Genomic DNA, 57,671 nt, shown 5'->3' on the forward strand with positions numbered 1-57,671 from the left:
GTAGGACACCGCCAGGTACTTTTTATTTTGTTAGTTTATTTTTAGAGTAAATTAACAAAATAAAAATTTTGGCAGCAACAGTGCAATGGTCCCACCTGAATCCATATCGAACTCAGAAGTGAAACATTGTTACGCCGATGGTAGTGTGGGGCTTCCCCATGTGAGAGTAGGTCACTGCCAATTATACCTCATTTAGCGGAGTGGTAGTTCAGCTGGTTAGAATACCTGCCTGTCACGCAGGGGGTCGCGGGTTCGAGTCCCGTCCATTCCGCCAATTCTTAATACCAATAGGGGCGTAGTTCAATTGGTAGAGCACCGGTCTCCAAAACCGGGTGTTGGGAGTTCGAGCCTCTCCGCCCCTGCCATTATTCCATATCAAATTATCTCTAATTTTTGTAAGAATATTGTCTATTTTGCTATTCGTTTTATACTAATCGCATTTTTAGTATTTCAGAGATATTCTTATGCATTATTCCATTCAAGATTTTATTCAATTAATTGCGCAATTACGTAATCCTAATGGCGGTTGTCCTTGGGATCTTAAACAAAATTATGAATCAATGATTCCCTGTTTAACAGAAGAAACTTATGAAGTCATTGATGCCATCCAAAAGAAAGACATTGCTAATTTAAGGGAAGAGCTTGGAGATCTTTTATTACAGGTTGTATTTTTTAGTCAGCTTGCTTCTGAAGATGGTTATTTCACATTTGATGATGTTCTTAATGATATTTCTAAAAAGATTGTGCGTCGTCATCCTCATGTGTTTGGTGATGCAACAGCTGGAAATGAAGAAGAAGCGTTAGCTCGTTGGAATAGTATCAAAGCACAAGAGAAATCAGTTCAAGAAAAACGTTCTATTTTAGATGATATTCCGAACGCTTTTCCTGCATTGTTAAGAGCACAAAAAATGCAAAAACAATGTTCAAAGATTGGGTTTGATTGGGACGAACTTGAACCTGTATTAGCAAAAGTTGAAGAAGAATTGCAAGAAGTTCAGGATGAAATCAATCAAACACCTCGTAATCAGGAAAAAATAGAAGAGGAAATCGGGGATTTATTTTTCGCAACGGTTAATTTGTCTCGACACCTCAAATGTAATGCAGAAGAAGCTTTGCGTAAGGCGAATAATAAATTTGAACAACGTTTTCGTAAAGTAGAAGAAAAAGCATTGGAACGAGGTTCATCAGTTAACGATCTTTCTTTAATTGAAATGGATATCCTATGGGATGAAGTGAAAAGAGAAGAAAAATAATTGAAATGGCAGAGGGCGTTTTCCTCTGCCATTTTTTTATTTTATAGCATGAATAAGTAACATATAGGCACTGATCACCAATAAATATCATCGTATAGGTACAAGGGAAAATTTAACTCAGCAACCTTTAACAGAGATTGTGTTTTCCAGTAAACAACAGCAATTCGGTTTAGAGAAATCACAAAAATTGACCGTACTTTGCCGTCATTGTGAGTTTCGTAAACTCTGTTATGGCGGTTGCCCGAAACATCGTTTTGTTTCTCTCGAAAATGAACCCAATCCACATAATTATTTATGTGCCTCTTACCGTTATTTCTTTGAACAAACAGCGCCTTATATGCAAGCCATGGCTCGTCAAATTCGGTTACATCCATCCGCCGCTTAAGGTAGAATAGCGTTTTCTACTTTACGTTTTGATTGATATGAATCCTTGGACATTACTCGCTATTTCGATTTGCCTTGAAATTGTGGCAACGAATTTATTAAAAGTCAGCGATGGCTTTACCAAACTTTTACCTACAATAGGCTCATTAACCTTATATGCCATTTCGTTTTATTTTGTCTCTCTTGTGTTTCGCACGCTTTCCGTGGGCTTGGTTTACGCCATTTGGTCGGGTGTCGGCATTGTTTTGACGGCCATTGTGGCGTATTTCGCTTTTGGTCAGAAAATCGATACCGCTGGCCTGATTGGTATGGCATTGATTATCAGCGGTGTTTTAGTGATTAACTTATTTTCTCAAACAGGACATTAATCCTCCAAATGAAATGTGATCAAGCTCACAAATTTTATTTTTCTTCAAAATAAAATTATGTCAGCAATCGATTCACCGCTATAATTCTCCGGCATTTTTAACCGCACTTTGTGCAACTTTAAAGGAAATTTTATGAAAAAATTACTTTGCTCATTATTTGCGCTTTCTGCTGTTAGCACAGCAATGGCACAAGAAGTAAATATTAAAATATTGGGTACCTCTGATATTCATGGTCGCGTTGTACCTTGGAGCTATGGCGCAGACGTAGAAGATAAATCTGGTTCTTATGCGCAAATCGCAACTTATGTGAAAGATGTGCGTAAAAACAACAAAAACGTGGTGTTAGTGGATGTGGGCGATGCGATCCAAGATAACCAAGTCGATGTGTTCGCAAAAGATAAAAAATATTACAAAGATCACCCAATTCCAAAAGTATTAAATGAAATGAAATACGACGTTTTCGTACTTGGTAACCACGAGTTTAACTTTGGGATGAAAGCATTAGATGAAATCTTAAAAGACATCAAAGCGAAAAAATTAACCGCAAACTTCTATTATAAGAAAAATGATAAACGTTATATTGATGCAACAACCATCATCGAAAAAGATGGCGTGAAATTAGGTATTATCGGTTTAAGTACCCCAATGTCAGCAAAATTTGAAGAAGACACGGGCAACTTAAAAGACATGAAATTTACTTCACCAACGGAAGAAGCACGTACACAAGTTGAGAAGTTAAAAGCGAAAGGTGTCGATGCAATTATTGTTATCGCTCACATGGGTATCGACAATGAAAACAAGATTCCTGACACCGGTATGCGTGATGTCATCAATGCAGTAGACGGCATTGATGTAGTCATCGCGGGTCACATGCACAAAGATGTACCAAGTGAAACTATTAAAAATACACTAATCACTGAACCACACCGTTACGGTACCGTGGTATCTGAAGTGGATCTCACTTTTGATATCAACGATAAAAAAGAAGTGAAATTGGTGAAGAAAGAATCCAAAACTGTTCCAGTTAAAGAACTTGAAGCGGATAAGAAAATTGCCGAAATCTATAAACCTTATCATGAGAAATTACGTGAATTAAACAATGTGGTGATTGGTCAAACCGAAAATGAAATGGTGCCACAAGAGACCAAACACGGTGTATCTGCTGCATTCTCAAAAGATACCGGTTTATCTTCATTTATTAATGATGTTGAACAACATTACAGCGGTGCAGATGTGGTGACTTTCTCTTTCGACCATCAAAAAGCACGTATGGATAAAGGCGATATCAAGAAAAAAGACATCATCTTTAACTATCGTTATGCTGGCGGCGATGTCACCGTTTATGAAATGACCGGTAAACAATTGAAAGAATATATGGAATGGTCTGCGAACTACTTCGATACCATCCAACCAGGTGACACCGAATATCGTTACAATGCGGAACGTAAAAAATCAAAATATGTGACTTACGACATTTTCGGTGGCGTAAATTACAAAATTGACTTACGTAATCCACAAGGTAGCAAAATCGTTGGTTTAACCCTTGCTGACGGCAAACCGGTAACGGACGATATGAAATTAAAAGTGGGTATGAACTCATATCGTTTCGCTCAATTAAACGGCAAAGGTGGTATTTGGGAAGGCCAACAAATTCCAGTACTTTGGGAATCTAAAGTGGCAATGGGCCGTGAAAAAGGCACGATCCAAAATATGATGATCGATTACATCACGAATGTGAAAAAAGGCAAAATTGATGGTCTATCTCACAATCGTTGGGAAATCATTGGATTAAACTAATCAGCCCTTTTTAAATACGATAAAAACCAACCGCACTTTGAGGTAATTGAATCAAGTGCGGTTATTTTTTTCTTTGTTTTCAGCTAAAACTTGTAAATAATCAAGGTAAAATTTAGCCTAACGTAGTAAACTACAAGCACTTTTATCCTTTAGGAGATGACAAATGAAACCTTATTTAATCGCCCCTTCTATTCTTTCTGCAGATCTTGCTCGTCTTGGTGATGATGTGCAAAACGTGTTGAATGCCGGTGCGGATGTGATTCATTTTGATGTAATGGATAATCACTATGTGCCAAATTTAACCTTTGGCCCAGCCGTGTGTAAAGCTTTGCGTGATTATGGCATTAAGGCACCCATTGACGTGCATTTGATGGTAAAACCGGTCGATCGTATTATTCCTGATTTTGCCAAAGCGGGTGCGGATTATATTACATTTCATCCTGAAGCCAGTGAACATATTGACCGCTCGTTACAGCTCATTCGTGATCACGGCTGTAAAGCGGGTTTAGTGTTTAATCCTGCCACACCATTAAGTTATTTGGATTATGTATTAGATAAGGTGGATGTGATTTTGTTAATGTCCGTGAATCCAGGATTTGGTGGACAATCGTTTTTACCTTCAACATTGAAAAAATTACAACAGGCACGTCGTCTGATTGATGAAAGCGGTTTAGATATCCGTTTAGAAGTTGATGGTGGGGTAAAAGAGGATAATATTGCAGAAATCGCCGCAGCCGGTGCAGATATGTTCGTGGCAGGCTCAGCGATTTTTGGCAAACCAGATTATAAACAAATCATTGATCAAATGCGTGCGCAGTTAGCTTCAGTTAAATAGATGGTAGTAAGAATGAAGACCCAATTTAAAGTTATCGGTTTTGATTTAGACGGTACGCTTGTGAATAGCTTGCCGGATTTAGCGTTATCTGTGAATTCTGCTTTAGCAGACTTTGGTTTACCTCAAGCACCAGAAGAGTTAGTGTTAACTTGGATTGGTAATGGGGCACCTGTATTGATTGCACGAGCTTTAGAATGGGCAAAAGGGCAAATAGGTAAAGACTTTTCAGATGCAGAAATGGAGCAAGTGAAAGAGCGTTTTAATGTGTATTACGCGGAGAATCTTTGCAATGTGAGTCGTTTATATCCAAATGTGAAAGAAACATTAGAAACTTTGAAAGCTCGTGGTTATACCTTAGCCGTGGTAACGAACAAACCAACTCGCCATGTTCAGCCAGTATTGGCGGCATTTGGCATCGATCATTTATTCAGTGAAATGCTTGGAGGACAATCATTACCCGCGATTAAACCACATCCAGGCCCATTATATTATTTATGCGGTAAATTTGGCGTAGAACCTCGCCAAGTGTTGTTTGTAGGTGACTCTCGAAATGACATTCTCGCCGCACATTCAGCAGGTTGCCCGGTTGTGGGATTAACTTACGGATACAACTACAACATTCCAATTGCGGAATCAAATCCAGATTGGGTGTTTGATGACTTTGCGAAGTTATTAGAGATTCTTTAATCTATCTTAAAGCGTAAAATGCGGTCAAAAATGACCGCATTTTTTCTTAAACCTCCCACCAAATCAACGCCCATTTTCGTTGTCCGTGTTTTATCGGTTCATTGTTTATTTGTTTTTGTTGATAGAAGTGAGCTAAATTTTGTTTTTCTTTTTCAGTGAGATTGCCGAGAGAAAACTCCACAGAATTTAATAAATCCTCAAAGGTTTCACCTTGGAAATGGCCTGATTCACTTTCAATAAAACTTACATTAGCGTGAATGCCTTTTTGGTAAAGGCGATTGACTAAATAAATATAAGTTGGAAAGCCCACATCATCACGACCAATGGCTTCAAATACATCTTCATCGAGAAAATGGCGTTGTGTCACTGAGGTTAAAAAGACGCGTTTTTTTGCCTTGCTTTGCAGCTTTTCAATCATGTCATCCAAATCATCCACAAGCGTCGAGCGAGAGGCGAGTATCACATCCGCTTGAGGAACATCATCCCAGTTATCCGACCATGATTTATGTAGAAGCGTAATATTATTCAGTTGATGCTTTTCTTTATATTGCTGAACCATCTCTAACATACCTTGGCTGTAATCGAGGGCATACACAGCTTGGCATTGTTGGGCTAAAGGAATCACAAAGGTACCGGGGCCACAGCCGATATCTAATACGGTTTCATTGGGTTGCACATTCATGGCTTTAAGCAAGGTTTCGTTATAGCGGCTTGGCTTGCCCACTAAATTCTCAGCCATTTTAGGGGCTTTTTTATCCCATTTTGTCGGTGGAAGATTATAGTGATTACAGGCTTTTAGATGTTGTTGGTAGAGATCGTTGAAATTGATGTCGTTGATGATCATAGTGACGCCTTAAAGTGCGGTTAGTTTTTGGATTGTTTTTGAATTTGCTTGATGATTATATGCTTTCTCTTACCTAAAATCATTGAAAATGATTGACGCAAACGTTTTCGTTTTGGTGTTTTTCCTTTATAATAGCCCGCGATTTTTACCTCAAACATAACTCAAAGGTACCCGTATGTTTCAAACTTTTCGTGGCTCACCCGCCCTTTCTGAATTCCGTATTCAAGGCTTAATGCAAAAATTCCAACAAAATCAATTACCAGTAAAATCGGCTTATGCGGAATATTTGCATTTTGTGGAATTAAATCGACCGCTTGTTAGCGAGCAGGAAGCAAAACTAAAAGCATTGTTACATTATGGTCCAACTCTGGCTGAACATGAAGCCAAAGGTGAAACCTTTATCGTGATTCCACGCGTTGGCACGATTTCTTCTTGGTCTTCTAAAGCAACGGATATTGCGCATAACTGTGGTTTAAGTGAAGTGGAGCGTATTGAGCGTGGTTTGGCGTATTATTTTGAGTTAAGCCAACCGATTGATGAAAAAACAACAGAAAAATTGACCGCACTTTTACACGACCGAATGATGGAAACCGTGGTGCGCAATCCGCAAGATGCTGAGATCTTATTCCGTCATCAAGATCCGAAACCGTTTAAAACCGTGGATATTTTAAAAGGCGGACGTGAAGCGTTGGTGACAGCCAACGTAGAATTAGGTTTGGCACTGGCAGAAGATGAAATTGATTATTTGGTGGAAAACTTTACTCAATTAGGGCGCAATCCGCACGATATTGAACTTTATATGTTCGCGCAAGCCAACTCTGAGCACTGTCGCCATAAAATCTTTAATGCCGATTGGATTATTGATGGCAAAAAACAGGATAAATCCCTGTTTAAAATGATTAAGAATACCTTTGAGAAAACCCCTGATTTCGTGCTTTCAGCCTATAAAGATAATGCTGCAGTAATGGAAGGCTCAAAAGTCGGTCGTTTCTTTGCAGACCAAGATGGGCAATATCGTTATCACAATGAAGATGCACATATCTTAATGAAAGTGGAAACCCACAACCATCCAACCGCAATTTCACCATTCCCGGGTGCTGCAACAGGTTCAGGCGGTGAAATTCGCGATGAAGGTGCAACGGGTCGTGGGGCAAAGCCAAAAGCAGGTTTAACCGGTTTCTCGGTATCTAACTTAGTGATCCCAAACTTTGAACAACCTTGGGAAAATCCACTCTCCAAACCAAACCGTATTGCTTCAGCCTTAGATATTATGATTGAAGGCCCATTAGGTGGTGCAGCATTTAACAACGAGTTTGGTCGTCCTGCGTTATTGGGGTATTTCCGTACCTATGAAGAGAAAGTCAATAGCTTCAATGGTGAAGAAGTGCGCGGTTATCACAAACCGATTATGTTAGCGGGCGGTATCGGTAATATTCGTGGCGAACACATTCAAAAAGGCGAAATTCCAGTTGGTGCTAAATTGATCGTCTTAGGCGGCCCAGCGATGAACATCGGTTTAGGCGGAGGGGCAGCGTCTTCTATGGACAGTGGTAAATCAAAAGAAGATTTAGATTTTGCCTCAGTTCAACGCGAAAACCCAGAAATGGAACGCCGTTGCCAAGAGGTGATTGACCGATGCTGGCAATTAGGCGCAGAAAACCCAATCCTCTTTATCCACGATGTGGGCGCGGGCGGTTTATCCAATGCGATGCCTGAATTGGTGCACGATGGCGAACGTGGCGGTAAATTTGACTTACGTTCCATCCTTTGTGATGAAAAAGGCATGTCACCATTGGAAATTTGGTGTAACGAATCGCAAGAACGTTATGTCTTAGCGGTTGCGCCAGAAAAACTCGAATTATTTACCGCACTTTGTGAACGTGAGCGTGCACCGTTTGCGGTCATTGGTGAGGCAACGGAAGAGAAACATTTAACCTTGCACGATAGTCATTTCGACAATAATCCAATTGATTTGCCAATGAATGTATTATTAGGCAAAACCCCGAAAATGACGCGTGAGGTTTCGTCAAAAACTGTCGAAAATCAACCGCTTGCAACAGAAAATATTCAATTAAAAGAAGCCTTCCATCGCGTATTACGCTTACCGGTGGTGGCAGAAAAAACTTTCTTAATCACCATTGGTGACCGTTCGGTAACGGGTATGGTAGCGCGCGATCAAATGGTCGGCCCATGGCAAATTCCGGTGTCTGATGTGGCCGTCACAACTGCATCATTAGACAGCTATCACGGCGAAGCTATGGCAATGGGTGAACGTGCACCTGTGGCATTATTAGACTTTGGGGCTTCTGCACGTTTAGCGGTGGCTGAATCTATTACTAACATTGCGGGCACCAATATTGGCGATATTAAACGCATCAAACTGTCTGCAAACTGGATGTCTGCAGCGGGTCATGGTGGTGAAGATGCAGGCTTATATGAAGCGGTAAAAGCGGTAGGTGAAGAACTTTGCCCTGCGTTAGGCATCACCATTCCAGTGGGTAAAGACTCTATGTCGATGAAAACCACTTGGGAAGAAAATGGCGAGAAAAAATCCGTAACAGCTCCGCTTTCTTTAGTGATTTCATCTTTTGCGCGCGTGGAAGATGTCCGCAAAACCGTGACACCTCAATTACGCACAGACAAAGGCGCAAGCCGTTTATTATTGATTGATTTAGGCGAGAGAAAAAATCGCTTAGGTGCGACCGCACTTGCGCAAGTGTATAAACAATTAGGTGACAAACCGGCTGATGTGGTGAATGTTACTAAACTGAAAAACTTCTTTGATGCGATGCAGGCATTGGTGGCAGAACGTAAATTATTAGCTTATCACGACCGTTCAGACGGTGGTTTAATTACCACACTTGTAGAAATGGCGTTTGCGGGTAACTGCGGTGTGGATGTGGATATTTCTGCATTAGGCGATAATGATTTATCCGTGTTATTCAATGAAGAATTAGGTGCGGTGATCCAAGTATCAGAAAGTGAATTAAGCGCCGTGCGTGAGGTATTAAAAGCCCATGACTTGCTTGGCTTAACTTATGAACTCGGTTCTGTCAGCTTAGAAGATCGTTTTGAAATCACTCGAGGCAGCAAAAAACTATTAAGCGAAAAACGCTCTGAATTACGTAGTATTTGGGCAGAGCTCACTCACCAAATGCAACGCTTACGTGATAATCCAGAATGTGCTGACCAAGAATTTGAAGCGAAAAAAGCAACAGACAACAAAGGTTTATCCGCTCACTTAACCTATGATGTGAATGAAGATATTGCCGCGCCGTACATCAGCAAAGGCGTGAAACCAAAAGTGGCAGTATTACGTGAACAAGGCGTAAACAGTCATGTTGAAATGGCTGCGGCTTTTGACCGTGCAGGTTTTGCCGCAATTGATGTTCACATGAGCGATTTAATGGCGGGTCGTTACAACTTAAACGACTTCAACGCGATGGTAGCTTGTGGTGGTTTCTCTTACGGTGACGTATTAGGTGCAGGTGGTGGCTGGGCGAAATCCATTTTATTTAACCCACAATTACGCGATCAATTCAGCCAATTCTTCGCCAATGAAAACACCCTTTCATTAGGCGTATGTAACGGCTGTCAATTTATCTCCACCCTTGCGGAAATCATCCCAGGTGCAGAAAATTGGCCTCGTTTCGTGCGTAATAAATCAGAGCGTTTTGAAGCGCGTGCCGCGATGGTGAAAATCAACGACACCAACTCATTATGGTTTAAAGGCATGGCAGGTTCACATATGTCGATTGCGGTTTCTCATGGTGAAGGTCGCGTAGAATTCAAAACACTTGAGAATTTGACCGCACTTCAAGCGCAAAACTTGATTGTGGCGCAATATATCGACAGCCATTTAAACGTGACTGAAACTTATCCTGCCAACCCGAATGGTTCGGTATTAGGGATTACTGCAATTTCTAACGTAGATGGTCGTATCGCTGCGATGATGCCACACCCTGAGCGTGTATTCCGTGCCGTGAGCAACTCATGGTACCCAGAAGATTGGTCTGAAGATGGCGCTTGGATGCGAATTTTTAGAAATGCGAGAGTGAATTTTAAATAATGTGAGATTGCTCACAGAAAATTAATTAAAAATAAGAGATACAACTAAATTGGTATCTCTTTTTTATTGCATAAATTTTAGTAATAAAAAATGCCAACAATATTAGCGAGTAATATTGTAAATGGTTTATATAAATATTTTATATAAAAATTCTTGGGCATATGCCCGTAATATCAATTGAACTATATGAGGAGTTCTACATGAGTGCATCGTTACATTGCTAGCTAATATTGTTGCGCCATTGCAACGTCAATTTATTAACTTTATCCGCATTGCGATTTGTGTGGTGATGGTTTGGATTGGAGGTTTAAAAGTTTGCCAATATGAGGCAGATGGTATTGCACACTTTGTGTCAAATAGTCCTTTCTTAAGCTTCCTTTACAAAAACGGCGCAAATGAAGTGACAAATGATAAGGGTGTTTTAGTGAAAGAATATACCTTATATAAAAACCCTGAAGGCAAAATGGTTGCAAAAAATATTGAATGGCATAAAGCCAACGGCACCTATACCGCTTCTTATATTATAGGCGCAATTATTGTGACAATTGGTATTTTAGTATTAGCAGGAATTTGGTCTCCGACACTCGGACTATTTGGAGGCTTGCTCACGTTTGGTATGTCGATAGTCACGCTGTCGTTCCTGATATTTACGCCAGAAACCTGGGTGCCGAATTTAGGTGGAGACTTCCCAACACCTAATTATGGCTTCCCATATCTCTCAGGTGCTGGCCGACTCGTGATTAAAGATATTATTATGATGGCAGGCGGCTTAGTTGCTGCAGCAGAATGTGCGAAACGTTATTTAGAGAATAAAAAGCAATTTGCTTAATTGCGTTATTTTAAAAGGCTTGCTGAGATAAATGGCAGGCCTTTTTGTTATTAAGAGATACAAACCAATAACAAAGAAAAGAAATAGAATTCAAAACTCTTGAAAATTTGACCGCACTTCAAGCTAAAAACTTGATTATGGTACTGTATATCGACAGCTATGTAAATGTAACTGAGACCTATCCAGCCAACCCGAATGGCTCGGCATTAGGTTTACCGCGATTTCTAACGTGGACGGTCGTATTGCCGCGATGATGCCTCACCCAGAACGAGTATTCCGTGCCGTGAGTAACTCATGGTATCTGGAAGATTGGTCTGAAGATAGCGCGTGGATGCGAATTTTTAGAAATATGAGAGTGAATTTCAAATAATGTGAAATTGCTCACAGAAAATTTAATAAAAAATAGATAATATGTCCCCTACTATCTGTTTTTATTGGAGAATATATAATGAATTTTAATGCGGAACCTAAAATTATACAGGATATCTTAAGTTTAGAGAGAGAGTATGTTGTACCAAGATATCAAAGAGAATATTCTTGGGAGGAAGAAGAACAGATCCAGGAATTTTGGGAGGATATTAATGAACAGATTGATTATGAATGTACCCCATTCAAAGCTAAGGAATATTTTATAGGGTCATTAGTTTTAATAAAAGATACAGATTCAAAATATTATATTATTGATGGGCAACAAAGAATTACAACGATAACTATCTTTTTATCTGCTTTGGTTAATATTGGAGATGAATTGGCTAAAACAGCGCAAAATGGAAAGGAATACGAAAAATTCAGTAATACCTGTTATAGATACATCGAAGGAAAAGATACAAATGATGATCCATTTTTCAAATTAAAAAGTGAAAACAATAGTGAATTCTTTCCTAATGAAATACAATTTAGAAAAAAGAATAAAGCATCTAAACATAGTATTGATCTTTCGCCTCTTGAAAATAAGAGGTTACATAAGGCCTATAATTTCTTTTATAATAAAATTAAAGATGAAATAGCAAATGGCAATGGAAAAAATGACCCTTTGGTTTTTTTGCAGGTTTTACGAGAGCAGTTAAAGCTGTGTGAAACAATTTATATCACGGTAGACAATAAGAAAGATTCACAAAAGATATTTCAAACTTTGAATGCTAAAGGAAAAAATTTAGAGTATATTGATCTTATAAAAAATGAATTATTTTCTGTTTTAGATTCTACTCATCCCAATGATTTTGCAAAGGAAAGTTGGATTAGTATAAAAGAAAATATTCAGAGTATTAAAAATGAAACATTAACCTACTTTTTCTATCAGTATTGGAATGCAAAGTACAAGAGAGCTTCTGAGTCTGATATTTATGGAAGTTTTCTAGATGAGGTGGAATGCAGTGAAGAAAAATATAATGAGTTTTTGCTTGACTTATTAGATTCGTCACAACAGTATCTAAAGATAGCATTACCTAATAAAGAAGACTGGAAGAATTTGGAGCATAAGGAGATTTATGAATCGCTAAAAAAATTAGAGGTTTTTAATATTAAAATAGCAAGACCGTTAATTCTTGTGTTGATTCAGTTGTGGAATAATAAAAGAATCAGTTTAAAAAATTTAAAAGATATTCTGAATAAAATATCAATATTTCATTTTATTCATTCTGGAATAACATCCTCTCCTAAATCAGGTCTAGAAAGAAGCTATGCTACATATGCCAGAAGAATTTATAAATGCACTGGAGATAATAAAGAAATAGTAACAATTATAAGAGAGTTAGAGGAGAAACTTAAAGAAAAACTAAAACTAATACCAGAATCTCTTGTTTTAGATAAGTTTACGAAACTCTCTTTCTTGAAAGATAAAGAAACGATTAACCTCATATTTATGTATCTTGAGATGTTTGTGTATCGAAATACTGGAGAATTATCTATAAACAATATGAGTTTAGAGCATATTACTCCGCAATCTCAAATAAAAGGAAGTACTAAGAAAGCTTGGGAGCATAAAATAGGTAACCTTATACCCTTAGGACCAGAAATCAACTCAAAATGTGATTCGAAAGGTTTTAAAGCTAAATTAAAATTATTTGAAGAGTCAGAATTAGAGATGGTTAGAGATTTTGTTTCTAAGTATAGAAATAGTGCAGTTTGGGATCAGAAATCTTCTGAAAAACGAGCAAAAGAGTTGGCTAGTCTGTTTTATAATTCTATTATTGCTACTTTTGGCATGAAGTAGTCTACAATGTGACTTGTAAAAGCTCTGTTTCTTTACATATGATTAGCCACGAATTCATGCAGAGAAGCATGCATTATTAATTTGATAAAGGAATATAGAAAAAGCGGCCAAAAATCACAACGAATTTTGACCGCTCTTTTTATTACTTTTACTTACGTATTATTTTTGTTTTTTCAAAAACTCAACGCCAGTGTCTGGGAAGTCGGTGAATACACCAGTTGCGCCAGATTTATTCAATAACGCATCGTACATTTGATTTACGTCAGTGAAGAATTCAGGTAACGCATCTTTACGTACGGTGTATGGGTGTAATTCCACTTTGTATTGTGCGAGTTCTTTCACTAATGGGGTGTACACGATGTTGCCTGGTTTAGATTTTTCTTTATCTACTAACATGTACCAGCCTGGACCAACGCCATCAGCATATTTTACCACTTCTGCCATTGCACCTGGTTTGAACATCCAATCGTAATCGTAGTTCACCCATTTGCCTTTCGCATCTTTTTCTTCAGTCTCATGCCAGTCGGTGTATGCCACTAATTGAACAAGTTTTAAATCCATGCCCATTTTTGGTAGCAATTCGTTTTTGATACGTTTTAACTCATTGAAGTCGAAGGTTTGTAAGTAAACCATGTCAGATTTCTTGTCGTAACCGTATTTTTTCAATACTTTAAGGGTTTCAACTGCAATGTCTTTGCCATTTTGGTGGTGGAACCAAGGGGCTTTGATTTCAGGATAGATACCTACTTTTTTACCAGTCGATTTTTCTAAACCTTGGATAAATTCCAATTCATCTTCAAAAGTATGGATTTTGAAGTGTGATTTCCAAAGTGGGAAACGGCCCGGATATACTGCAACTTGTTTACCGTCTTTAGTTTCAAAGTTTTCAGTCATATTTAAACTTTGAATTTCTTTTAAGGTGAAGTCGATTACATAGTAACGACCATCTTTACGATGACGATTTGGGAATTTTTTCGCCACGTCAGTTAAGCCGTCTAAGAAGTGGTCATGGATAACAACTAAACGACCATCTTTTGTCATCGCTAAGTCTTGTTCTAAGTAGTCTGCATGTTGTGCAAATGCAAGCGCTTTAGACTCAAGTGTATGCTCTGGTAAGTAACCACTTGCACCACGGTGAGCAATGATAATTTTGTCTGATTTCATAGTGTCCACAGAAGAGTGTGCGCTACATCCTGCAAGTACGCCTGCAGCTAATAAAGAAAGCGCTAAAGTTTTGAGTTTCATTGTGTGTTCTCCTTGATTTACTTATTACATCTTGGTTTCATGTCGTAAAAATAGATCTCACTAATTTCACGGTCATATCCTGGATAAAATCCTTTTGGCATCCCTAGCACAATTTGTTTGCCTCGGTTTGCATGGACAAGCAGTTGTTTCGTTTTCGGATTCACATTCAAGCCTTCGACTTCGCCGACATCTCGAATGTCATTTAATGTTTTTTCTAAAACGACGCGAGCTTCATTATTTTTATCTGAAATTTCTACACGATAAATATGATCGGGTTCTTTTTCATCTGCCGTACCATCATCAGATGTGACGTAGAGATCACCGTTGTAGGCATAAACGCCTTGAATCCATTGTGGAACAGGTTGTAAATGCACTTTACGTTTATATTTACCCGTTGAAAGATCGTATTCATATAAATAACGGCCACTTTCCTCACCAACCCAAGATGCCATCCAAACTGAATTGTGAACGGTATCTACGGTGATGCCGGAAACTTCGACTTGACCTGACTCAGGATTAAAATCAACTGATCTTTTTAATGCGAGGGTTTCTGGATCGTGAATTGCAATTTGAATATTTTTACCTACGCCAGCATCAAACCATTCAGAAGAAACATAAAGTTCATTGTTGTAGATATCAATGTCGCCAATGTGATTGGCTTCCTTTTGGTAGCCGACAAAAGGATCTTTATTTTCTTTAATCAGTTTTCCATCCATATCATATTTAGATAGAGTTTTACTGCCTGATACATATAAATATTTACCATCAGTGGTAATGCCTTGACGTCCGTTGACTTCGAGCACTTTGTCTAATTTATAAGTATAAGCGGGGAGTGCTGAACGATAGGGCGCTTCACAAGTTTGATTTGCTAATGCTGCATTTGCCATAACTGCCGCGCCTAACATAATGGTTAATTTATTCAATTTCATCACATTATCTCCTTTTAAAGTGCGGTTAAAAATTCAGTTGTTTTTGTAATAAAAAAGGCGGCAAGCCTTCGCCTGTCGCCTTTAATTTATAGATTATTTACCGTAGGTATCGCCTAATTTAGCTTTATGTTTACCTTCTTCAACCATTACGATGAAGAGTAATAACACCGCTAAGATACCACCGCCGATCATGACGTAGAAACCGCCGTCCCAGCCGTAGTGTTGAGCTGCCCAACCGATAACAGCTGAAGCTGATACAGTACCACCTAAGTAACCGAATAAACCGGTGAAACCTGCTGCTGTACCTGCTGCTTTTTTCGGTGCAAGCTCAAGCGCGTGTAAGCCGATTAACATTACAGGACCGTAGATTAAGAAACCGATTAAGGTCATTAAGATGAAGTCAGTTAATTGATATGGGTTTTCATACCAAGCTGAGTAGTTTGCAAGCTCAGCTTCTGGTGTAGCTGGGTTCATCCAGTATGCTACAACTGCTGCGGTAGTTAAGATCATGAAGATGAAACCGGTTAAACCACGTTTACCTTTGAAGACTTTATCAGATACCCAACCACATAATAATGTACCAGGAACTGCTGCTAATTCATAAATGGTGTAAGCCCATGCAGTACCTTTGATGTTGAAGTGTTTTACTTCACTTAAGTAAACCGGAGACCATTTCAATACGCCGTAGCGGATTAAGTATACGAATACGTTAGCAATCGCGATGTACCATAACAATTTGTTTTTCAATACATAAGTTACGAAGATTTCTTTTGTACTTAAATCGTTTTCGTAAGTTTTTTCGTTATAGTCATCTGGGTAGTCATTACGCCATTTTTCGATTGATGGTAAACCACAAGATTGTGGAGTATCACGCATCACGAAGTAAACTGGAATTGCACAGATCATTGCAGCAATACCCGGATAGTAGAGGGATTGTTGCCAAATGTCTTTTGCTTGTGCTTCGATACCATGAGTGCTGAAGAACACGGCACTTGCTAATAGCACCATTGCACCCGGCATCATACCACCGATGTTGTGCGCGGTATTCCAGATAGATACGATAGTACCGCGTTCTGATTTAGACCACCAGTGTACCATTGTACGACCACATGGAGGCCAACCCATACCTTGGAACCAACCATTTAAGAAGATCATTACCCACATGATGGCAACGCCAGAGGTTGCCCATGGGAATAAACCCATCATGGTCATACAAAGACCAGAAAGCAATAAACCAAATGGTAAGAATACGCGAGGGTTCGAACGGTCAGACATACCTGCCATTACGAACTTAGATAAACCGTAGGCAAGACCAGCCGCCGAGCCGATAACACCTAGTTGCGCTTTTGTGTACAAGCCCTGTTGAATTAAACCGGGTTGTGCTAAGTCAAAGTTTGCACGTACAAAATAGTAAGCGGCATAACCAAAGAAGATCCCTGCAAACACTTGCCAACGTAAGCGTTTATACGTGGAATCAATTTTCTCCGCTGGAAGTTCCGCAATATGCGGAGCGGGTTTAAATGGTCCAAACATAATTTCTCTCCAAAATCATTTTAATTATGAGTCCACCCCGACAATGGGGATAGCGTGCATGATAAAATAAAAATAGAAATTAAAAAGAGAAATAATTCAAAAATGTGATGTATTTCACAAAAAAAAATTTAACAAATGAGCGAATACGAAAATTATGTGATCTGCTTCACAAAATGGCTTTCTTTTTCGCTCAAAATGTTGTGAATTTAAGCGCTCTCCCATACAATAGCCATGGAATTTGTAACAGTTTTTACGTTTCTTTTTATTAATATTTTGGCTTTGGGGGTAACAATGGGATTATCGCCTAATATGTATCGTGATGTGGGTGATTTTTCACCTATCTCGACGGATGTGATTATCATTGGTGGCGGTGCAACAGGTGCGGGGATTGCTCGTGACTGTGCATTGCGTGGAATTAACTGTATTTTATTAGAGCGTCGTGATATTGCGACAGGCGCAACAGGTCGTAACCACGGTTTGTTACATAGTGGTGCGCGTTATGCCGTGAACGATCAGGAATCAGCAGAAGAATGTATTAAAGAAAATAAAATTCTGCGCAATATCGCTCGTCACTGTGTGGATGAAACAGAAGGTTTATTTATCACCTTACCTGAAGATTCCCTTGATTATCAAAAAACCTTCATCGAAAGTTGTACCAAATCTGGTATTGAAGCTGTCGCCATTGATCCTAAACTTGCCCAAATTATGGAACCATCGGTAAACCCAGATTTAGTTGGGGCCGTTGTGGTGCCTGATGGTTCAATCGATCCTTTCCGTTTAACCGCCTCCAACGTGATGGATGCCACCGAAAATGGCGCGAAAATGTTCACTTATTGCGAGGTGAAAAACTTAATTCGCGAAGGTGGCAAAGTAATCGGTGTAGATGTTTACGATCACAAAAATCGCGTAAACCGTAAATTCTTTGCGCCATTAGTTGTTAATGCAGGCGGTATTTGGGGACAAGGCATCGCAGAATATGCGGATCTCAAAATCAAAATGTTCCCAGCAAAAGGCGCATTACTTGTCATGGGTCACCGTATCAACAAAATGGTCATTAACCGTTGTCGTAAACCGGCAGATGCGGATATTCTTGTACCGGGTGATACTATTTGCGTTATCGGTACAACCTCTAGTCGTATTCCTTACGATCAAATCGACAATATGGAAGTGACCCCAGAAGAAGTGGATATCTTATTCCGTGAAGGGGAAAAACTAGCCCCTAGCTTGCGTCATACTCGTGTATTACGTGCTTATGCTGGTGTGCGTCCATTAGTGGCGTCTGATGACGATCCATCAGGTCGTAACGTAAGTCGCGGTATCGTGTTACTTGATCACGCAGAGCGTGATGGCTTAGAGGGCTTTATCACAATCACTGGCGGTAAATTAATGACTTATCGCTTAATGGCTGAATGGGCAACGGATCTTGTTTGTAAAAAACTCAACAAAACAGCACGTTGTACGACAGCTGTACGTCCATTGCCAGGTTCAACCGAAAGCCGAGCAGAAACCAATCAGAAAGTCATTTCACTTCCAAGTACGATTCGTTATTCAGCCGTGTATCGTCATGGTTCTCGTGCAACTCGTTTATTAGATAAAGAACGTCTTGATCGTTCAATGGTGTGTGAATGTGAAGCAGTAACAGCGGGTGAAGTACGTTATGCTATTGATGAATTAAATGTGAATAACTTAGTGGATTTACGTCGCCGTACTCGTGTGGGTATGGGGACTTGCCAAGCTGAGCTTTGTGCATGTCGTGCAGCAGGTTTAATGCATCGTTTTGAAGTAGCAACGCCTCGCCAATCTACCACACAATTAACCTCTTTCATGGAGGAACGTTGGCGTGGTATTGAGCCTATTGCATGGGGTGAAGCGATTCGTGAAGCCGAATTTACTTCGTGGATGTATGGCAGTGTGTTGGGCTTAAATGATGTTCAACCGCTTGAAACTGACAAACAGCAAGGGACGGATAGCAATGAATTTTGATATAGTGATTATTGGTGGCGGCCTTGCAGGTTTAACTTGCGGCATCGCCCTACAAGAACAAGGCAAACGTTGTGTCATTATCAATAATGGCCAAGCAGCGATTGATTTTGCGTCTGGCTCATTGGATTTATTAAGCCGTTTACCAAATGGTACGTTTGTTAAAAATATTCCTGAAAATTTGACCGCACTTGCCGCTCAATTACCACAACACCCTTATAGTATTATGGGTGCTGAACGTGTATTAGCGAAAGCACAAGATTTCGAAAAATTAGCAGCATCGTTAAATTTAGATTTAATTGGTTCAACTGCAGAAAATCATCTTCGCGTAACCGGTTTAGGCAGCTTGCGTGGTGCATGGCTTTCACCAAATAGTGTGCCAACGGTACAAGGCGAAACTGCATTCCCGTATAAAAAAATTGCGGTTTTAGGCATTGAAGGCTATCACGATTTCCAGCCAGAATTATTGGCGGATAACCTCACGCTTAATCCACAGTTTGCACATTGTGAAGTAAAAACAGGCTTTTTAAATATTCCAGAATTAGATCAGTTACGTGCAAACTCTCGTGAGTTCCGCAGTGTGAACATTGCGCAGGTTTTAGAATATAAACTGAAATTTGATGATCTTGTGGCTGAAATGAAAGAAGCGGCACAAGGCACAGAAGCGATTTTCTTACCAGCTTGTTTCGGTCTAGAAAATCAAGAATTTATGGAGTCACTTCGTAAAGCAACTGGCTTACCATTATTTGAATTACCAACCTTACCGCCTTCTTTATTAGGTATGCGACAACGTATTCAATTACGTCGTCGTTTTGAGAAATTAGGTGGACTCATGATGAATGGTGATAGTGCATTAAAAGCGCATTTTCATGGCAACAAAGTTCGTGCTATTCAAACGCGTTTGCACGAAGAGGAAGAAATCACAGCAGAGCATTTCGTATTAGCGTCAGGTAGCTTCTTCAGTAAAGGTTTAGTTTCTGAATTCGATAAAATCTACGAACCCGTATTCCATTCGGACATCATTGGTGTGGAAGGCTTTAACGATACCGATCGTTTTACTTGGACAGATCACCGTTTCTCAAATCCACAACCGTACCAATCTGCAGGTGTAGCGATTAATGCGCAATGCCAAGTGCAAAAGGGCGGTCAATTTTTAACGAATTTATATGCGGTCGGTAATGTGATTGGTGGTTTCAATGCACTAGAACTCGGTTGTGGTTCTGGCGTGGCAGTGGTAACAGCTCTTGCGGTTGCCGATGAAATTCTTCACAACACACATTAAGGAGGCGTTATGAACATTCAACAATTAATTGAAAATGCAAAACAATCCCTTAATGCACCACAACATCATCATGCTTTTGATGAAAGCTTTGAGAGCTGCATTAAATGTACGGCGTGTACAGCAGTGTGTCCGGTTTCGCGTCAAAATCCAAACTATCCGGGTCCAAAACAATCAGGCCCAGATGGTGAGCGTTTACGCTTAAAATCAGCCGAACTTTATGATGAAGCATTGAAATACTGCACTAACTGTAAACGTTGTGAAATTGCGTGTCCGTCTGATGTGAAAATTGGTGACATTATCGTTCGCGCAAGAAACAAATACCTTGCTCAACAACACAAACCGACCGTGCAAAAATTACGTGATGCAATTTTAAGTAACACCGATATTATGGGTTCACTTAATACACCGCTTGCGCCAATTGTGAATACGATTACGGGCTTGAAAGCGACAAAATTTGTGTTGGAAAAAGCATTGAAAATTAGCCGCCATCGTACGTTACCAAAATATTCCTTTGGTACGTTCCGCAGCTGGTATATGAAAAAAATGGTGGAAAACCAACAAAAATTCGAACGCAAAGTGGCGTATTATCACGGTTGTTATGTGAACTACAATAATCCACAATTGGGTAAAGAATTTATTCAAGTGTTCAATGCCATGGACATTGGTGTGGTGTTATTGGAAAAAGAAAAATGTTGTGGCTTGCCATTAAGCGTGAACCAATTCCCAGAACGTGCGAAGAAAATAGCTCAATTTAACACCGATTACATCAGCAAAATGGTGGATGAAAATGGCTTAGATGTGATCAGTGAAGCATCAAGTTGCTCCCTAAATTTACGTGATGAATATCATCATATTTTAGGTATCGACAATGCGAAAGTTCGTCCGCATATTCACATGGTGACACCATTCTTATATCAACTCTTTAAAGAAGGTAAAACCTTACCGCTTAAACCATTGAAATTGCGAGTGGCTTATCACACCGCATGTCACGTGGATAAAGCGGGGTGGGCACCATACACCTTGGAAGTGTTAAAACAAATTCCAGGCTTAGAAGTGGTGATGTTACCATCACAATGTTGCGGTATTGCAGGAACATACGGTTTCAAAGAAGAAAACTACGAGGTTTCTCAATCTATCGGTAAAAACTTATTCGATAACATCAATGCAGGCGGATTTGATTACGTGATCTCTGAATGCCAAACTTGTAAATGGCAGATCGATATGTCATCTAACGTGACTTGTATCCATCCATTGACGTTATTGTGTATGTCGATGAATCAAGCTTAGTGAAAAGAGCGGAAACTGATAAAAAAGTGACCGCTCTTTTTGTTATTCAATCCAATATGGAGAATTAATTATGCAAAAAATCTTCAAGATTTCCTTACTTGCTGTGCTTTCATCTCTTGCAGTAAACAGCTTCGCCAGCACTGCAGAAGTGAAAGTGCTTGAGCCTCAATTAAATTACCAACAACTTCTTACTCAAAGACAGGTTGTGGATGAGTTGCTTGAACAAGCGGTGAAAATTCAAAACTCACCGGCTCGTGTTTCAAATGCAGGTTTTACCGCGAAACTTCCTTCTAATATGGAGCGTATTGCGGATCTTTTATTAGAAGCGTATAAGCTTGAGCCTTATCGTGTGGATTTTTTGTTTGGTGCAGCGAATGCCAATATTTATAACGGCAATACCGATAAAGCTATTGAGCTTTACCAAAAAGTACTTGATGTCGCGCCAGATGATGTGAAAGCACATACTTACTTAGCTGCATGGAATCGTTTTAAAGGCAACCAAGCGGAAGCGACAAAACATTTAGATCGCTTAAAACAACTTTCCCCAGAAAGCGCAAGCAAATTAGAAAAAGTCTTTGCAGTGATTGATAAAGCGGCTAATCAGCCAATTACCGATAAACTCGAAACTAAGTTACCGGCACAATCAGCGATTATTACATTGGGCTACGCTTTAAATCCAGATGGCAGCATGCATGATATTTTGGTGCAACGTTTAGAGAAAACCTTAGAAATTGCGAATCAAAATCCAGATGCGTTAATTATTGTGACAGGCGGAGTGCCACAAAACAATAAAACCGAAGGGGATTTAATGAAGCAATGGTTGATTGAGAAAGGCGTTGATGCAAGCCGTATTTATTCGGATAACTATGCGCGTTCAACAGTCGAAAATGCGCTTTTCTCTCGTTACTCTTTAGCGAAACACAAAATCAAACATGCCGTGTTGATTAGTTCAGGTAGTCATGTTCGTCGCGGACAAGCATTATTTGAAATTGCGACGCAAGAATCCGGTCCACAAGGTCTTGTGATTGAAACCGTAGCAGCGTTAGATAAACCGTTAGATCAGTTACAAAAAATTACGGAGAAAGACTTGCTGGGTATTTATCGCGATAGCTTAAAAACAATGGGATTGCCAATGTTTAACAGTGGGGCATTACAAGATTAATTAATTTCCTAAAAACAAAAGTGCGGTGAAATTTCACCGCACTTTTTATTTTCTCTTTCGATTAAAGAATATGTTGATATTGTTCTAACATTTCTTTTGGCCATACGCTTGATTGCACTTCACCGATGTGTTTTTTGTGAAGTAAAAGCATTGCCATACGAGATTGACCGATACCACCACCGATAGTGAGAGGTAATTTGCCGTTTAATAAATCTTGGTGCCAATCCATTTTTAAGCGATCTTCATCACCGGTTAAACCAACTTGTAAACGTAATGCAGATTCATCCACACGAATACCCATTGAAGAAAGTTCAAACGCTTTACCTAACTCAGCGTTCCATACCAAAATATCGCCGTTTAAACCTTTGTAGCCGTTTTCTGATTCAGTTGTCCAGTCATCGTAGTCTGGTGCACGACCATCATGTGGTTTACCGTCTGATAATTTGCCACCGATACCAATTAAGAACACGGCACCATATTCTTTACAAATGGCGTTTTCACGCTCTTTGCTTGAAAGATCGGGGTAGCGTTTTACTAAATCTTCACTGTGAACGAAGGTGATTTCTTTTGGTAAGCTTGATGGGATGTCAAAGCGAGCTTCTACGGCTAATTCAGTTAAACGGATTGCACGATAGATAGAGCGTACAGTTTCTTTTAAATAAGCAAAGTTACGACGACCTTCAGGAATCACTTTTTCCCAGTCCCATTGGTCCACATAAACAGAGTGAGTTTGATCCAATGAATCTTCATCTGGACGTAATGCTTTCATATGAACAAATAAGCCTTCACCTTCTTTAAAGTGGAAACGTGCGAGAGTATGGCGTTTCCATTTAGCCAATGAGTGAACGACTTCATAAACGGCGTTTGGGATACATTTCACGTTTACTTGAACAGCTTTCTCAATGCCTGATAAGTTATCTTGCATACCGTTGCCAACTTCACTAAGGATTGGACCTTGTACTTCGATAATGCCAAGTTGTTCAATCAAGTTTTGAGTAAAGGTGTTCTTCACAAAGCTGATTTCTTGTTGTTGTAAAATAAACGTCTTTTTCATATTTATCCTTCTTTTTATAATAACTGGTAAGATTTGTTGTGCATTATTCAATAAAAATGCAATTTTTTTCAAGTAATTTCTTTACATTGTTTTAAATGTTGAATATTATCAAAAATAAATAAGATATTTTGAAAAAGATCTAATAAGGAGTGTTTTATGAACAATATCGATACACTTGATCGCCAAATTCTCCGTGTACTGACTAAAGATGCTCGTACACCTTATGCAGAAATGGCCAAAAACTTTGGCGTAAGCCCGGGTACAATTCATGTTCGTGTAGAGAAAATGCGTCAGTCTGGCCTGATTGAAGGGACAAAAGCGATTATTGATGAGCGTAAGTTGGGTTACGATGTGTGTTGCTTTATTGGCATTATTTTGAAAAGTGCAAAAGATTATGAAAAAGTGATTAAAAAGCTAGACACCTTTGATGAAGTGGTGGAAGCCTATTATACCACGGGTAACTATTCGATTTTTATTAAAGTGATGACACATACGATTGCTGAATTACATTCCGTGCTGGCGACTAAAATTCAGCTAATTGATGAAATTCAATCGACGGAAACCTTGATTTCCATGCAAAATCCTATTTTACGAGACATTAAACCTTAATGTTATCGAAACAATAAAGGCGTGTTTGATACACGCCTTTTGTTTTTTAATTAACGATAACGATCGAGGAATTTGTAATAGAGTACGCCGATCTTGGTGGCTAAGTTTTTAAGATATTTTCCACCGTAAAACGATGGGACTTTTAATTCTTCAAAAATTCTCAAACGTTCGTCATTGCCTAAAATCGCTTCAGCAATAATGCGTCCCGCAAGCCCTGTTAGTGCGACGCCATGCCCAGAGTAACCTTGTGCAAAGTAAATATGCGGTGAGATACGACCAAAATGCGGGCTTGCATTCAGTGTCATATCAATCGGCCCTGCCCAGCCATAGTCAATTTTGACATTTTCTAACTGTGGGAAAACATGCAACATATTGTCACGCATAATTTGCACCATATCTTTTTCTGAGCTTGAGTCACTACCAAATAACAAACGGTTATCCGCACTCAAACGATAATAATCGAGCAAAATATTGTTATCACAAACAGACATGCCATTATTGATAACCGAATCCGCTGTAGCTTGATCTAAGGGTTCAGTCGCAATAATAAAGCTCTCGACCGGTAAGATTTTTCGATTAATACCATGATGAATAGATTTTGGTAGTGCATCAATATAAGCGTTGGTCGCTAAAATAACATCCTGAGAAATGACCGCACTTTTATCGGTTTTCACTTCAATGCAGCCTGATTTTTCCACTAAATCCACAGCTGGGGATTGTTCGTAAATCTGCACGCCTAAATCTAAGCAGGCTTTTGCTAAGCCTAAGCAATAGTTTAATGGGTGTAAGTGGCCTGAATTGCTATCGTATAAACCGCCCACATAAATATCACTGCCTAAATGTTGTTTAAGTTTGGCTTTATCCCAAAGTTGCATCTTGTCATAGCCAAAAGTCGCGTGGCTGGCTTTTTCCATTTCAATGAGATCGTCCATACGACGTTCATTTAACGCCAATGTGGCATAGCCTTTTTTCCAATCACATTGAATGCCATATTTCGCAATGCGTTCATCAATAATATCAATGGCTTCTAGCGACATATCCCAAAGTTTTTTCGCTTTATCAAAGCCCACTTGAGCAATATATTCATCAATGCCTTCTTCAAAACCATTGATAGCTTGACCGCCACTTCTGCCGGATGCGCCAAATCCTACTCTTGCGCCTTCTAATACAATGACTTTTTTGCCTTTTTCTGCTAATTCAAGGGCGGCAGATAAACCGAAGAAACCCGCACCAATAACACAAACATCCGCTTCTTCTTGCTGAGTGAGAGGCGGCAGTTCAAAGGTTTGATTTCGACTATCGAGATAATAAGATTTGACGTGTTCTTGATGAGCAAATTCGAGCATAGTTGATGATTGATTAACATAAAATAGAGATGAGAGAAATCTTACCCTGATGGGAAAATATGTCAAACCTTTTGCAAAAAAGGTGCTATACTCCCCAAGTTTACATAGGTAAACGATTACTTAAGGTTTATTTTGATTGTCCTGAGGAGGTCAATAAATTGAAAAAAAATGCTGTTCAATACATTAAATCACTTTGTCTGTCTGCCGTCGCATTCGTCGCAACCTCTGTGGCATTTGCTGCTGAAAAACTTTATGTTTATAACTGGACTGACTATGTGCCATCTAATTTGGTTGCGGAATTTACCAAAGAAACCGGCATTGAAGTGATTTATTCGACATTTGAAAGTAATGAAGAAATGTATGCTAAATTAAAGCTGACCTCTAGTACCGGCAGTGGTTATGATTTAGTTTTCCCATCAAGCTATTACGTCAATAAAATGGCGAAAGAAGGCATGTTGCAAGAGCTTGATCACAGCAAATTAAGTAATTTTAAACAAATTCCAGCAAATTTATTAAACAAGGAATTTGACCCAAATAACAAATATTCTCTGCCTTACGTTTATGGCTTAACTGGTATCGGTGTGAACGCGGATGATATTGACCCAAGCAAAATTACGAGTTGGGCTGATTTTTGGAATCCAGAATACAAAGGCAAAGTGTTATTAACCAGTGATGCGCGTGAAGTGTTCCACATTGCATTACTTTTAGATGGTAAATCACCGAACACTAAGAATGAAGAAGACATTAAAGCCGCTTATGAGCGCTTACTGAAATTGTTACCAAATGTAGTGACCTTTAACTCTGATTCGCCAGAAGTGCCGTTTGTTCAAGGTGAAGCTTCTATCGGTATGTTATGGAATGGTTCAGCTTATTTAGCACACAAAGAAAATCCAAGTATCCAATTTGTGTATCCAAAAGAAGGCGCAATTTTCTGGATGGATAACTACGCGATTCCAAAAGGTGCGAAAAATACAGAGGGCGCTTATAAATTTATCGACTTCTTACTTCGCCCTGAAAATGCGAAATTAGTGGTTGAAAAAATGGGCTTCTCAATGCCAAATGAAGGCGTGAAAGCGTTACTTTCACCTGAAATGGCGAATAACCCAACCTTGTTCCCATCTGCTGAAAACATTGAAAAAGGCATTATGCAAGGCGATGTGGGCGAAGCAGTGGACATTTACGAAAAATATTGGAATAAATTAAAAACCAATTAATCAAATATTGATGAAAAGTGCGGTGAATTTGACCGCACTTTTGCTTTGTAAAGGATGACAAATGAGTTTTCTTGAGCGGCTTTTTCATGCAATCTTGTTTGAAACCACGGTTGTGTTGCTTTCTGTTTTCGCTTTGTATTTCTTTACAGAAGAAAGTGTTTCTATTCTCTTTGGGTCCATGGTACTGGTTTCCTTAACCGCCATGCTATGGAACCTCGTTTTTAATTATTTTATTGATAAAGTCTTTACGGGGCCGCGAGAAAAGCGAGGTGTCATATTTCGTACTTTACATGCCATTTCATTTGAGGGCGGTTTACTTATTTTCACCGTGCCGATCATTGCTTACTTTTTAAAAGTGGATTGGATTACAGCTTTTATGATGGATTTCAGCTTAACGGTGATGGTAACCGTTTATACCTTTATTTTTAATTGGGTGTATGATCACGCACGATTGCTATTTATTAAGCGTGAATGATGAAACGGGAAATAGTAAAAAAGAATAAAAAGTGCGGTCAAAATCTCTAGTGTTTTGACCGCACTTTGATTTTTTAGGGCATAAAAAGATGCTCTTTTATTTATTAAAGTTTTTCTACTAACTCTATGGCTGCACCGATGTAGGTGGCAGGAGTAAGTTGTTGTAAACGTGCTTTTTCATCAGCTGGAATATCCAGTTTTTCGATGAATTCACGCATTGCTTTTTCATCAACGCGTTTACCACGAGTGAGTTCTTTTAATTTTTCGTATGGTTTTTCAATACCATAGCGACGCATCACCGTTTGAATTGGCTCAGCTAAAACTTCCCAGTTTTGGTTGAGTTCATCTCGGAGATGTTGTTCGTTCACTTCTAATTTGCTGATACCTTTACGCGTTGCAGCATACGCAATTAAACAATAACCTAAACCCACACCTAAGTTACGTAATACAGTAGAGTCGGTTAAGTCACGCTGCCAGCGAGAAATTGGTAATTTTTGACCAAGGTGAGTCATCACAGCATTGGCTAAACCTAAGTTACCTTCTGAGTTTTCGAAGTCGATAGGATTCACTTTATGCGGCATTGTGGATGAACCAATTTCACCCGCGATAGTGCGTTGTTTAAAGTGATTTAATGCAATGTAGCCCCATAAATCACGGTCGAAGTCGATGATGATAGTATTAAAACGTACCACGGCATCAAAATATTCAGCAATGTAATCGTGAGGTTCAATTTGCGTGGTATACGGGTTCCAATCTAAACCTAATGAAGTGACAAACTCTTCACTGAATTTGTGCCAGTTGATGTTTGGATAGGCCGATAAATGCGCATTGTAGTTACCCACAGCACCATTAATTTTCCCCAAGATTTCATTTTGTTGGAGTTGTTTGAATTGGCGTTTTAAACGGTAAACCACGTTCGCCATTTCTTTACCCACAGTACTTGGTGAGGCAGGTTGCCCGTGTGTACGAGAAAGTAATGGAATGGTTTTGTATTCGTTCGCTAAACAGGTGATTTCATCAATCAGTTTTTGCCATTCAGGTAAGATTACTTCTTCACGTGCTGTTTTTAACATTAAAGCGTGAGAAAGGTTGTTAATATCTTCAGAGGTACAAGCAAAGTGAATAAATTCAGAGACTTTGGCTAATTCTGGTAAAGCTTCACTTTTTTCTTTTAAGAAATACTCAACCGCTTTGACGTCATGATTCGTGGTGCGCTCAATTTCTTTAATGCGTTCAGCATCTTGAAGACTGAATTCTTCCACAATTTTATTAAGGTAATCGTTTGCTTCTTTAGACAAAGAAGAAACTTCTTGGATTTCAGCGGTCGCCGCCAATTTTTGTAACCAACGTACTTCCACGGTGACACGGAATTTGAGCAAGCCAAATTCACTAAAAATACCACGCAATGCAGTGGCTTTATCTTGATAACGACCGTCAATCGGGGAAAGAGCGGTTAATGCGGAAAGTTGCATAAGAGTTCTCCAAGGATTAATTTAAAGTTGAGTAGAGTTGTCGTGCCGCTTGCACTAATTTTTTACGATGAAATAACAGTTGCCATTTGCTGCCACCTACTTGACGCCACAAAACGGCAGAACGAATGCCGGCAAGCAAACACGCACGAATTTTGTCTTGTACATTTTGTTGCTGTAAATGATATGCCGAACCAATAATATGAATGCGTTTGCCTAAAGGACTAATTGTATCGACATAAATATTTGCCATGATTGAAAACATCTCATCATCAAATTGATTGTCGTGATAAGAAAGTTGTTCTGGTAAACGGGCAATTCGGCGGCCAAGTTCTTGTTTGATTTCAGGTTGCTTGTTTAATTTACTCTCTAACGCTAACAAGCTGCCCCAATAATTCAATAAATTTTTGTCATTTAATTGAGTGAGTTGCTCAATAAGTGTGTTTAATCCCACTTTAAGATGTTGAACATCACCGCCAAATACGGCTAATGTATCTTCAGGTTGAGTGATGAGAAGAGAATGAATGGTGGTTTGGAATGCATCTTGATGATCAACTTCGCCTTTTTGTGCTAATTGACTGATTAATAAGACAGATTGACAAACACCGGCAAGTGCCAGAGCCATATCATTATAATTTTTCATTGGGACTATAGATTGTAAGTTGTAGAAATTTTGGGCGTAATATAGCATTTTTACACATTGTTTTGAACTCAATCATTAAAAAACGCCCTATCTTTTGTTATCATAGCGCCAATTCAGTTTACAGAATGAAAGGATAACCAATGACAAAACCAATTGTATTCAGTGGCGTGCAGCCTTCCGGCGAATTAACTATCGGGAATTATTTAGGTGCACTTCGCAACTGGGTGAAAATGCAAGAAGATTATGAGTGTATTTTCTGCGTGGTGGATTTACATGCCATCACGGTACGTCAAGACCCTGCGGCACTTCGCAAGGCAACGCTTGATGTGCTCGCCCTTTACTTAGCTTGTGGCATTGATCCGAATAAAAGCACGATCTTCGTGCAATCTCATGTACCAGAACATACTCAACTAAGCTGGGTATTAAACTGCTACACCTATTTTGGTGAAATGAGCCGTATGACTCAATTTAAAGATAAATCAGCACGTTATGCCGAAAATATTAACGTGGGTTTATTTGATTACCCGGTTTTAATGGCAGCAGATATCTTACTTTACCAAGCGAAAAGCGTGCCGGTAGGGGATGACCAAAAACAACATTTAGAAATCACTCGCGATATTGCCGCTCGTTTTAATGCTCTTTATGGTGATATTTTCACGATTCCTGAAATTTTCTTAGGCAAAGCAGGCGCGCGTATTATGTCTTTACAAGATCCTGATAAAAAAATGTCAAAATCAGATGATAACCGTAATAACGTGGTGACCTTGCTTGAAGATCCAAAATCGGTGGCGAAAAAAATTAAACGTGCGGTAACAGATTCTGATGAACCACCTGTTGTACGTTATGACGTAAAAAACAAAGCGGGCGTGTCTAACTTATTAGATATCCTTTCTGCAGTAACTGATAAATCTGTGGCAGAACTTGAAAAAGAATTTGAAGGTAAAATGTACGGCCACTTAAAAACAGCCGTTGCAGATGAAGTGTCAAACTTACTTGCTGGTTTACAAGAACGTTTCTATCAATATCGTAATGATGAAGCACTTTTAGACGAGATTTTACGTCAAGGTGCGGAAAAAGCCCGTGCAAGAGCAAAAGCAACCCTTGACAAAGTGTACGAAGCCGTAGGCTTTGTTGCAGCAAAATAATTTTAAACTTAATAAGCCGTGTTCTGTCACGGCTTTTTTAGATAAGGAGAAAAATATGGCTATTCAAACTGAAAAACCAATTGAATGTGTAGGTTGTAATACTTTCGATATGAAATCATTGTTTGATAACAGCGATTGTAGTTTACCTATCGAACAGTTTTACGCCACTCGTCAAGATGCAGAAGGTGCATTGGAATATTTCACGTTAAAAGCACGTGATATCGAAAGTGAACCTTGTCAAATTCAGTCTGAAATTCAACAGGTTGAAGAGGGATATGTACTTAAAGCGGTTTTCACATTCTGCTGCCAAGCGGAATTAGTGATTTTCCAAATGAAACTTTCGTAAGTGATGACTTACTCTAGAAAACAGCGTTTTTTGTGACCGCACTTTCAGATATTTATGTTCCCCTGCATCGTATTATTCCTTTTTCTAATGTTGAAGGGCAGGGGAATCGTACCAGTATTTTCTTACAAGGCTGTAAGCTAAACTGCCTTTATTGCCATAATCCAGAAACTATTCCTCGTTATACGGAAGGGGCTCATCAAGTCAGTCTGCAGTATTTGTATGAGCAAGTAATGGATGCAGTACCTTTCATTCGTGGTGTGACGGTTTCCGGCGGGGAACCCACCATTCACCATAAAAAGCTCGTTCCGTTGTTTAAAAAGCTACGTGAGGAAGGGCTAACTTGCTATTTAGATAGCAGTGGTTTCTTTGAATTTGAAGCAATTCGACCTTTAATTGATGTGACAGACAAATTTCTCTTTGACCTGAAAGGAGAAGGGCTTGGCTTACAAAGTTTGTGCTTTGATAGACAAAATCGCCAAGGCATTGTCCCTCAAAACATCATTCCTACTCATCAACATATCAAGCAAGAAAATTTAGATCGCAATTTGAAGAATTTGGCGCAATTATTACCATTAAATAAAGTGGAAGAAGTGCGGTTAGTTTATGTGACGAATTTTTTTGATGCAGAACAGTTAGTGGAAAAAGTCGCTTCTTTATTGAAAAATTATCAGGATGTTTTGTTCAAAATTATTCGAATGCACACAAAAGGTGCACGAGACGCTGAAGGGCTCAGCCCTTATGTCCCAACTGTTGAGCAGACCCAAGAACTTGAAAACTATGCGAAATTTTGTGGTCTGACCAAAATTGTGACCATTTTATAAGCAAACATATCGAAAAGTAGCAAAAATATTCCGACTTTTTACCGAAAAACAAGTAGAATAGGACAATTTTATTCACTTACTTATCTAACCAACCTAGGGGAAAAAAATGGGTATTTTAGGTAGCGTTTTAGGCATTGTCGTATTACTGGTCATTGCCGTATTATTTTCAAATAATCGTAAGGCGATTAATTTACGTACTGTATTAGGGGCTTTGGCGATCCAAATCGGATTTGCGGCCCTTATTTTGTATGTGCCGTATGGCCGTGATGCATTACAAGCGACAGCAAATGGAGTGTCAAATGTTATTGCGTATGGTAACGAAGGGATTAATTTCGTCTTTGGTGGATTAGCAGATCCTTCAAATGTCGGCTTTATCTTTGCGGTGAAAGTTTTACCAATCATCGTCTTTTTCTCCGGTTTAATTTCTGTGCTTTATTACTTAGGTATCATGCAAGCCGTCATCAAAGTGATCGGTGGTGCATTACAAGCGGCATTAGGCACATCAAAAGCAGAATCAATGTCTGCTGCAGCGAACATCTTCGTTGGTCAAACAGAAGCACCGTTAGTGGTTCGTCCTTACATTAAAAACATGACCCAATCTGAATTGTTCGCCATCATGGCGGGTGGTACAGCCTCTATCGCGGGTTCTGTAATGGCGGGTTATGCAGGAATGGGCGTGCCGTTGACTTACTTAATTGCCGCATCTTTCATGGCTGCACCTGCAGGTTTATTATTTGCGAAAATTTTATTCCCACAAACTGAACAATTTAACGATAAACAACCTGAAACGGATGATAGCGAAAAACCAACCAACGTGCTTGAAGCAATGGCAGGTGGTGCGAGTGCAGGTATGCAATTAGCGTTAAACGTCGGTGCGATGTTAATCGCATTCGTGGGTTTAATCGCTTTAGTTAACGGTATTTTAGGTGGTGTAGGCGGCTGGTTCGGTTACGCTGACTTAACGTTACAATCAATCTTTGGTTGGATCTTCAAACCATTAGCGTACTTAATCGGTGTATCTTGGGATGAATCTGCCATCGCCGGTCAAATGATTGGTATGAAATTAGCTGTTAACGAATTCGTGGGTTACTTAGAGTTCGCGAAATACTTACAACCAGATACAGCAGTTGTATTAAGTGAAAAAACTAAAGCAATTATTACTTTCGCATTATGTGGTTTCGCTAACTTCAGCTCTATCGCAATCTTAATCGGCGGTATCGGTGGTATGGCACCAAATCGTCGTGGTGATGTTGCGCGCTTAGGTTTAAAAGCAGTTGTAGCGGGTACATTAGCTAACTTAATGAGTGCGACTATCGCAGGTTTATTCATCGAGTTAAGCGGCGTAGCAATGTAATTAAAATGTGGTGAATTTTGACCGCACTTTATCTCTCAACACCACGAATCATTCGTGGTGTTGTACTTTAAAGCAAGCGAAAACGTTTGCTTAAATGACTTTTTATTTATCAACAAGAGGAAAAAACAATGACTCCACATATTAACGCTCCTGAAGGCGCATTTGCAGATGTTGTATTAATGCCAGGCGATCCGCTTCGTGCAAAATATATTGCTGAAACATTCTTAGAAGATGCGAAAGAAGTGACTAACGTTCGCAATATGTTGGGTTACACCGGTACTTATAAAGGTCGTCGTATCTCTGTTATGGGTCACGGTATGGGTATCCCATCTTGCTCAATTTATGCGAAAGAATTAATTACTGAATACGGCGTGAAAAAAATCATCCGTGTTGGTTCTTGTGGTGCCGTACGTATGGACGTTAAATTACGTGATGTAGTTATCGGCCTTGGTGCATGTACTGATTCAAAAGTAAACCGTATCCGTTTCAAAGATAACGATTTTGCTGCAATTGCTGATTTTGATATGGCACAAGCAGCGGTTCAAGCAGCGAAAGAAAAAGGTAAGCAAGTTCGCGTAGGGAATCTCTTCTCTGCAGACTTATTCTATACGCCAGATTTCGAAATGTTTGATGTGATGGAAAAATACGGCATCTTAGGCGTAGAAATGGAAGCAGCGGGTATCTATGGTGTAGCAGCAGAATATGGTGCAAAAGCACTTTGTATCTGTACCGTTTCAGACCATATTCGTACACACGAACAAACTACTGCAGAAGAACGTCAATTAACCTTCAATGATATGATTGAAATTGCGTTAGAGTCCGTATTAATTGGTGATAAAGCATAATTTATCCGATTGATAAAATAAAAAAGAGCGGTTAATTTGACCGCTCTTTTGTTTTTTATACTTGCTATTTTTCATACCAAATTCGGTTCACATAGAGCACGACTTTACCAGAGGGTGTTTCCACATGGATTTCATCATCAACTCCTTTCCCGATTAAAGCGCGCGCGACGGGAGAATCAATGGAGATCCAGTTTTTAGCGGGATCGAATTCATCGCAGCCGACAAGGCGGTATTGCTTCACTTCGCCTTCTTCATCTTCTAGCTCAACCCATGCACCGAAAAACACTTTGCCTTCTTGTTTCGGGTGGTAATCCACGATTTGTAACACTTCTAAGCGCTTGGAAAGGAAACGCACACGGCGATCAATTTCACGTAAACGACGTTTACCGTAAATATATTCTGCGTTTTCACTGCGGTCACCAAGCGCGGCAGCATCTGAAACCGCTTGGGTAACTTTGGGGCGTTCTTCTTTCCACAAAAATTTAAGTTCTTGGTCAAGGGCAAGCCAGCCTTGACGAGTAATGTAATTTGATTTTGCCATAATGAAAATAAAAGAAATTTTTTTGAATTATATTTGAGCCTGTTGTCTAAAACCAGTATTCTATTCTCGTTTTTATCGAATCCTTTAATAACAAAGAAGTATGACAATGTTAAATCAACAAATTAGCCAAATTATTGCGGCAGAATTAACCGTTCAACCCCAACAAATCCTCGCCGCCATTCAATTATTAGATGATGGCAACACCATTCCATTTATCGCCCGTTACCGTAAAGAAGCCACAGGTGGCTTAGATGACACTCAACTTCGTCATTTTGAAACCCGTTTAATTTATTTACGTGAATTAGAAGATCGTCGTCAAACCATTTTGAAATCTATTGAAGAGCAAGGGAAATTGACCGATGAATTGCGTGAAAAAATCCATGCAACACAAAGCAAAACCGAATTAGAAGATTTGTATTTGCCATATAAACCGAAACGTCGTACGAAAGGGCAAATTGCGATTGAAGCCGGTCTTGAGCCATTGGCTGATTTACTTTGGAACGAGCCGAAGAATGATCCTGAAACGGCAGCAGCTGAATTTGTGAATGCTGATAAAGGCGTAACAGATACTAAAGTCGCACTTGATGGCGCACGCTATATTTTAATGGAACGTTTTGCTGAAGATGCTGGCTTATTAGCGAAAGTCCGTGATTATTTAGCGAAAAATGCCGTTATTGTATCCAAAGTGATCGAAGGCAAAGAGACGGAAGGCGCAAAATTCCAAGATTATTTCGATCACCAAGAATTATTGAAAAATGTGCCTTCTCACCGAGCATTAGCCATGTTCCGTGGACGTAATGAGGGCATTTTACAATTAAGCTTAAATGCGGATCCTGATGCGGAAGAGGGAAGTCGCCAAAGTTATTGTGAAGAGATTATTCGTGATTATTTAGATGTCCGTTTCACGGGGCAGCCTGCAGATAAATGGCGTGAGCAAGTGATTGCGTGGACATGGAAAATCAAAGTCTCGTTGCATTTAGAAACGGAATTAATGGCAAGTTTACGTGAAAAAGCGGAAGAAGAGGCCATTGATGTTTTCGCTCGAAATCTGACCGCACTTTTAATGGCAGCACCGGCTGGCGCGAAAAGCACCATGGGCTTGGACCCAGGCTTACGTACGGGAGTTAAAGTTGCCGTAGTAGATAACACAGGTAAATTATTAGATACCACCACCATTTATCCACACACGGGCCGTGAAGCCGAAGCGCAAGTGGCGATTTTCAGCTTGATCCGCAAACATAACGTGGAATTAATTGCTATTGGTAATGGTACCGCTTCTCGTGAAACCGAACGTTTTGCGAAAGAGGTGATTAAAGAAATCAAAGAAAATAAACCGCAAACCGTTGTAGTGAGCGAAGCGGGGGCGTCCGTTTATTCTGCTTCTGAATTTGCCGCAAATGAATTCCCGAATTTAGATGTCTCTTTACGTGGTGCAGTATCTATCGCCCGTCGTTTACAAGATCCATTGGCGGAATTAGTGAAAATCGAACCGAAAGCCATTGGTGTAGGGCAATATCAGCACGATGTAAACCAAACCCAACTTGCGCGTAAACTTGATGCGGTGGTGGAAGACTGTGTAAACGCAGTAGGTGTGGATTTGAATACAGCATCCGCGCCATTGCTTGCTCGCGTGGCGGGGATGACAAAAACCTTAGCGCAAAACATTGTGGAATATCGTGATGAAAATGGTCGTTTTGAAAGCCGTAGTGAATTGAAAAAAGTGCCGCGTTTAGGACCAAAAGCCTTTGAGCAATGTGCAGGCTTTATGCGTATTGCAGACGGGAAAAATCCACTTGATGCTTCAGGTGTTCACCCAGAAGCGTATCCTGTGGTCGAAAAAATCTTGCAAGCCACCGCGCAATCTATCCAAGATTTAATGGGCAATGCGGGTGTGGTTCGTCAGCTTGATGCGAAACAATTCATTGATGAGCAATTTGGTTTACCGACCGTTCAAGATATTTTCAAAGAGTTGGAAAAACCGGGGCGCGATCCGCGTGGTGAATTTAAAACCGCTGTATTCGCGGAAGGCGTGGAAGAAATCACCGATTTAAAACCAGGTATGATTTTAGAAGGTACCGTCACCAATGTGACCAACTTCGGCGCATTTGTGGATATTGGTGTTCACCAAGACGGTTTAGTACACATTTCATCATTAAGTGATAAATTCGTAGAAGATCCACATCAAGTGGTGAAAACTGGCGATATCGTGAAAGTGAAAGTATTAGAAGTAGATGTACCGCGTAAACGTATTGCGTTGACGATGCGATTAGATGAAAGTGCGGTCAAAAATGACGGCAAATCTGACCGCACTTTAAGTGCAAAACCAAGAAGTAATGCACCTCGCCAAGATCGCAATCCAAGAGGAAATAGTGCGATGGGGAATGCTTTTGCCGATGCGTTGAAAAATTGGAAAAAATAATTTCGTCATTTAGATGAACATTGTGGCCAAATAGGCGTACAATGAGGGGGATTTGGTCAATCATCCAATCCCCTTTTTTATTTCAACGAAAGGAATATTCTTATGGAAAAAGGTATTCTTGGACCGCATGAAGGCAAGGAGCTGGAATTAATGTTAAGGGGCGAAAAGCAAGTGGCATTATTCAATCAGGAGCTTGGTATTCCTGATGCCTTTCTCCCTTATCTTGAGCTAGGAATGCTTCATTCAAAAACGGTGCAACGTCATGTAAATGATGTTTGCTTAACTGATTTTATTGTCTATTTACCTCAATCTCTTGCACTCGCTGAACAAATGGAAGTGTTACTTCCTGCAAGTACAGTGAATGGTTTTGATCCAAAAGTGGAACGTGAAATCGGCCGAATTCTTGGTTACCGAGAAAAAGATATCGACTACTATATTCAGCATTTTCAAGATAATTTAGAGAAGTATCGGCAGCAGTATAGTTGATTGATGAAGTAATTTAAAAGCCTCCTAACTTTATAATTTATTATGTTATAGGATGAATTTGTGATTATGAATGTTGAGAGATATATTGAAGTATATAGTAATGAAACAGATGAGTTGCTTTATTCTTATAAAATAACAATTCCTGATCATCTAGTTATTGAAATAGTTTCACCTGATGAGGATGATGAATTTGCACTTTTTTCATATATACTGACTCAGGAAAAAGTTATTTCTCTAGGCGGTAGGCATATTATAGATGAATATCATAACAAAGATGTTGGATATTATGTTGCCTGTTATCAAGCATAGGATATATAGATACCAAATAAAAGTGCGGTCAAAAACATAAGCGATTTTGACCGCACTTTATTATTGGCTAGGAAGGATTATTCCGCGTCTTCTTTCGCCCATTCTAATGAGCGTTTAACCGCTTTTTTCCAACCTTTATAACGACGTTCACGTTTTTCTTCATCGTTGTCTGGTGTGAAGGTACGTTCTACACGTGCTTTGTCGTGAAGTTCATCTAAATCTTTCCAAAAACCGACCGCAAGACCGGCAAGATAAGCCGCACCAAGTGCAGTCACTTCTTTCACCACTGGACGTTCTACGTTCACATCTAAAATATCCGCTTGGAATTGCATTAAGAAGTTATTGTTGGTTGCGCCGCCATCAACACGTAAATATTGTAAGCGTTGACCTGAGTCAGATTGCATTGCTTCTAATACATCACGAGTTTGGTAAGCGATAGATTCAAGGGTTGCGCGTACAATATGGTTACGGTTAGAACCACGAGAAAGACCGAAAATTGCACCGCGTGCATACGGATCCCAATAAGGCGCACCTAAACCAGTGAATGCTGGCACGACATATACCCCGTTGCTATCAGGGACTTTTTGTGCGAAGTATTCGGAGTCATGGCTGTCATGTACGATTTTGAGTTCATCACGTAACCATTGGATTGAAGCGCCAGCGATAAACACAGAACCTTCAAGTGCGTATTCAGGTTCACCTTTAGCGTTACATGCAATGGTGGTTAATAGACCATTTTTAGAGGTAATGGCTTTATCACCGGTGTGAAGCAACATAAAGCAGCCTGTACCATAGGTATTTTTCGCTTGGCCTGCGCGGGTGCAAAGATGGCCGTAAAGTGCCGCTTGTTGGTCACCCGCAATACCCGCAACAGGAATACGTACGCCGCCTTTACCCCCGATGTTGGTTTGGCCATACACTTCGGAAGAATTACGTACTTCAGGCAACATAGAACGTGGAATATTTAATAATTCCAACATTTTATCATCCCATTTTTTCGTATGGATGTTAAATAGCATGGTACGGGATGCGTTGGTGTAATCCGTTACGTGAACACGGCCCTGGGTTAATTTCCACACAAGCCAGGTATCTACGGTACCGAATAGAAGCTCACCGCGTTCCGCTTTTTCACGAGCACCTTCTACATTGTCCAAAATCCATTTCACTTTTGTCCCCGAGAAATAGGGGTCCACCACTAACCCCGTGGTGTTGCGGATATAGTCTTCGTGACCATCCGCTTTAAGTTTGTCTGTAATATCTGCAGTACGACGGCATTGCCACACAATTGCGTTATAAACCGGTGTGCCGGTTGCTTTTTCCCACACAATGGTGGTTTCACGTTGGTTAGTAATACCAATTGCCGCAATTTCATCTGAGGTAATGCCTGCTTTTGCAACCACTTCGTTTAATGTTGAACTTTGTGTTGCCCAAATTTCCATTGGATTATGTTCCACCCAGCCTGCGCGTGGATAAATTTGTGTAAATTCACGTTGGGCGATTTCAACAACATTCGCATTGTGATCTAATAATACTGCACGAGAGCTTGTGGTACCTTGGTCCAAAGCGATGATGTATTTTTTGTCTGTCATGGTTCTATTCCTTAGAGTGCTTGGCACTCTCATTAAATGAATGAAGAAATTTTGAGCTTAAACGAACAAATTGCGCGCCTAACTTAATTGAATTCGAACTTAATTGGAATAAGCAATGTTTGGTTTTGTGATAAGTATCACAGATTTTTTTATTAAAATATATAAACGATTGCGTTAACGCACAAAATAATGTGATCGCTCTCTCATTTTTAGAAAATAGATCGGTTTCATCTATTGAATTAATTGGTCAAAACTAGATAATGAGGCCACTCACTTTGAGTATCTCAATATTTGATCAGACAACGAAACGAATTGCAAAGCAAGATTTCTTTAATGAAATCATTAAGTTAATCATTATTTGGAGATTCTCTTATGAATGCCTATTTTGCAGAATTTTTTGGCACGGCACTCTTAATCCTGTTAGGTAACGGTGTGGTGGCTAACGTATGTTTAAATAAAACGAAAGGGCAAAGTTCTGGTTGGATTGTGATTACTACCGCGTGGGCATTTGCAGTGTATGTGGCCGTCGTTGTGACAGGTCCTTACAGTGGGGCACACTTAAATCCCGCGGTAACACTTGGTGTGGCAATGAAAGGTGCATTTGCTTGGGAACTGGTCCCTGGCTACATCGCGGCACAAGTTGTGGGGGGCATGGTAGGTGCGTTGTTGGTTTACGTTATGTATAAAGATCACTTTGCAGCGACCGAAGAAGAGGGCTTAAAACGCGCTTGTTTCTGTACTGAACCCGCAATTCGTAACTATCCAATCAACTTAGTGAACGAAATTGTTGGTACCTTCGTACTTGTCTTCGTAATTTTCTACCTTGCAGGGGCAAATATTACGTTACCTGGCACAGCAGAAAGTACGCCAATTGGTTTAGGCTCTATCGGAGCATTACCAGTAGCGATTCTAGTTTGGGCAATTGGTTTGAGCTTAGGTGGAACAACTGGCTATGCGATTAACCCCGCTCGAGATCTTGGTCCACGTTTAACCTTGGGTCTTTTCCTTGGGGGCACATTAAAGGCCAAAGCAGACTGGGGATACAGTTGGGTTCCTGTTGTAGGTCCGTTTATCGGTGCGACATTAGCAGCAGTATTCTATAATGCGATTATGTAATTTATTCAAATAGAAAGAGCAGTCAAAATTCATGATATTTTTTGACTGCTCTTTTTATATTTAGAGGTTTGATTAAATACAATAATCTTCGAATTCCATTGGCATTTTAGCTTGTAATAGGAATTGTTTGGTGCGATCTTGCTGTGGACGACTGAAGAATTCAACCGCTGTATTTTGTTCAACAACTTGACCATTTTCCATGAGAATCACACGATCAGCCACGTCTTTGGCAAAATTCAACTCATGGGTGACAATAATCATTGTCCAACCTTCTTGTGCGAGCATTTTGAGTGCCTGTAACACTTCACCAACGAGCTCTGGATCGAGGGCAGAAGTGGGCTCATCTAATAAGATAATATCGGGTTTAACTGCTAAAGCTCGGGCGATCCCGACACGTTGCTGTTGACCACCAGACAGTTGAGAGGGATATAAATCCGCTTTTGCTTTTAAACCAACTTTTTCCAATAATGCCAATGCTTTTTCACGTGCAGTTTCTTTCGGTTGTTTTTGCACAACCACCATGCCCTCCATCACATTTTCGAGTGCAGTGCGATGGGGAAATAGATTGTATTGTTGGAACACCATTGAGGAACGTCGACGCAATTTTAGTTCATCGGATTTGCTGATCTTCTTGCTGAAATCAATAGTTAAGCTTCCATCAGTAAATGCTAATACACCTTTTTCCGGGCGTTCGAGTAAATTTAAACAGCGTAAAAAGGTCGTTTTGCCTGAACCTGACGGACCCAGAATGGCAACAACTTCACCTTTATTAATTTTAAAATCAATGCCTTTTAATACATGGTGGCCATTAAAACTTTTCTGAATATTCGTGACTTTTAACATAACCAGTCCTTATAAATGGCGAGAAAGGCGTTTTTCTAAACGGGTTTGCCCCATTGACAGCACAAAACAGAATACCCAATAAATGAGAGCCGCTTCACTATAAATTAAAATAAATTCGTAGTTTTCAGCCGTGATGTTTTGCGCCACACGGAATAACTCCGCAATCCAAACAAGTGATGCCAGAGACGTATCTTTCACTGTGCTAATGAAGGTGTTTGACAGCGAAGGGACGGAAATACGTAAAGCTTGCGGCATAATGGTACGCACGAAAGCTTGTGTGTAATTCATGCCTATCGCATAAGAGGCTTCCCATTGACCTTTAGGAATAGCAAGAATAGAGGCTCTCACTGTTTCTGCTGCATAAGCACCAATATTAATGGAGAATGCAATAATTGCAGTTGGGAAAGGCTCAAGTTTGATGCCAACTTCAGGTAAACCGTAGAAAATAATGAAGATCTGCACCAACATTGGCGTGCCACGAATAATTGAAATATAAGTGCGGCAAATGCCCTGCAGAATTTTGGTCATTAAATTGGGATGCGGTAATGTGCAAATCACAGCCACGATAACCGCAATGAATAAACCACAAAAGAAGGAAATGACCGCTAGGGGAATCGTATATAAAATTGCTCCTTCCATCATAGGCCAAAACGAGCTGATTACATAATCAGCTCGTTCTGTGGTCATAAATGGAAGGCTTGCTAACCAATTATTGAGTAATGTCATCGCCAAACCATTTGATTGAAATTTGTTTTAAAGTTCCGTCTTTGCGTAGTTCTTCAAGTGCTTGGTTTACTTTCTCAATAAGCGGTTCTTCACCTTTCAAGAAAGCAAAACCGGTCGGGATTTTTTTATCACTTTCTACGGCAATTTTTAAGCCTGCATTAGGTTGTTTTTTGAAGTAATCTAATACTGCTAATTTATCGTTTACTGTGGCATCAACACGACCTTGCTTTACTGCTTCAAGGTTTTGCGCCAAGCTATCAACGGTCACAATAATTGCACCATTATCACGAGCATCTTTGCTCCAGTTACTGGTTGCAGATTGTGCAGATTTTTTACCTTTTAAATCAGGGAATGATTTAATGCTATCGTTATCGGCTTTCGTCACGATGACGCCAGCTGAGTAGTTATAAGGTGCACTGTAATCATATTTTTTTAAACGTTCTGAGCTTGGATTGGTTTGGTTCGCAATAACATCAAAGCGTTTTGCATTTAAACCTGCATACATGCCATCCCAAGCGGTTTCTTTAAATTCAACTTTCCAACCTAATTTTTGCGCAACTTTTTCGATAATTTCTACATCAAAACCAGTTAACTTGCCATCTTTGTTGTGGAAAGTGAATGGTGCGTAAGTTCCCTCAGTACCGACTAATAAGGTTTTAGTTTGTTCAACGCGATCAGCAATTTCACCTGCGTTAGCAAAAGTAGAAAGGGCTAATCCTGCCGCTAAAAGTGCGGTGCTAAAAAATGATTTTTTCATAAGTATTCCTTTTTTAGATAAATAACGAAAGTGAGATGAATTATAAGAAGCGAAAAAGAAAAGAAAAGTATTATTTATTTATGAATTATTTCCTTTAGTTATATTAAATGAAGATTGTTTAATTAATAAACAAAAAGGTCTGTAAAAACAGACCTTAGATAGAATGAATGAAATTAATAGATTAAGCTTCAATACCTTCGAATAATGCCGTACTTAAATAACGTTCAGAGGCAGAAGGTAAGATCGCGACGATTAATTTATCTTGGAATTCTGGTAGTTTTGCTAAGCGGTCAGCCGCTGCCACAGCCGCACCAGAAGAAATACCCGCAAGAATACCTTCTTCAGCCATTAAGCGACGAGCGGTTGCAATTGCAGTATCGCTATCTACAGTTTCCACGCGATCAATTAATGATAAATCTAAGTTTTTCGGAATGAAGCCCGCACCGATACCTTGAATTTTGTGTGGACCTGGTTTCACTTCTTGACCAGCAAGGGTTTGGCTAATAACGGGTGATTCTGTTGGCTCAACCGCCACAGAGGTAATTTTTTTACCGTGATCTAATTTGATCGCACGAGAAATACCGGTAATTGTACCACCGGTACCCACACCAGCAACCACAACATCGACTTTACCTTCCGTATCTTTCCAAATTTCTTCACCGGTAGTTTGACGGTGAATGTCAGGGTTAGCCGGGTTTTCAAATTGTTTTAGCATCACATAATGATTTGGATTAGACGCCACAATTTCTTCTGCTTTAGCGATCGCACCTTTCATCCCTTTTGAGCCTTCAGTGAGCACAAGATTGACGCCCAAACCACGTAATAAACGTTTACGTTCAAGACTCATGGTTTCAGGCATGGTTAAGGTGATTTTATAACCACGTGCAGCAGCTACATAAGCTAAAGCAATACCGGTGTTACCGCTGGTTGCATCTACAATTTCTTTACCTGCCGTTAAAATGCCATCTTTTTCTGCTTGCCAAATCATATTGGCACCAATACGGCATTTCACGCTAAAGCTTGGGTTGCGACCTTCAATTTTTACGACAACGTTGCCATTGTGTCCGAAGTGTTTTAAACGAACTAATGGCGTATTACCGATTGAGTATGAGTTATCTGCATAAATTGTCATCTTACTGTCCTTTTATATTTTGGAATTATTTGATGCAATAGTTATAACACCAGCTTTTAAATTCAAAAAATAGTTAGTAGCTATATTTTATAACTAAATGCTATTTATTCACGATGCTGTTTCCTGAAGGCTTAATTTCCGTACTTGTGGAGCCAGTCACAATTTGTGTTGAACCTGAAGTGCGGTCAAAATTCATATCAAATTTTAATTGTGAGCGATAATTTTCGACCCACATTACGGTCGCGCCACAGACTGCAACGGGAATAACGACTAAATTCACAATCGGTAATGCGGTACAAAGGGTGATTAATGCTCCGAATGTCAGGCTTTGTGTGCGTCTTTCGCCTAATGCATTTTTCATGATGCCAAAGGAAATCTTGTGGTTATCAAACGGATAGTCACAATATTGAATTGCCATCATCCAACAGGTAAATAAGAATGTCAGCACAGGAATAATGGTTTGTCCGATAACAGGGATAAAACTCAATAAGAACAAGCCTACAAATTTCGGTAAGCTATACCATAGTTTTTGCCATTCACGATTTAGCATACGTGGCACATCTTTCATAATTTCGGCAAAACCATCATCATTAACTGCTTCACCAGTTAGCATTTTTTCGATTTTTTCTGCTAATAATCCATTAAACGGCGCGGCAATAAAGCCTGAAAGCGTTGTAAAGGCAAAATAGAAAAATAAGAGAATTGAGCCAATAGACAACACAAGCAAAATCACGCTTAAAAAGCTTAGCCAATCTGGAATAAAGCTCATCACCCAGTCAATCATCGTGGAGATTTGTGAGACAAATAGCCAGAATAAGCCTGTAAGCAGAACGACGTTAAGTAAAATCGGCATAATCACAAAACGGCGTAGGCCTTTTTGCGTAATAAAATGCCAACCCATTACGAAATGATTGAAAGCAGATTTTATTTCATTTTGATCGATCATCATTGTTCCTTTAAATTGAAAAGTAAAAATACAAAATGTCACAGAAAGACAATATTTTTTGAGAAAAATTCCATCTCATCCCTTTTAATATCTTGTTTGCTTTCCTATTTTTTCACCTGTGGAAATGTGATAGGATTAGCAAAAATCATTGCGTTAAGGAGCAACAAGAATGGATTTAAATACCATTTTGATTATTTTAGGGGTAATCGCTTTAATTGCCTTAGTGGTACACGGATTATGGTCAAATCGCCGTGAGAAATCAAAATATTTTAAAAGCGCGAACACATTTAACCGTACTTCTAAAAACGGTGAGGTCAATCCTTTTTCGCAAGCTGCTGATCCTAATGCGGATATTTGTTTAACACATCGTGCTCAAGCAGCACAGCCTGTACAACAGCATGTTCAACCTAAAGTAGCACCGCAGGCGGCAAACCAACAGCAATTTAATTTTGATGAGCAGCGCGTTCAAGTGGATGCGCGTCAAATAGAAAAAAGCGTGGACGATATTAAAATCTCCTTACCAAATCAGCCGGTTTATGAGATGAATACAACGCAACCTGCTCCTGCGCCAAAAACTGAGCCAGTGGTTTATCCTGAAACGAATGTACAGCCGAAACCAAGTGTAGCAGAAATGACAATCGAAGAACTAGAAGCACAAAGCAATGATTTTGACGGTGTGAATTCTTCTTTGCCTGAACTGCGTGAGCAATTAGCTGAGATGTCATTAAATCCAACTCAAGAACCTACTCATGAGAACGTGCATTTTAACTATCACGAACCAGTAGAAGTAGAAAAACCAAAACAAACCACGGGTTTTGTTCAACTTTATGTGATTTCAAATCAAAATCGTGAATTCTATGGTCCACAATTATCCCAATCTTTAGAAAATCTCGGTTTTATTTTTGGCGAGCGTCAAATGTATCACCGCCATTTTGATTTAAGTGTGGCAAGTCCGGTGTTATTTAGTGTGGCAAACATTGAACAACCAGGTACATTTGATTATTACAATATGGCCGAGTTTTCAACCATGGGTGTGGTGCTCTTTATGCAGCTACCATCACCAGGTAATAATTTGGCAAACTTGCGCATGATGATTCGTGCAGCGAAAACCATCGCAGAAGATTTAGGTGGCGTGGTATTGACTGATCAGCAAGAGATTTTTGATGATATGGCTGAGCAGGATTACTTATCTCGCATCGCATAAAACGCACTAAAAAATAACCGCACTTTGGGCGAGCCGATGGTTCGCCCATTTTAATTCAATGAGTAAACCGTTAGAGAACATTATGAGCCTTCAGCAACAAATTGATACATTACGTCAGGATCTTCGTCGTTATGAATATGAATATCATGTATTGGATAACCCAACGATTCCTGACGCGGAATATGACCGTTTATTTCATCAACTTAAAGCCTTAGAAGCCGCCCATCCGGAACTCATTACGACAGATTCACCTACTCAACGTGTGGGAGCCAAACCGCTTTCTGGTTTTGCACAAATTCGTCATGAAATTCCAATGCTGTCTTTGGATAATGCCTTTTCAGACGAGGAATTTTATGCATTCGTAAAACGCATTGAAGATCGTCTTATTTGTTTGCCTGAACCACTCACTTTTTGCTGTGAACCTAAGTTAGATGGTTTAGCGGTGAGTATTTTGTATGTAAATGGCGTACTGACTCAAGCCGCAACCCGTGGTGATGGGACAACAGGGGAGGATATTACCGCGAATATCCGTACAATTCGAAATATTCCCTTGCAGCTTTTAATGGATAATCCGCCTGCACGTTTAGAAGTGCGTGGCGAAGTGTTTATGCCACATGAAGGCTTTGAGCGTTTAAATCAGCAAGCGTTAGAGAAAGGCGAGAAAACCTTTGCTAACCCACGTAATGCCGCAGCAGGATCGTTACGCCAGCTCGATCCAAAAATTACGAGTAAGCGTCCATTGGTATTGAATGCTTATGGTATTGGTATTGTCGAAGGGGTAGATTTGCCGAATACGCATTATGATCGTTTGCAATGGTTGAAGTCTATTGGGATTCCAGTAAACCCAGAAATCCGTTTATGTAACGGCACAGATGAAGTGTTGGATTTTTATCGTGATATTCAAAATAAACGTAGTGCTCTTGGTTACGATATTGATGGTACCGTGTTGAAAATCAATGATATTGCGTTACAAGAGAAATTAGGTTTTATTTCCAAAGCGCCACGTTGGGCGATTGCTTATAAATTCCCTGCACAAGAAGAATTAACTCGCCTAAATGATGTAGAATTCCAAGTGGGCAGAACGGGGGCAATTACTCCAGTAGCCAAATTAGAACCGGTATTCGTGGCAGGGGTAACGGTAAGTAATGCCACGTTACATAACGGCGATGAAATTGAACGCTTGGATATTGCGATTGGCGATACGGTGGTGATTCGCCGTGCGGGAGATGTGATTCCACAAATTATCGGCGTATTACACGACCGTCGCCCAGCAGATGCGAGACCGATCATTTTCCCTAAAACTTGTCCTGTATGTGATTCGGCCATTGTTCGTATTGAAGGTGAAGCGGTAGCGCGTTGTACGGGCGGTTTGTTCTGTGCAGCACAGCGTAAAGAAGCGCTTAAACATTTCGTTTCTCGCAAGGCCATGGATATTGATGGCGTAGGGGGTAAATTAATCGAACAGTTGGTGGATCGTGAATTAATTCATACGCCAGCCGATTTATTCAAGTTAGATTTAACCACGCTAACCCATTTAGAAAGAATGGGCGCAAAATCAGCTGAAAATGCATTGGCTAGCCTTGAAAAAGCGAAAAATACGACGTTAGCACGTTTTATTTTTGCTTTAGGAATCCGTGAAGTGGGGGAGGCTACAGCATTGAATTTAGCAAATCATTTCAAAACCCTAGAAGCGTTGCAAAATGCAGATTTAGAAGCCTTACAGCAAGTGCCTGATGTAGGCGAAGTGGTGGCAAATCGTATTTTGGCGTTTTGGCATGAACCACATAATGTGGCGGTGGTGAATGATTTAATCGCTCAAGGCGTGCATTGGGAAACTGTGGAAACCAAAGAAGTGACAGAAAACCGCTTTAAAGGCAAAACGGTTGTATTAACCGGAACCTTAACTCAAATGGGACGTAATGAAGCTAAAGCCTTATTACAAGACATGGGCGCGAAAGTGAGCGGCTCGGTTTCAGCGAAAACGGATTTTGTGATTGCTGGTGATGCGGCGGGTTCTAAGCTCACAAAAGCACAGGAATTAGGTGTTACTATTCTAACGGAAGAAGAGTTCCTTGCAGAAATTCAGTCATAATTAAACGGTTAGAAAATAAAATGGGGCGTAGATGAATACGCCCCATTTTTTATCTCAAAAACACGCTCAAAATTGACCGCACTTTAACCCGCTACTGCAGGTAAATAGCCTGCTTGAATTAAGAATGGTACGATCATAATGATTACGCCAATTACTAAGGCTATCACTAAGGTTACGTTTCCACCGATTACACGATAAGGCAGATTTGGATTTGCTTGACGTGTTTTCCATGCGAGACCAATAGGCAAAATCAAGCAGTAGAACGCACAGAGTAAACCCGCATAGCTTAATGCAGCGATAAAGCCTTCAGGATAATATAAGGCAAACGCAAGTGGTGGAGTAAAGGCTGCAACGGTAAGTGTTAACCGGTTGTGTGGCAATTTGTAACGTTTGAATAAATCGCCTAAACCTTCAAATACCCCTAGCATCACACCTAGGAAAGAAGTGATTAATGCAAGTGCAGAGAACACACGTACGATTTCGCCCATGATGTGGGAGTTCGTGATTTGACGTGTTGCATTGACCAAGCCGTTAAGCGTTGGATCCGCTTGGAGTACTTGCACGAATTCATTTTGGCTTAATACACCGTGAGTCGCTAATTGCCACACTAAATAAGCTACAAGTGGAATCGCTGTACCAATTAAAATCGCTTTACGGAATTGAGTAACACTACCATCTAAATAGCTGTTTACGCTGCCCATGATGATGTGGAAGCCAAAGGAGGTAAAGAAAATTGGTGCCGCAGAGATCACGAAAGCATAATTTAAAGGTAAGGCCATCAGGTTATCGACAGATACTTTTGGTAACATCATGAACAACACAAAAGCAAAGGCAATTAATTTACCGATGAACAGAATACGGGTGGCACCATCAACGCCTCTTGTACCTACAACCACAAAGGCACCGAGTACGACGGTAAATAAAATGATTGAAAGTTCGGAGGAAAGACTTTCAAAGCCAAAAGCGGTTGGTAAACCCGATAATAATGAACCGCCCCCGGTGATGTAGGCCGCAGAAAGAGCATAAAGTAAAATGAGCAAACTAAAGGTGGCTAAGACACGTCCAGTGATGCCGAAGTATTTTTCAGCGAGAGTCGCCACGCCATCATTTAATCGATCTGCAGTTTGATACACTTCAACAAAAAGTAAACCGCTGTAAACCAAAAGCGCCCATAAGCCGACTAATAAGAAAACGGTGTAACCAAAACCAATACCGGCAGAGGTTAATGGCATCGCGAGCATTCCCGCCCCGATGGTCGTGCCGGCAATGATTAAGGCACTGCCGAATGTTTTGTTTTTTAGCATAAAATTGTTCTCCGAGTATAAAATTGAAAAACGAGGTTAAAGCTGACCGCACTTTTCTTTGTAATGATAGCGGCAAACCGAAAGATAAGAGTCGTTTCCACCAATTTGGATTTGTTCCCCTTCCTTAATGACTTCACCTTGTTCATTTAAACGTAAAACGAAATTGGCTTTACGTCCACAATAACAGATTGTTTTTAATTCTTCTAGTTGATCTGCCCAAGCAAGTAGATACTTACTACCTTCAAATAGCTCAGCTTGGAAGTCGGTACGCAAGCCATAACAAAGCACAGGAATCTTCAGTTTATCTACGACATCACTTAATTGATATACTTGTTGTTTCGTTAAAAACTGGGCTTCATCAACTAAAACACAATGAATTTTTTCTTGTTGTAAACGTTGGCTCACTTCAGCAAAAAGGTCACTCGTTGACGTAAATAAATTGGCGTCTTCATGAATACCAATACGTGACGTGACTTTGCCTAATCCAAAGCGGTCATCAATGGCTGCCGTATAAACCATGGTGTTCATATTGCGTTCACGATAGTTATAGGAAGACTGCAGCAACGTGGTTGATTTGCCCGCATTCATCGTAGAGTAGTAAAAATAGAGTTTTGCCATTATTTAATCACCCATTTCCAGAAATAATAGGCAATAAATCCTGCAACAGGTGGACTGGCTGCTAGCATAAAGGTGCCGTAAGTTGCACCACCGCCAACCATTTTTCCGGCAGCTGAAAGCGCGCTAACGATATCACCACTTGGTGTGGTAAAAATCCATGCGCCAATAATCGCGAGCACTAAGAAACAAGCGATACCGGCTGCACGCATAGCTCTTACTTTAATCATATTTTCCATATTTTTTCCTTAAATTGCAGGGAGTTCAGTCATTGCCCAACGAGGTTTAACATCAATGGCGAGATCGCTATGCTGACCTTGTTTTAAGCGTAAAAAGCCCGTATAGGCAATCATGGCACCATTATCGGTACAAAATTGAGGTTGCGGATAAAATACTTCACCACCAAGATTTTTCATCATTGTGCCAAGGGTTTCACGTAATTTTTTGTTTGCACTCACCCCGCCAGCAATCACTAAACGCTTATAGCCGGTTTCTTTTAAGGCACGTTTACATTTGATTGCGAGTGTATTCACGACGGAATCTTGGAAGGCAAAGGCAATATCTGCTTTGGTTTGTTCGGTTAATTCGCCTTCTTGTTTGATTGCCTGATTAATGGTGTTAGCCGCTGAGGTTTTTAAACCTGAAAAGCTAAAATCAAGGCCAGGGCGATCCGTCATTGGGCGTGGAAATACAAAACGATCTGGTGATCCTTTTTCGGCTAAACGTGAAAGTGCCGCACCGCCAGGATAATCTAACCCTAATAATTTCGCGGTTTTATCAAAGGCTTCACCTGCCGCATCATCAATAGATTCTCCAATGACTTCATATTTTCCTACGCCATCAACGCGCACTAATTGCGTATGTCCACCTGAAACTAAGAGGGCAATAAATGGAAAGTGTGGTCGATTTTCATCAAGCATTGGCGCAAGTAGATGACCTTCCATATGGTGTACGCCAATAGCGGGCACATTCCAGGCATAAGCCAGTGAACGCGCGATCGTTGCGCCCACTAATAATGCGCCCACTAACCCTGGGCCACTTGTATAGGCGATACCATCAATTTGATCAGCGGCTAAATTGGCTTCTTCTAATGCGGCTTTAATTAATGGCGCCGTTTTGCGAATGTGATCGCGGGAAGCCAGCTCTGGCACTACACCACCGTAATCCGCATGCAAGGCAATTTGCGTGTAAAGCTGATTAGCAATTAAGCCTTTGTCTTCATCATAAATCGCGACACCTGTTTCATCACAGGAGGTTTCGATCCCTAAAATACGCATTTTCTTCTCATTTTATTAAAAAAATTGGCAAGGATTTTACCTTGTTTAGCCCGCTTAAACCAGTTCAAACGCCAAATTTTCAGCAAATAGGCGATCTTTCCTTTGCTTTTGCAGGGAAGATCGATTAGAATTGCGTCCTTTATTGAATTTGCCGTTCATTCGGCAGTAATAAAAATTTAAAATTGCAATTAAATTAAACTCATTGAGGTGATTGGCTTATGCCTGTAATTAAAGTACGTGAAAACGAATCATTTGACGTAGCTTTACGTCGTTTCAAACGCTCTTGCGAAAAAGCTGGTATTTTAGCAGAAGTTCGCGCTCGTGAATTCTATGAAAAACCAACTACAATCCGTAAACGTGAAAAAGCAACGCTTGCTAAACGTCACGCTAAACGTAATGCTCGCGAAAACGCGCGCAATACCCGTTTATACTAATTTGTAGTATTTTCTAACTCGAGTTAAGACAAACCGTGAAACCTTTTGGGTATCACGGTTTTGTTGCTTTAAATTCATCGAAAAAAAGTCACGCAAAATCAACCGCACTTTCGCATCGTATTCAAGGAGGCAAGGCAATGAAAGGCTCAATTCCACGCCAATTTATTGATGATCTGCTCACAAAATCGAATATTGTCGATGTGATTAATGCGCGCGTGAAACTCAAAAAAGCAGGACGAGATTATCAAGCTTGTTGTCCGTTTCATCACGAAAAAACACCCTCCTTTACGGTAAGTGAAAAAAAACAATTCTATTATTGCTTCGGCTGTGGCGCGAAAGGTAATGCCATTTCATTTTTAATGGATTATGACAAATTAGAATTTGTTGAAGCCGTTGAAGAACTTGCCGCTTCGGCAGGGCTTGAAGTGCCTTATGAAAAACGCCCAAACCAATTCGGTAATAAACCGGATGTGAGCTATCAGACAAAACGTAATTTATACGATTTGATGCAAGAGATTGCATCGTTTTATCAAGCTCAACTCCCGCTAAGTATTCCTGCTCAAAGCTATCTTCAGCAACGCGGTTTATCGCCAGAAATTATTGCTCGTTTTCAAATTGGTTATGTGCCCAATGCGATGGATACGGTGTTGCGTCAATTCGGCAAAAATCGAGAAGAACAGAAAAAACTGTTTGATTTAGGTATGCTTTCTCGAAACGATCGTGGCAGTGTGTACGATAAATTCCGTAATCGTATTATGTTTCCGATTCGGGATAAACGTGGTCGTACGGTTGCCTTTGGTGGACGTGTTTTAACGGATGAAAAACCTAAATATCTAAACTCCCCCGAAACCATTACATACCATAAAGGTAATGAACTTTATGGTTTGTATGAAGCCTTGCAAATCAATGATGAGCCAGAAAAATTGCTGGTGGTTGAAGGCTACATGGATGTGGTGGCATTAGCACAATTTGGAGTCAATTATGCCGTGGCATCCCTTGGAACATCGACGACCTCGGAACAAATTCAATTATTGTTCCGTTCAACAGAGCAGGTAATTTGCTGCTACGATGGTGATAGAGCGGGGCGTGATGCCGCTTGGCGCGCACTTGAAAACGCCTTACCTTATCTGGAAGACGGGCGACAAATTAAGTTTATTTTCCTGCCTGATGGAGAAGATCCGGATACTTATATTCGTCAATACGGTAAAGAAAAGTTTGAAGAATATATTGAGCAAGCCCAGTCTCTCACAGAATTCTTATTCGCGCATTTAAGTCCGCAGGTAGATTTCTCGACACAAGAAGGGAGAGGAAAATTAGTCGCACTCGCGGCGCCTTTAATTCGTCAAATTCCTGGTGATATGTTGCGCTTGTCATTACGCAATATGTTGGCGCAAAAGCTTGGGATCTTTGATCAATCACAGCTTGAAAGCTTAATTCCAAATCAAATAGATAAGGCTGAACCAAAACCTAAAACGCCACAAAAAACCATTAAGAAAACGCCAATGCGTGTGGTGATTTCGCTGTTATTACAGAATTCACAATTAGTGAATCGTATTTCGGATGTGGGGTTGCAAGCCTTAAAGCATGAAGCAGGTTACGAATTACTAGCAAAATTGACCGCGCTTTGCCGTGAACGAGAAGGCATTACAACAGGGCAAATCTTAGAATATTTTCGTGATACAGAATTCAGTAAGCCCCTTGAAATATTGGCGTCTTGGGATCATCTATTAGACGACTTAGAAATCATTAATGCATTCTCTCAAAACTACCGTCGATTGAATATTCAAGCAATTGAACGTGATATTGAGATGCTTATCGCCAAAGAAAGGGCGGAAGGCTTAACTGATCAAGAACGAGCAATTTTAGTGAATTTGCTCAAGGGAAAAGAAGAGCAGAAAAAACAGTTAGTTAATCCGTCATAACAATGGTAAAATCTCCTGTTCAAAACAAGGGCTTTTATCTTCCAAAAATAACGCAAAACGGGAATAAAAATGGAACAAAATCAACAATCTACCGCAGAGCAATATTCAGAACAAATTGAACAGCTTATGGAATTGGGTCGTACGCAAGGTTATTTAACCTATGCGGAGATTAATGACTTACTTCCAGAAGATGTGGTCGATCCAGAGTATTACGATAAGTTGTTGCAGACTTTACAGCATGATGCGGGTATTCCGGTTCTTGATGAGGCGCCGGAAAGTGACGAAATGATGTTGAATGACACGATTCCGGATGAAGATGCAGTGGAAGAAGCAACACAGATTTTATCCAATGTGGAATCTGAAATCGGTCGTACGACCGATCCTGTGCGTATGTATATGCGTGAAATGGGTACCGTTGATCTCCTTACCCGTGAAGATGAAATCAGCATTGCAAAACGTATTGAAGAAGGGATCGATGAAGTCCAAACTGCGATTGCAGCTTATCCAGAAGCGTTAACTGAATTATTAGATAATTATGACCAAGTTGAAGCGGGCAATTATCGTTTAGCAGATTTAATTACTGGTTTTGTAGATCCAAATGTTGTTGAAGAGGATGCTGCAAATATTGATGAGAATTTTGCTGAAGAAGAGGAGAGTGTTGAAGCCGCTGCAGATGTTGATGATGAGAGTGATGAGGAAGATGAAAGCGATAGTAGTTCAAGTTCAGATGACAGCGATTCAGATAATAGTATCGATCCTGAAGTGGCGCGTGAAAGATTTGCTGCATTAAGAGAGCAATATACTAAAACATTAGCGACCATTGCAAAACACGGTCGAAGTGGTAAGCGTACAAAAGATCAAATTGCTCAACTCGCCGATATTTTTAAACAATTCCGTTTAGTACCAAAACAATTTGATACGCTTGTTTTATCAATGAAGAATATGATGAAACGTGTACGAGCAGAAGAGCGTCAACTACAAAAAGTATTAGTTGATATCACAGGTATGCCAAAAGATGAATTTGAGGCACTGATTATTGCTAATGGTAGCAGTGATGCATGGGTAGCAAAAGCATTAAAATCAACGAAAGCTTGGGCAAAACGTTTACCAAAATATGAAGAGCGTATTCGTTTATCTTTAGATAACTTAGCGAATATTGAACAGCAAACTAATCTTACCATCCAACAAATGCGTGAGATTTGCGATGCGGTGTCTCGTGGTGAACAAAAAGCTCGCCGTGCGAAAAAAGAAATGGTTGAAGCCAACTTACGTTTGGTCATTTCTATTGCGAAAAAATATACTAACCGAGGTTTACAATTCTTGGATTTAATTCAAGAAGGGAATATCGGTTTGATGAAGGCGGTAGATAAATTTGAATACCGTCGTGGTTATAAATTCTCCACCTATGCAACCTGGTGGATTCGTCAGGCCATTACTCGTTCGATTGCGGACCAAGCACGTACAATTCGTATTCCTGTTCATATGATTGAAACGATTAACAAATTAAATCGTATTTCTCGTCAAATGTTACAAGAAATGGGTCGCGAAGCGACGCCAGAAGAGCTTGCTGAACGCATGGGAATGCCAGAAGATAAGATTCGTAAAGTGCTTAAAATTGCGAAAGAACCTATTTCTATGGAAACCCCAATTGGCGACGACGATGATTCACATTTAGGTGACTTCATCGAGGATTCAACCCTTGAATTGCCATTAGATTCTGCAACCGCACAAAGCTTAAAAGTAGCAACTCATGAAGTGTTAGAAGGTTTAACTCCTCGTGAAGCAAAAGTATTACGTATGCGTTTTGGTATTGATATGAATACCGACCATACCCTTGAAGAAGTGGGTAAACAATTTGATGTAACCCGTGAGCGTATTCGTCAGATTGAAGCTAAGGCATTGCGTAAGTTACGTCATCCAAGCCGTTCTGAAACATTAAGAAGTTTCTTGGATGAGTAATTATTCAGTAATATAAAAAAGAAAAGGCAGAGAACTCTGCCTTTTTTATTTGATTAAATTTAGTTATTTACCACGAAATCACATTCCTTTAAAATACGCGACTTTCGTCATTTAAAAACAAAAAAGGAACTTTATGGAAGAATCTCAAGAACTAGAAAAACTGCCTCGAGTAGTGACTGGTGTATTAAAAGTAGTATTAAGTTTTTCACTTATTGCTTTGGCTTTAGTGTTGATTATTGCTTTAGCTAAAATCACGTACACTTTAGCGATTATGGTATTTAATACATCAAGCGTAGTGCCTTATGAAGTCGCTGAACAAGCCGTCATGTTTTTCTTATACTTCGGTTTTATTGGCCTTATCGTGCAATATTTTAAAAGTGGCTATCACTTTCCTTTGCGCTATTTTATTTACGCGGGGATTACCGCCATGTTGCGCCTGATTATTGTGAATCATGAGAGCTCAGTTGATACCATCTTATTCGCTGGCGCGATTTTAATTATGGTGATTGCACTTTGTTTAGTGCTGTATTCCAATAAAATTAAAATTTAAAAGTGCGGTCATTTTGACCGAGATTTTGGAATGGATTATTCCAGCACAATCCATTCCACTGTCCAACTTCCCGTACCTTCAGGGACGAGCGTTTGGGTCAAATAAGGCAAAATAGATTTCATTTGCTGTTCTAATTGCCAAGGTGGATTAATCACCACCATTCCACTTGCGGTCATACCTCGTTGATCACTATCAGGGCGAACAGCCAATTCAATTTTCAAAATTTTACGAATTCCCGTTGCTTCTAATCCTTTAAAAATGCGTTTTGTTTGTTGACGTAGAACCACTGGATACCAAATCGTATAAGTGCCTGTCGCAAAGCGTTTATAACCTTCTTCGATCGCTTTAACCACCAAATCATAATCTTCTTTTAATTCATAAGGCGGATCAATAAGCACTAAACCACGGCGTTCTTTTGGTGGAAGCGTCGCTTTGAGTTGTTGGAAACCATTTTCTGATTTTGTGGTGATATTTTTAAATTCTTTGAAATTATTGCGCAATAATGGAAAATCGCTCGGGTGTAATTCTGTCAGTAATGCACGATCTTGAGGACGCAATAATTGTGCAGCAATCATTGGTGAACCCGCATAATAGCGTAATTCTTTACCGCCATAATTGACCTTTTTAATGAGATCCACGTAGCGAGCCACTTCTTCGGGTAAATCTGTTCTTTCCCAAAGTCTCCCAATTCCCTCTTTGTATTCGCCGGTTTTTTCTGATTCGTCAGAACTTAAACGATAGCGTCCGACCCCAGAATGGGTATCGAGATAGTAAAAACCTTTTTCTTTCAGCGAAAGATTTTCCAATATCAGCATTAATACAACATGCTTTAATACATCAGCATGATTGCCTGCATGGAAACTGTGACGATAACTTAACATGATTTGTCCTTTTGACGTAAAAAAGTGCGGTCAAAATTAACCGCACTTTTAGTATTTAAATCAGGGTTAGAATAATTCTTCTGGTTGTGTTGCAGGAATCGCGTCTTTGGTTTTACCTGTTCCGCCATTCAAGCGTTGTTGCAACTCTGGTGGAACATAATAACCACGCTCTTTCATTTCCGCAATGTAAGTACGTTTAGGCTCGGTACCAACGATAAAGTATTCTTTACGGCCACCACCTTCAGAAAGTAAACCAGAGTTACTGTCAATGGTTTTCTCTATGATATTTGGTGGAAGATCAAGTTGACGTTCTGGTACATCAGAAAGTGCCGCTTTCATATAAGCGACCCAGGCTGGCATTGCGGTTTTCGCACCTGCTTCACCTCTACCTAATACACGCTTGTTATCATCAAAACCGACATAGGTCGTGGTCACTAAGTTAGCACCAAAGCCTGCATACCAAGCAACTTTCGCGCTATTGGTTGTACCGGTTTTACCACCTATATCACTACGCTTAATACTTTGCGCGATACGCCAGCTGGTACCTTTCCAA

Annotated in this window: 52 protein-coding genes, 2 tRNA genes, 1 rRNA gene and 1 pseudogene (1 of these 56 running past the window's edge); 35 read left to right on the forward strand and 21 right to left on the reverse strand. The window is 39.9% G+C overall.

Annotation, left to right across the window (positions count from 1 at the left end; genetic code table 11):
* The first annotated feature begins 67 nt into the window (after positions 1-67).
* The 9 genes from rrf to A9500_RS01235 all read left to right on the forward strand — a co-directional run bounded on the left by rrf (position 68) and on the right by A9500_RS01235 (position 5,324).
* A 5S ribosomal RNA gene (gene rrf, locus A9500_RS01195) occupies positions 68-183 on the forward strand.
* Positions 184-197: 14 nt separating this feature from the next.
* Positions 198-274: transfer RNA gene (locus A9500_RS01200), tRNA-Asp, on the forward strand.
* 15 nt (positions 275-289) lie between these two features.
* Positions 290-365 (forward strand) — tRNA-Trp (locus tag A9500_RS01205).
* 99 nt (positions 366-464) lie between these two features.
* Positions 465-1,253, forward strand: a complete 789-nt coding sequence (gene mazG / locus A9500_RS01210) for a nucleoside triphosphate pyrophosphohydrolase (RefSeq protein ID WP_065243594.1) — start codon at positions 465-467, stop codon at positions 1,251-1,253.
* A 94-nt stretch (positions 1,254-1,347) separates the two neighbouring features.
* Positions 1,348-1,638, forward strand: coding sequence for an SPASM domain-containing protein (locus A9500_RS01215; protein WP_257005657.1), 291 nt, complete (start codon positions 1,348-1,350; stop codon positions 1,636-1,638).
* A gap of 37 nt (positions 1,639-1,675) precedes the next feature.
* Complete coding sequence (locus tag A9500_RS01220; protein WP_014064309.1) at positions 1,676-2,005, forward strand: multidrug efflux SMR transporter; 330 nt, start codon at positions 1,676-1,678, stop codon at positions 2,003-2,005.
* 132 nt (positions 2,006-2,137) lie between these two features.
* Positions 2,138-3,802, forward strand: a complete 1,665-nt coding sequence (locus A9500_RS01225; RefSeq protein WP_065243596.1) for a bifunctional UDP-sugar hydrolase/5'-nucleotidase — start codon at positions 2,138-2,140, stop codon at positions 3,800-3,802.
* A 163-nt stretch (positions 3,803-3,965) separates the two neighbouring features.
* Positions 3,966-4,637 (forward strand): ribulose-phosphate 3-epimerase, encoded by a 672-nt coding sequence (gene rpe, locus A9500_RS01230; RefSeq protein ID WP_065243597.1) that lies wholly within the window; start codon positions 3,966-3,968, stop codon positions 4,635-4,637.
* Positions 4,638-4,649: 12 nt separating this feature from the next.
* Positions 4,650-5,324 carry a phosphoglycolate phosphatase gene (locus tag A9500_RS01235; protein WP_065243598.1) on the forward strand — a complete coding sequence of 225 codons (675 nt, stop codon included), beginning with the start codon at positions 4,650-4,652 and terminating at the stop codon, positions 5,322-5,324.
* Between the two features lie 46 nt (positions 5,325-5,370).
* On the opposite strand, the gene A9500_RS01240 is transcribed toward A9500_RS01235, so the two are convergent.
* Positions 5,371-6,168 (reverse strand): class I SAM-dependent methyltransferase, encoded by a 798-nt coding sequence (locus A9500_RS01240; protein ID WP_065243599.1) that lies wholly within the window; start codon positions 6,166-6,168, stop codon positions 5,371-5,373.
* A gap of 175 nt (positions 6,169-6,343) precedes the next feature.
* Between A9500_RS01240 and purL the strand changes: the two genes are divergently transcribed.
* The 4 genes and pseudogenes from purL (at position 6,344) to A9500_RS01255 (ending at position 13,278) form a co-directional block, all read left to right on the forward strand.
* Entirely contained in the window at positions 6,344-10,237 is a 3,894-nt protein-coding gene (gene purL, locus A9500_RS01245; protein WP_065243600.1) for a phosphoribosylformylglycinamidine synthase, read from the forward strand.
* Positions 10,238-10,445: 208 nt separating this feature from the next.
* Positions 10,446-11,066 carry a YkgB family protein gene (locus A9500_RS01250; protein ID WP_065243601.1) on the forward strand — a complete coding sequence of 207 codons (621 nt, stop codon included), beginning with the start codon at positions 10,446-10,448 and terminating at the stop codon, positions 11,064-11,066.
* Positions 11,067-11,149: 83 nt separating this feature from the next.
* Positions 11,150-11,436, forward strand: a pseudogene (locus A9500_RS10970) (phosphoribosylformylglycinamidine synthase subunit PurQ); the annotation flags it as partial.
* A gap of 78 nt (positions 11,437-11,514) precedes the next feature.
* A complete protein-coding gene (locus A9500_RS01255; protein WP_065243602.1) occupies positions 11,515-13,278 on the forward strand; it encodes a DUF262 domain-containing protein in 1,764 nt (587 codons plus the stop codon).
* A 159-nt stretch (positions 13,279-13,437) separates the two neighbouring features.
* On the opposite strand, the gene glpQ is transcribed toward A9500_RS01255, so the two are convergent.
* The 3 genes from glpQ to glpT form a co-directional block, all read right to left on the reverse strand.
* A complete protein-coding gene (gene glpQ / locus A9500_RS01260; protein ID WP_005697412.1) occupies positions 13,438-14,523 on the reverse strand; it encodes a glycerophosphodiester phosphodiesterase in 1,086 nt (361 codons plus the stop codon).
* 17 nt (positions 14,524-14,540) lie between these two features.
* Positions 14,541-15,452 carry a YncE family protein gene (locus tag A9500_RS01265; protein WP_065243603.1) on the reverse strand — a complete coding sequence of 304 codons (912 nt, stop codon included), beginning with the start codon at positions 15,450-15,452 and terminating at the stop codon, positions 14,541-14,543.
* Between the two features lie 93 nt (positions 15,453-15,545).
* Positions 15,546-16,985: a glycerol-3-phosphate transporter gene (gene glpT / locus A9500_RS01270; RefSeq protein ID WP_065243604.1), complete on the reverse strand. Its 1,440-nt coding sequence runs from the start codon at positions 16,983-16,985 to the stop codon at positions 15,546-15,548.
* A 291-nt stretch (positions 16,986-17,276) separates the two neighbouring features.
* Between glpT and glpA the strand changes: the two genes are divergently transcribed.
* From glpA to A9500_RS01290, 4 genes are all read left to right on the forward strand, one after another.
* Positions 17,277-18,968, forward strand: a complete 1,692-nt coding sequence (glpA, locus tag A9500_RS01275) for an anaerobic glycerol-3-phosphate dehydrogenase subunit A (protein ID WP_065243605.1) — start codon at positions 17,277-17,279, stop codon at positions 18,966-18,968.
* Positions 18,958-20,247, forward strand: a complete 1,290-nt coding sequence (gene glpB, locus A9500_RS01280; RefSeq protein ID WP_065243606.1) for a glycerol-3-phosphate dehydrogenase subunit GlpB — start codon at positions 18,958-18,960, stop codon at positions 20,245-20,247. Before glpA ends, glpB begins: the two co-directional genes overlap by 11 nt.
* A 9-nt stretch (positions 20,248-20,256) precedes the next feature.
* On the forward strand, positions 20,257-21,534 hold the full coding sequence (glpC, locus tag A9500_RS01285) for an anaerobic glycerol-3-phosphate dehydrogenase subunit GlpC (RefSeq protein WP_065243607.1): 1,278 nt from the start codon (positions 20,257-20,259) through the stop codon (positions 21,532-21,534).
* A 70-nt stretch (positions 21,535-21,604) separates the two neighbouring features.
* Positions 21,605-22,696, forward strand: coding sequence for a YdcF family protein (locus tag A9500_RS01290; protein ID WP_065243608.1), 1,092 nt, complete (start codon positions 21,605-21,607; stop codon positions 22,694-22,696).
* Positions 22,697-22,757: 61 nt separating this feature from the next.
* On the opposite strand, the gene asnA is transcribed toward A9500_RS01290, so the two are convergent.
* Positions 22,758-23,750 carry an aspartate--ammonia ligase gene (asnA, locus tag A9500_RS01295; RefSeq protein WP_049365717.1) on the reverse strand — a complete coding sequence of 331 codons (993 nt, stop codon included), beginning with the start codon at positions 23,748-23,750 and terminating at the stop codon, positions 22,758-22,760.
* Between the two features lie 156 nt (positions 23,751-23,906).
* Between asnA and asnC the strand changes: the two genes are divergently transcribed.
* Positions 23,907-24,359: a transcriptional regulator AsnC gene (gene asnC / locus A9500_RS01300; RefSeq protein ID WP_005697406.1), complete on the forward strand. Its 453-nt coding sequence runs from the start codon at positions 23,907-23,909 to the stop codon at positions 24,357-24,359.
* A gap of 50 nt (positions 24,360-24,409) precedes the next feature.
* Here asnC and A9500_RS01305 read toward each other — a convergent pair whose 3' ends face one another.
* Positions 24,410-25,705 carry an FAD-binding oxidoreductase gene (locus A9500_RS01305; protein ID WP_065243609.1) on the reverse strand — a complete coding sequence of 432 codons (1,296 nt, stop codon included), beginning with the start codon at positions 25,703-25,705 and terminating at the stop codon, positions 24,410-24,412.
* Between the two features lie 158 nt (positions 25,706-25,863).
* Between A9500_RS01305 and A9500_RS01310 the strand changes: the two genes are divergently transcribed.
* Positions 25,864-26,919, forward strand: coding sequence for an extracellular solute-binding protein (locus A9500_RS01310; protein WP_049369753.1), 1,056 nt, complete (start codon positions 25,864-25,866; stop codon positions 26,917-26,919).
* A 61-nt stretch (positions 26,920-26,980) separates the two neighbouring features.
* Positions 26,981-27,394: a PACE efflux transporter gene (locus A9500_RS01315; protein ID WP_065243610.1), complete on the forward strand. Its 414-nt coding sequence runs from the start codon at positions 26,981-26,983 to the stop codon at positions 27,392-27,394.
* Positions 27,395-27,497: 103 nt separating this feature from the next.
* Here the strand turns inward: A9500_RS01315 and purB are convergent, their stop codons facing one another.
* On the reverse strand, positions 27,498-28,865 hold the full coding sequence (gene purB / locus A9500_RS01320) for an adenylosuccinate lyase (protein WP_065243611.1): 1,368 nt from the start codon (positions 28,863-28,865) through the stop codon (positions 27,498-27,500).
* A 16-nt stretch (positions 28,866-28,881) separates the two neighbouring features.
* Positions 28,882-29,505, reverse strand: a complete 624-nt coding sequence (hflD, locus tag A9500_RS01325) for a high frequency lysogenization protein HflD (RefSeq protein ID WP_032803925.1) — start codon at positions 29,503-29,505, stop codon at positions 28,882-28,884.
* 140 nt (positions 29,506-29,645) lie between these two features.
* Here hflD and trpS point away from each other — a divergent pair, with 140 nt between their 5' ends.
* From trpS to deoD, 5 genes are all read left to right on the forward strand, one after another.
* Entirely contained in the window at positions 29,646-30,650 is a 1,005-nt protein-coding gene (gene trpS, locus A9500_RS01330) for a tryptophan--tRNA ligase (RefSeq protein WP_065243612.1), read from the forward strand.
* Positions 30,651-30,705: 55 nt separating this feature from the next.
* A complete protein-coding gene (locus A9500_RS01335; protein ID WP_065243613.1) occupies positions 30,706-30,996 on the forward strand; it encodes a YfcZ/YiiS family protein in 291 nt (96 codons plus the stop codon).
* Positions 30,997-31,028: 32 nt separating this feature from the next.
* Positions 31,029-31,817, forward strand: a complete 789-nt coding sequence (locus tag A9500_RS01340) for a 4Fe-4S cluster-binding domain-containing protein (protein ID WP_065243614.1) — start codon at positions 31,029-31,031, stop codon at positions 31,815-31,817.
* Positions 31,818-31,923: 106 nt separating this feature from the next.
* Entirely contained in the window at positions 31,924-33,171 is a 1,248-nt protein-coding gene (locus A9500_RS01345; RefSeq protein ID WP_065243615.1) for a NupC/NupG family nucleoside CNT transporter, read from the forward strand.
* A 128-nt stretch (positions 33,172-33,299) separates the two neighbouring features.
* Entirely contained in the window at positions 33,300-34,016 is a 717-nt protein-coding gene (gene deoD / locus A9500_RS01350) for a purine-nucleoside phosphorylase (protein WP_049365725.1), read from the forward strand.
* A gap of 64 nt (positions 34,017-34,080) precedes the next feature.
* Here the strand turns inward: deoD and greB are convergent, their stop codons facing one another.
* The gene (gene greB, locus A9500_RS01355) at positions 34,081-34,557 is read right to left on the reverse strand and encodes a transcription elongation factor GreB (RefSeq protein WP_005697419.1); all 477 of its coding nucleotides are present in this window, start codon (positions 34,555-34,557) and stop codon (positions 34,081-34,083) included.
* Between the two features lie 106 nt (positions 34,558-34,663).
* On the opposite strand from greB, the gene A9500_RS01360 reads away from it, so the two are divergent.
* The 3 genes from A9500_RS01360 to A9500_RS01370 all read left to right on the forward strand — a co-directional run bounded on the left by A9500_RS01360 (position 34,664) and on the right by A9500_RS01370 (position 37,771).
* The gene (locus A9500_RS01360) at positions 34,664-36,976 is read left to right on the forward strand and encodes a Tex family protein (protein ID WP_065243616.1); all 2,313 of its coding nucleotides are present in this window, start codon (positions 34,664-34,666) and stop codon (positions 36,974-36,976) included.
* A 102-nt stretch (positions 36,977-37,078) separates the two neighbouring features.
* A complete protein-coding gene (locus A9500_RS01365) occupies positions 37,079-37,462 on the forward strand; it encodes a hypothetical protein (RefSeq protein ID WP_065243617.1) in 384 nt (127 codons plus the stop codon).
* Positions 37,463-37,528: 66 nt separating this feature from the next.
* Positions 37,529-37,771 (forward strand): hypothetical protein, encoded by a 243-nt coding sequence (locus tag A9500_RS01370; RefSeq protein WP_065243650.1) that lies wholly within the window; start codon positions 37,529-37,531, stop codon positions 37,769-37,771.
* A 77-nt stretch (positions 37,772-37,848) separates the two neighbouring features.
* Here the strand turns inward: A9500_RS01370 and glpK are convergent, their stop codons facing one another.
* Entirely contained in the window at positions 37,849-39,360 is a 1,512-nt protein-coding gene (glpK, locus tag A9500_RS01375) for a glycerol kinase GlpK (protein WP_065243618.1), read from the reverse strand.
* A 372-nt stretch (positions 39,361-39,732) separates the two neighbouring features.
* On the opposite strand from glpK, the gene A9500_RS01380 reads away from it, so the two are divergent.
* Positions 39,733-40,476: an MIP/aquaporin family protein gene (locus A9500_RS01380; RefSeq protein ID WP_065243619.1), complete on the forward strand. Its 744-nt coding sequence runs from the start codon at positions 39,733-39,735 to the stop codon at positions 40,474-40,476.
* A 72-nt stretch (positions 40,477-40,548) separates the two neighbouring features.
* Here A9500_RS01380 and A9500_RS01385 read toward each other — a convergent pair whose 3' ends face one another.
* The 5 genes from A9500_RS01385 to cysZ all read right to left on the reverse strand — a co-directional run bounded on the left by A9500_RS01385 (position 40,549) and on the right by cysZ (position 44,880).
* Positions 40,549-41,319: an amino acid ABC transporter ATP-binding protein gene (locus A9500_RS01385; RefSeq protein ID WP_054420341.1), complete on the reverse strand. Its 771-nt coding sequence runs from the start codon at positions 41,317-41,319 to the stop codon at positions 40,549-40,551.
* A gap of 9 nt (positions 41,320-41,328) precedes the next feature.
* On the reverse strand, positions 41,329-42,045 hold the full coding sequence (locus A9500_RS01390; protein ID WP_049365735.1) for an amino acid ABC transporter permease: 717 nt from the start codon (positions 42,043-42,045) through the stop codon (positions 41,329-41,331).
* The gene (locus tag A9500_RS01395) at positions 42,029-42,802 is read right to left on the reverse strand and encodes an amino acid ABC transporter substrate-binding protein (RefSeq protein ID WP_065243620.1); all 774 of its coding nucleotides are present in this window, start codon (positions 42,800-42,802) and stop codon (positions 42,029-42,031) included. Before A9500_RS01395 ends, A9500_RS01390 begins: the two co-directional genes overlap by 17 nt.
* Positions 42,803-42,983: 181 nt before the next feature.
* Positions 42,984-43,934 (reverse strand): cysteine synthase A, encoded by a 951-nt coding sequence (gene cysK / locus A9500_RS01400; protein ID WP_005694743.1) that lies wholly within the window; start codon positions 43,932-43,934, stop codon positions 42,984-42,986.
* A 100-nt stretch (positions 43,935-44,034) separates the two neighbouring features.
* The gene (gene cysZ, locus A9500_RS01405; protein WP_065243621.1) at positions 44,035-44,880 is read right to left on the reverse strand and encodes a sulfate transporter CysZ; all 846 of its coding nucleotides are present in this window, start codon (positions 44,878-44,880) and stop codon (positions 44,035-44,037) included.
* A gap of 169 nt (positions 44,881-45,049) precedes the next feature.
* On the opposite strand from cysZ, the gene zipA reads away from it, so the two are divergent.
* Together zipA and ligA are read left to right on the forward strand one after the other, a co-directional pair.
* A complete protein-coding gene (gene zipA / locus A9500_RS01410) occupies positions 45,050-46,084 on the forward strand; it encodes a cell division protein ZipA (RefSeq protein WP_065243622.1) in 1,035 nt (344 codons plus the stop codon).
* An 82-nt stretch (positions 46,085-46,166) separates the two neighbouring features.
* Positions 46,167-48,176, forward strand: a complete 2,010-nt coding sequence (gene ligA, locus A9500_RS01415; RefSeq protein ID WP_179854545.1) for an NAD-dependent DNA ligase LigA — start codon at positions 46,167-46,169, stop codon at positions 48,174-48,176.
* A gap of 83 nt (positions 48,177-48,259) precedes the next feature.
* On the opposite strand, the gene A9500_RS01420 is transcribed toward ligA, so the two are convergent.
* Genes A9500_RS01420 through tsaD form a run of 4 tightly spaced genes read right to left on the reverse strand, consistent with a single transcriptional unit; the run spans position 48,260 to position 51,372 of the window.
* Complete coding sequence (locus tag A9500_RS01420; protein WP_065243623.1) at positions 48,260-49,480, reverse strand: aromatic amino acid transport family protein; 1,221 nt, start codon at positions 49,478-49,480, stop codon at positions 48,260-48,262.
* A 36-nt stretch (positions 49,481-49,516) separates the two neighbouring features.
* Positions 49,517-50,098 carry a thymidine kinase gene (locus tag A9500_RS01425; protein ID WP_065243624.1) on the reverse strand — a complete coding sequence of 194 codons (582 nt, stop codon included), beginning with the start codon at positions 50,096-50,098 and terminating at the stop codon, positions 49,517-49,519.
* Positions 50,098-50,334, reverse strand: a complete 237-nt coding sequence (locus tag A9500_RS01430; RefSeq protein ID WP_065243625.1) for a hypothetical protein — start codon at positions 50,332-50,334, stop codon at positions 50,098-50,100. The genes A9500_RS01425 and A9500_RS01430 overlap by 1 nt, the downstream gene beginning before the upstream one ends.
* Before the next feature lie 9 nt (positions 50,335-50,343).
* Positions 50,344-51,372, reverse strand: coding sequence for a tRNA (adenosine(37)-N6)-threonylcarbamoyltransferase complex transferase subunit TsaD (gene tsaD, locus A9500_RS01435; protein WP_065243626.1), 1,029 nt, complete (start codon positions 51,370-51,372; stop codon positions 50,344-50,346).
* Positions 51,373-51,590: 218 nt separating this feature from the next.
* Between tsaD and rpsU the strand changes: the two genes are divergently transcribed.
* The 4 genes from rpsU (at position 51,591) to psiE (ending at position 56,237) form a co-directional block, all read left to right on the forward strand.
* Positions 51,591-51,806, forward strand: coding sequence for a 30S ribosomal protein S21 (rpsU, locus tag A9500_RS01440; RefSeq protein WP_005694732.1), 216 nt, complete (start codon positions 51,591-51,593; stop codon positions 51,804-51,806).
* Between the two features lie 137 nt (positions 51,807-51,943).
* On the forward strand, positions 51,944-53,728 hold the full coding sequence (dnaG, locus tag A9500_RS01445; RefSeq protein ID WP_065243627.1) for a DNA primase: 1,785 nt from the start codon (positions 51,944-51,946) through the stop codon (positions 53,726-53,728).
* A gap of 69 nt (positions 53,729-53,797) precedes the next feature.
* Positions 53,798-55,687 carry an RNA polymerase sigma factor RpoD gene (rpoD, locus tag A9500_RS01450; protein WP_065243628.1) on the forward strand — a complete coding sequence of 630 codons (1,890 nt, stop codon included), beginning with the start codon at positions 53,798-53,800 and terminating at the stop codon, positions 55,685-55,687.
* 133 nt (positions 55,688-55,820) lie between these two features.
* Positions 55,821-56,237 carry a phosphate-starvation-inducible protein PsiE gene (gene psiE, locus A9500_RS01455; protein ID WP_049362461.1) on the forward strand — a complete coding sequence of 139 codons (417 nt, stop codon included), beginning with the start codon at positions 55,821-55,823 and terminating at the stop codon, positions 56,235-56,237.
* A 35-nt stretch (positions 56,238-56,272) separates the two neighbouring features.
* Here the strand turns inward: psiE and A9500_RS01460 are convergent, their stop codons facing one another.
* Together A9500_RS01460 and A9500_RS01465 are read right to left on the reverse strand one after the other, a co-directional pair.
* Positions 56,273-57,118, reverse strand: coding sequence for a 23S rRNA (adenine(2030)-N(6))-methyltransferase RlmJ (locus A9500_RS01460; RefSeq protein ID WP_065243629.1), 846 nt, complete (start codon positions 57,116-57,118; stop codon positions 56,273-56,275).
* A gap of 66 nt (positions 57,119-57,184) precedes the next feature.
* Positions 57,185-57,671, reverse strand: partial view of a penicillin-binding protein 1A gene (locus A9500_RS01465; protein WP_065243630.1) — the final stretch only. 2,126 nt of this gene lie beyond the right edge of the window; 487 of the gene's 2,613 nt are visible here — the last part of the coding sequence; its start codon lies beyond the right edge, outside the window; it ends in the stop codon at positions 57,185-57,187.

This window comes from Haemophilus sp. CCUG 60358, from assembly GCF_001679485.1.
Taxonomy (GTDB): Bacteria; Pseudomonadota; Gammaproteobacteria; order Enterobacterales; family Pasteurellaceae; genus Haemophilus_D.

What these genes read in the sequence shown, in the direction of transcription:
- mazG (WP_065243594.1), top strand. Translation starts at nt 465, where the DNA reads ATGCATTATTCCATTCAAGATTTTATTCAATTAATTGCGCAATTACGT.
- A9500_RS01220 (WP_014064309.1), top strand. Translation starts at nt 1,676, where the DNA reads ATGAATCCTTGGACATTACTCGCTATTTCGATTTGCCTTGAAATTGTG.
- A9500_RS01225 (WP_065243596.1), top strand. Translation starts at nt 2,138, where the DNA reads ATGAAAAAATTACTTTGCTCATTATTTGCGCTTTCTGCTGTTAGCACA.
- rpe (WP_065243597.1), top strand. Translation starts at nt 3,966, where the DNA reads ATGAAACCTTATTTAATCGCCCCTTCTATTCTTTCTGCAGATCTTGCT.
- A9500_RS01235 (WP_065243598.1), top strand. Translation starts at nt 4,650, where the DNA reads ATGAAGACCCAATTTAAAGTTATCGGTTTTGATTTAGACGGTACGCTT.
- A9500_RS01240 (WP_065243599.1), bottom strand. Translation starts at nt 6,168, where the DNA reads ATGATCATCAACGACATCAATTTCAACGATCTCTACCAACAACATCTA.
- purL (WP_065243600.1), top strand. Translation starts at nt 6,344, where the DNA reads ATGTTTCAAACTTTTCGTGGCTCACCCGCCCTTTCTGAATTCCGTATT.
- A9500_RS01255 (WP_065243602.1), top strand. Translation starts at nt 11,515, where the DNA reads ATGAATTTTAATGCGGAACCTAAAATTATACAGGATATCTTAAGTTTA.
- glpQ (WP_005697412.1), bottom strand. Translation starts at nt 14,523, where the DNA reads ATGAAACTCAAAACTTTAGCGCTTTCTTTATTAGCTGCAGGCGTACTT.
- A9500_RS01265 (WP_065243603.1), bottom strand. Translation starts at nt 15,452, where the DNA reads ATGAAATTGAATAAATTAACCATTATGTTAGGCGCGGCAGTTATGGCA.
- glpT (WP_065243604.1), bottom strand. Translation starts at nt 16,985, where the DNA reads ATGTTTGGACCATTTAAACCCGCTCCGCATATTGCGGAACTTCCAGCG.
- glpA (WP_065243605.1), top strand. Translation starts at nt 17,277, where the DNA reads ATGGGATTATCGCCTAATATGTATCGTGATGTGGGTGATTTTTCACCT.
- glpB (WP_065243606.1), top strand. Translation starts at nt 18,958, where the DNA reads ATGAATTTTGATATAGTGATTATTGGTGGCGGCCTTGCAGGTTTAACT.
- glpC (WP_065243607.1), top strand. Translation starts at nt 20,257, where the DNA reads ATGAACATTCAACAATTAATTGAAAATGCAAAACAATCCCTTAATGCA.
- A9500_RS01290 (WP_065243608.1), top strand. Translation starts at nt 21,605, where the DNA reads ATGCAAAAAATCTTCAAGATTTCCTTACTTGCTGTGCTTTCATCTCTT.
- asnA (WP_049365717.1), bottom strand. Translation starts at nt 23,750, where the DNA reads ATGAAAAAGACGTTTATTTTACAACAACAAGAAATCAGCTTTGTGAAG.
- asnC (WP_005697406.1), top strand. Translation starts at nt 23,907, where the DNA reads ATGAACAATATCGATACACTTGATCGCCAAATTCTCCGTGTACTGACT.
- A9500_RS01305 (WP_065243609.1), bottom strand. Translation starts at nt 25,705, where the DNA reads ATGCTCGAATTTGCTCATCAAGAACACGTCAAATCTTATTATCTCGAT.
- A9500_RS01315 (WP_065243610.1), top strand. Translation starts at nt 26,981, where the DNA reads ATGAGTTTTCTTGAGCGGCTTTTTCATGCAATCTTGTTTGAAACCACG.
- purB (WP_065243611.1), bottom strand. Translation starts at nt 28,865, where the DNA reads ATGCAACTTTCCGCATTAACCGCTCTTTCCCCGATTGACGGTCGTTAT.
- hflD (WP_032803925.1), bottom strand. Translation starts at nt 29,505, where the DNA reads ATGAAAAATTATAATGATATGGCTCTGGCACTTGCCGGTGTTTGTCAA.
- trpS (WP_065243612.1), top strand. Translation starts at nt 29,646, where the DNA reads ATGACAAAACCAATTGTATTCAGTGGCGTGCAGCCTTCCGGCGAATTA.
- A9500_RS01335 (WP_065243613.1), top strand. Translation starts at nt 30,706, where the DNA reads ATGGCTATTCAAACTGAAAAACCAATTGAATGTGTAGGTTGTAATACT.
- A9500_RS01345 (WP_065243615.1), top strand. Translation starts at nt 31,924, where the DNA reads ATGGGTATTTTAGGTAGCGTTTTAGGCATTGTCGTATTACTGGTCATT.
- deoD (WP_049365725.1), top strand. Translation starts at nt 33,300, where the DNA reads ATGACTCCACATATTAACGCTCCTGAAGGCGCATTTGCAGATGTTGTA.
- greB (WP_005697419.1), bottom strand. Translation starts at nt 34,557, where the DNA reads ATGGCAAAATCAAATTACATTACTCGTCAAGGCTGGCTTGCCCTTGAC.
- A9500_RS01360 (WP_065243616.1), top strand. Translation starts at nt 34,664, where the DNA reads ATGTTAAATCAACAAATTAGCCAAATTATTGCGGCAGAATTAACCGTT.
- A9500_RS01365 (WP_065243617.1), top strand. Translation starts at nt 37,079, where the DNA reads ATGGAAAAAGGTATTCTTGGACCGCATGAAGGCAAGGAGCTGGAATTA.
- A9500_RS01370 (WP_065243650.1), top strand. Translation starts at nt 37,529, where the DNA reads ATGAATGTTGAGAGATATATTGAAGTATATAGTAATGAAACAGATGAG.
- glpK (WP_065243618.1), bottom strand. Translation starts at nt 39,360, where the DNA reads ATGACAGACAAAAAATACATCATCGCTTTGGACCAAGGTACCACAAGC.
- A9500_RS01380 (WP_065243619.1), top strand. Translation starts at nt 39,733, where the DNA reads ATGAATGCCTATTTTGCAGAATTTTTTGGCACGGCACTCTTAATCCTG.
- A9500_RS01385 (WP_054420341.1), bottom strand. Translation starts at nt 41,319, where the DNA reads ATGTTAAAAGTCACGAATATTCAGAAAAGTTTTAATGGCCACCATGTA.
- A9500_RS01390 (WP_049365735.1), bottom strand. Translation starts at nt 42,045, where the DNA reads ATGACATTACTCAATAATTGGTTAGCAAGCCTTCCATTTATGACCACA.
- A9500_RS01395 (WP_065243620.1), bottom strand. Translation starts at nt 42,802, where the DNA reads ATGAAAAAATCATTTTTTAGCACCGCACTTTTAGCGGCAGGATTAGCC.
- cysK (WP_005694743.1), bottom strand. Translation starts at nt 43,934, where the DNA reads ATGACAATTTATGCAGATAACTCATACTCAATCGGTAATACGCCATTA.
- cysZ (WP_065243621.1), bottom strand. Translation starts at nt 44,880, where the DNA reads ATGATCGATCAAAATGAAATAAAATCTGCTTTCAATCATTTCGTAATG.
- zipA (WP_065243622.1), top strand. Translation starts at nt 45,050, where the DNA reads ATGGATTTAAATACCATTTTGATTATTTTAGGGGTAATCGCTTTAATT.
- ligA (WP_179854545.1), top strand. Translation starts at nt 46,167, where the DNA reads ATGAGCCTTCAGCAACAAATTGATACATTACGTCAGGATCTTCGTCGT.
- A9500_RS01420 (WP_065243623.1), bottom strand. Translation starts at nt 49,480, where the DNA reads ATGCTAAAAAACAAAACATTCGGCAGTGCCTTAATCATTGCCGGCACG.
- A9500_RS01425 (WP_065243624.1), bottom strand. Translation starts at nt 50,098, where the DNA reads ATGGCAAAACTCTATTTTTACTACTCTACGATGAATGCGGGCAAATCA.
- A9500_RS01430 (WP_065243625.1), bottom strand. Translation starts at nt 50,334, where the DNA reads ATGGAAAATATGATTAAAGTAAGAGCTATGCGTGCAGCCGGTATCGCT.
- tsaD (WP_065243626.1), bottom strand. Translation starts at nt 51,372, where the DNA reads ATGCGTATTTTAGGGATCGAAACCTCCTGTGATGAAACAGGTGTCGCG.
- rpsU (WP_005694732.1), top strand. Translation starts at nt 51,591, where the DNA reads ATGCCTGTAATTAAAGTACGTGAAAACGAATCATTTGACGTAGCTTTA.
- dnaG (WP_065243627.1), top strand. Translation starts at nt 51,944, where the DNA reads ATGAAAGGCTCAATTCCACGCCAATTTATTGATGATCTGCTCACAAAA.
- rpoD (WP_065243628.1), top strand. Translation starts at nt 53,798, where the DNA reads ATGGAACAAAATCAACAATCTACCGCAGAGCAATATTCAGAACAAATT.
- psiE (WP_049362461.1), top strand. Translation starts at nt 55,821, where the DNA reads ATGGAAGAATCTCAAGAACTAGAAAAACTGCCTCGAGTAGTGACTGGT.
- A9500_RS01460 (WP_065243629.1), bottom strand. Translation starts at nt 57,118, where the DNA reads ATGTTAAGTTATCGTCACAGTTTCCATGCAGGCAATCATGCTGATGTA.